This window comes from Brotomerdimonas butyrica (assembly GCF_025567305.1).
Classification (GTDB): Bacteria; Bacillota; Clostridia; order Peptostreptococcales; family Anaerovoracaceae; genus Lentihominibacter; species Lentihominibacter butyricus.
Window position 1 is genome coordinate 57,672 of sequence record NZ_JAOQJP010000001.1, and the last position, 57,671, is coordinate 115,342.

The window sequence follows — 57,671 nt, forward strand, 5'->3', positions numbered from 1 at the left end:
TCTACAAGGTAATTCCTGAAATCATCGCTGAGTGGGACAATGCTGAAGCACTGTTCGATGCAGCAGAAAAGGAAGCGTAAGCTTTACAGCTTTTAAAGCGGACGAGTAAAATCGTATAATGAAATCAAAGACCTCAGACTTGAAAGAGTCCGGGGTCTTTTTGTATAAGGAAAACCCCGCGTTTAACGCGGGGTTCCGTTTTGCTGTATAAAGAAAACATGCATTAAATGTGGGTCCCTGTTGGCACTCTGCACCTATAGCTATAGCTTCAGTAATGCAGCTATCCTTTCCCATGGAAAGCCCACGACATTGTCATAGTCGCCTTCGATATGGTCTATGTATTTTCCAAAAGTGCCCTGGATCGCGTAGCCGCCGGCCTTGTCGTAGGGTTCTGCGGTATTTACATAAGCAAGGAGCTCATCATCGCTGTAGTCTTTAAAAAATACGGAGGTCGTTTCGTAAAAGCATTCTTTTCTCTTAAATGACTGAAGCGGCGAGCTGCTTTGAGCGGAGCCTGTTTCGAGGATGCATACCCCGGTGATGACATGATGGGTATCATTTCGCAGCTCATGCAGCGTATGGAATGCATCGCCACTGTCGTGCGGCTTTCCGATGATCTGCCCTTTATATTCCACGATTGTATCAGCCGATATGTAGATGCTGTCCGGTTTATAGTGCAAAGTCGCTGTGTGGACGGCTTTTTTGAAAGCAAGGTACATGACCGAAGCTTCGGGTGTCATGTAAAAGGGCAGGTTTTCGTTCACGTCTGCAGGTCGTATTTCCGGATCGAGTCCGTGATCCTTCATTATTTCTATCCTTCTCGGTGAGCCGGATGCAAGTATTATATTTTTCATAGGCAGATCCTCTCTTTCATTTATCCTGAAAACGGTGTCGTTTTTGGAGATACCGATATTATTATTTTGATATTTTTCTGTTTTTCGGTTTATTATAGCACAAATGGAAATAATAAACGAGACGGTAAAATGAACAGGGGGAGAGTTGGAGAGATGACTGGCAACAGAAACGACGATAACAAGGGTATGCCTGAGAAAAAACAGATCGCAAAGGCTTATGAAAAATATTCTGAGAAGTTTACGCCGAAGCCGAAGTATTTAAAAAACTCGCTAAAGGCTTTTCTGACAGGAGGAGCGATATGTATGGTGTCTCTGTGGGCTGAAAACCGGTTTATTGCAGCCGGTGCATCTGAAAAAAATGCGTCTGCGTATGTGGTGATGCTGCTGATAATGTCGGCGCAGCTGCTGACCGGTCTCGGATGGTTCGATACGATAGGAAAATTCGCAGGAGCGGGAGTGATAGTTCCGATAACGGGATTTGCGAATTCGATGGTGGCTCCGGCGCTGGAGTACAAGAAGGAAGGTGTGGTGCTTGGCGTCGGTGCGAAGCTGTTTTCGCTGGCCGGGCCTGTGCTGGTGACCGGTATAACTATCTCTATGGTAACAGGGTTCATATACTGGCTGATCGGTATCTTTCTGTGAACTGACCAGTGTGGAAATGATCAGCGCGGATATGGACTGATCTGTGCGGATATGGCTTGCCGGTGCGGACAGCCGTATCGCAGGCAGTGTTGTAAGCTGCAGCGTAAAACTCTCAGGAGGTTGTGATGAAAGGCAGAAAACAGACTATTTTTTTTAAAAACAGGCCATATATCATAGGCACGTATTCCATAGGCGGCGTCAAGGAGGACGAGGGGCCTATGCATGAATGGTTCGATCAGTGTCTGGAGGACGATACCTACGGGGAGAAAACCTGGGAAAAAGCGGAAAGCAAGATGCTGAAGACAGCTATAGTGAAGGCAATGGAACGTTCGGGAAAGAGCAGTGATGATATAGGCGCGATGCTCAGCGGTGATTTGCTCAACCAGCTGATGTCATCCTCTTTTATGGCGAGAGATATGCACATTCCTTTTCTGGGGATGTATGGTGCATGTTCGACGATGACTGAATCGATGATACTCGGCTCTGTCCTGGTGGACGGCGGATACAGTGACAATGTGATCGCCGGCGCATCGAGTCATTACTGTACTGCTGAGAGGCAGTTCAGGATGCCGCTCGAGCATGGTAATCAGAGGCCGCCATCTGCTCAGTGGACGGCTACAGCGGCAGGTGCAGTGCTGATTGCTTCGGCGGACAGCGATAGAAGGATGAGTTCGGATGAGAACGGCAGGGTGAGCAGGATCAGACGTATACGTGTAGAAAGCGGCACGATCGGGAAAGTCATCGATGCCGGTGTGAAAGATGCCAATCAGATGGGGAGCGCTATGGCGCCGGCTGCTGTAGATACACTTCTCAATCATCTTCAGGATACGGGGAGGACTCTGGATCACTATGATGCTGTGTTTACCGGGGATCTGGGATTCATAGGCAAAAGCATCGTCGAAGATCTGCTCGTCGATGCGGGATTTGACAAAGCGGTGATAGATGCTGTATACGATGACTGCGGCGCGATGATATATGAAAAGGAGCAGGATGTTCACAGCGGCGGCAGCGGCTGCGGCTGTTCGGCGTCGCTTTTTGCCGGATATGTATGCGGGAAGCTCAGAAAAGGCGACTTCCGCAAAGTCCTGATCATGTCCACAGGTGCGCTTTTATCTACTATAAGTCCGTTCCAGGGGGAGTCCATTCCCGGAATAGCCCATGCGGTTTCGCTGGAGGCAGAGTGACGTGCAGGCAGGGATCTCATAATAGATAAAGAACAGAAGAAAAATAAAATAAAAAGTATCTGAGAATGGAGTGAAGTGTTGACATGGATTATATATATGCTTTCGTAACGGGAGGCGCTATATGCGTCGTGGGACAGCTGCTGATGGATGCGACGAGGCTTACGGCGCCGAGGGTGCTGGTGCTGCTGGTCTGCGCCGGAGCTGTGCTGCAGGCTTTCGGGTTGTATGAATACCTCGTCCGGTTCGCAGGAACGGGCGCCAGAGTACCGCTGCCGGGGTTCGGGTACAATCTGGTCAAAGGTGCTGTTGAAGGCGCAGAAAAAGGGCTTTTCGAGGCAGTTACAGGAGGATTGAAAGCGGCGGCAGGGGGGATAACCGTAGCTATAGGCTGGGGATATCTTATCGCTGTGATATTCAACCCCAAGTCGGTAAGATGATATGTATTAAAAAGATCTCTGCGTCAAATGATCAGTATTCGGCGGAGTCGACTTTTGTTCTATAAAAAAACAGTGACTGACAGATGTCGATCACTGTTTTTGTCATTATTCAGAATTCAGATCAGCGGGGCCGGTCGTGTTTATGAGGTGTATCCTATCATCAGTTGTTATCTCCGCTGCTTGAAGATTCGCTGCCTGATGAAGGTGTCATCGATGATGACTCTTCACTGCTGGACGGCTCTTCACTGCTCGATGGCTGGGTAGTGGATTCCCCCTGAGTTGCGGAAGGTGTGAGTCCTGTCTTGGAATACGTTCCGTCGGTGTAATATTCACCGCCGTAGCTTATTACATTGCTAGGCTTTTCTCTGAAAGAAGCTCTAGGAATGTCAGCGCAAACTCTTTCCATGATATTTGACCAGAAGCTTGCAGACTGCGCACTGCCTGCAGTAAGGTCTATGTTTACATCGTTACCCATCCATAATGCTGCGGAATACTGCGGTGTAAAGCCTGCGAACCATGCATCGTAGTTGTTATCGGTAGTACCGGTCTTGCCGCCTACCGGCTGTGAACTGATATTGGCGTTGCCTGCGATACCCTGCGTTACTACAGTGTGAAGTATATCAGTCATTATCCATGCTACACCTTCGTTATATACCTGTTCACCTTCCGATGATTTCTCGAAGAGGACTTCATCCTTTGAATTGAGAACCTTTGTATATGAAATAGGGTTTTTGTAAACTCCTCCATTCGGGAATGTAGCGTATGCTGCAGTGAGCTCGAGAGGGGAGATACCCTGTGTCATACCGCCCAGAGCAAGAGCTGCAGGATTCAGGTCGTTTACTTCACCTTCGTCATCCACTGTTGTTATACCGACTTTCTTCAGCATGGATGCTGCATAATCAGGACCGATCTGAAGATAGATCTTTACTGCGCAGACGTTTACTGACTGCTGAAGCGCTGTACGGAAGGACATCTGGCCACGGTAACCGCTGTAGAAGTTCTTAGGCCATGTCGCACCGTTAAATGTAAGAGGTGCGTCGTTGATGATGCTTCCGGCAGTTATGTATTTGCCCCAGTTGCTTCCGTCACTGCTGTCGAGGCTCATTGTCTTGCCGTCTTTTTCATATTCATAGCTCATCTGGAGAGCAGGTCCGTATACAGCGATAGGCTTTACGGATGAACCAGGCTGTCTAGGGTTTGTAGCTCTGTTGAAGAGCTGTTTTCCGGATGTGCCTCGTCCGCCGATCATAGCTTTGATTTCACCGGTCTCGTTCTCCATGATAACCATCGCAGCCTGCGGCTGTCTGGTCTTCTGTTTGAGACTGTAGTTGCCGCTGTTGACGGTATAGCTGTCTCCGCTCTTTACGAAGAATTCAGGGTAGTCCGTGAAGAACTGTGCCGAAATGATTGCGTTTCCGTCACCGTCGACTGTCTTGTAACCCTGAGGGATGGAAAGTGCACCGCTTTCTATGAAGTAGAATGTGCCGCCTTCGCTCGTGTACATTCCCTTGAATTCTATGCTTACGTCAGGCTCGTCGTTGACTTCTATCTCATAGATATTGAGTCGTTTTCCGGCAAGGATCTTCATGCTGCCGTCGCTCTCCATAGTGTATTCGTCGCTTGTCAGCGTGAATTCATCATTGCTGTTGAAATAGTGCGAGTAGTCGTATAGAAGTATATCTCCGTTATCGTCAAGCAGGTCTCCGGAACTGTTCGTTCGGGCATATCCGATGCCTGCGTAGTTGCTGTCATCGCTGAATTCATCTTCGACGATGGACTGTATGCTGGAATCCATAGTTGTGTAGATCTTGAGGCCGCCTGAATATATCATATTCTGCGCATCGGAGCGATCCACACCGTATTCGGATACTATGTCGTCAGTGAGCTGATCGACTGCGTAGTCGGTGAAGTAGGAAGTGAGGCTTCCGCTTGACGATATGCCGAGCTTCATGTGGTTCTTGAGGTCATCATTCAGGCACTCGCTTTCCTGTTCAGCTGTTATGTACCCTGCATTCTTCATGTTTACGAGTACTGCATCACGTCTGTCTTTTGAGATATCTCCGTTGTACAGATAAGTGACAGAGTCCACACTTGTGAGCACAGGCAGCGATGTATTGCTGTTGTCGTAGTCAGCCTTGATCAGCGCATATGTGTCAGGCGACTGAGGCATAGCTGCGAGTGCCGCGCATTCGAGCGTATCCAGTTCAGGAACATCTTTTGAAAAGTATGCCTGTGATGCAGCCTGTATGCCGTATGAATTGAATCCCAGGTAGATAGTATTCAGATAGGCTTCCATTATTTCTTCTTTTGTTAGGTTTTTCTCAAGTACTATCGTGCAGTAAGCCTCCGAGATCTTTCTGCTGAGACTTCGCTGGCTCTTGATCTCAGACAGGTAAACGTTTCTCGCAAGCTGCTGAGTTACCGTACTTGTACCGCTTATCTGACCGCCTCCGAGTACGCTGTCCTTGATTGCGCCGACCATTCTGATAAAGTTGAAGCCGTTATGCGACCAGAACTTCTTGTCTTCTATGGAAACGACTGCGTTGACCATGTCTTCAGGGATATCGTCGTATTTTACGATAGTTCTGTTGCCATCGGAAAAATAGAGATTTTCGATCTCATTGCCGTCAGAATCATACATTACCGATCTCTGTGAAAGCATCGAATAAATATCATCTGTATTGATCTTAGGTGCTGTAGTGAACACGATACCTACGTAGATACCGACAGCCATGATCAGTCCGACAACGAGCAGGGCTGCAGATTTCAGTACTATCGAAAGAGTGGTGTCGTTTGATTTCAGGCCGTTGCTGTTTGCCATTTTCTTAAGGAAAGATGCACGCTTTCCCGATCCTGCAGATGAAGATCCGGCCTGCTGTCTGCCCTGTGCCGAAGCTGTGCGGTCAGTCGGTCTGCCATTTCTGCGTGAATTGTCTCGGCCGCTCCGGGATGATCTTCTCCTGCCCGCGACACTGCTTTCCGTATAAGCGGTGCCGACATTGTCTGCACCGCTGCGATTAGCCTGATCTGCCGGTGTCTGAGGCTGATCAAACTGAGCGAAAAACTCATCATCTGTTTTGTTGTTATATTTATCAGACAAAATCTTTTCCTCCTAGTTTTTTGAATTAGTCGACATAATTATACCATTAAAGAAATGAAAAGTAAAAGAAAATAGGCAAGTTTCACAGAGCCTTGACAAAAATAGTTTTATGGAATAAAATAGAAAAAAAGTAAAAATAATCAAACAAAGTGAGGCGGCGCAGCAAATGGACAAAGGGGACGGAACGAGAAATTGCAGTGTGAGGAGACCGCTGCTGTACATAGTGTTTGCATTTGCAGCTCCTGTCGCTGCAGGGTATTACTGCGGGCTAAAAGTCCTGATCCTGACTGCAGCTGCATGTATGCTGATGCTGGCTTTAAGCAGCCGGAAATGGCGACTGCCTGCGGCACTTTGCATGGTGCTCATTTCGTATCTGGCAGGCACTGCGAATTTCGTGATGTACGATATTGTAAGGGGCGCACCGGTGCTTCAGGATGGTGAAGTTTATGAAATGACGGGGAAGACAGTGCAGATAAGTCAAAAGGAGATGAGTGACGGCACATGCAGGCATCAGTACAGGATCAGGATATACAGACCAGGCGGCAATATCATCTCATCTCGTGATGTGCTCGCAGTGAGATATTCTGAGAATGCCGATGATGGCATGGTGCCGGGCGATATCATAAAAGTGAAGGGCACTGCAGAGCGTCCTTCGCCGGGGAGAAATCCCGGCTGTTTCGATTATTCGCTGTATCTCAGATCTGTAGGTATAAATGATGTGATAAAAGCTGACAGCGTGGAGGTGCTGGATGGAAAAGGGATGCACACGGTTGCCGGCCGGCTGTATGTGTTCAGGGAAACGTTCCTTTCAAAGCTTGAGCAGAAGGCGGGACACGATGCATCGTCGATGATGGGGGCGATACTGTTCGGGGAAAAAGATGAGATGGATGAGGATGTCCTGGAGGAGTTCCGGAAAAACGGCACGGCGCATGTGCTGGCGGTAAGCGGACTGCATATAGGGATCATCTATGCTGTGATATCGAAGCTGTGGAGATGGGGAAAAGGCAGACTGTATTTTGCCGCGACCATGACGTTTTTCTGCTGCTATGCAGTGCTTGCATCATTTTCACCGTCGGTGACAAGAGCGGTGTTCATGATAGGACTGCATCAGTTCGCGATACTGACAAACCGGAGATACGATCTGTATTCGGCAGCATTCTGCACTGCTGCGGTCATGATGATGAGAAATCCCATGAGTATTTTCAATACGGGGTTTCAGATGTCGTTCCTCGCAGTGCTGACTATGATGATGGTGATGCCTGCAGCTGAAAAAATATATAAAGGTATATTCACGGCAAGCCTTTCGGTGCAGGCGGGGCTGATGCCGTACGTCGCATATGTATTCAACTATCTGTCTCCGGGTGCAGTGCTCGTGAACGTGCCTGTGATTTTTCTTACCGGTATCATAGTGCCGATGGGGCTGTGCGCCATGGTCTTTTCCGTATCGTCGGACGGATTGTTTTCTGTCGTATCTGCTGCAGCGGCAGGTCTTTGCAGGATGATGACTGTGCTTAACCATGTTTCAGCTGCAGACGGTGTGACGGTTTTTGAGGTGACGTCTCCCGGAAAGGGCACGCTTGCGTTTTATTATATGTCACTGATGGTATTCCTTTCGGAAGAAGGGCGTCTGGCGATAAAAAGAAGGGGCGGGAAGAAGTTTATACCTCTGATGCTGTCTGCGGTGCTGCTTGTTTCGTTTTCTTTAGGGGAAATATGCGGCAGCGGTTTTGAAAAGGCAGATTTGACTTTCGTGGATGTAGGGCAGGGAGACTGCATACATTTCAGGACAGAGGACGGCGGAAATTATTTTGTCGATGGAGGCGGCAGCATAAATTACAATGTAGGGAAAAAAGTACTGAAGCCGTATCTGCTGAAAAACGGAGTGAAAAAACTGGACGGGGCCTTTGTGACGCATCTGCATACTGACCATTATAAAGGTATCGCAGAGCTTTGCAGAGAAGGGATGATCAAACGTCTCTATCTGTATGAGGGCAACCGCCCGAGAGAAGAAGAGATACTGCGCGAGACAGGGCTTGAACCTGAAGCGCTGACATATCTGTATAAAGGGCAGACTGTGCAGCTTTCAGCGGAGACAAGCGTAAGAGTCCTGTGGCCTGAGAGAAAAACAGCCAGAGAGTATGAGAAGCTGCTGCAGCAGGAAGAGGACGAGAATCAGTCGAGTCTGATCATGAAGATCTGTATGCGGGATGTGAGCGTGATAGCCACGGGAGATGTTGATGCGGATTGTCTTCAGAAGATCGGAGAGGCGTGGCGGAGCGATATATGCTGCGATATACTGAAAGTAGCCCATCATGGCAGCCGGTACAGCTACAGTGGGAAATTCATGGAGCAGGCAGCGCCCTCATACGCTGTGTTCCAGGTCGGAAAAAACAATTTCGGGCACCCTGACAACGGGGTTATTGAAAATTACCGGCAAAACGGTATAATGGTATACAGAAATGATAAGGACGGAGCTGTCGGCTTTGACTTTTCGGATGACGGGAAGGCAGAGGTGATGACTATGTTAAGACAGTGATAAAGAGGAAAGGCGACTGATGGCAGCGGAGCGTTACAGAGAAAAGGAACATGCATTCATAACTATAGGCAAGGATATAAAAGCGGGGAAGATACCGAGTCTCGTGCTCCTGTGCGGCAAGGAGGAGTACCTTATAAGATGGTACACCGATGCGCTCATCAGAAAATATGTGTCAGAAGCATGCAAGGCTATAGATCTCGTTGTGCTCGAGGGCGAGGATGCATCGGCGGGAAAGATAATAGAAAGTCTGGAGACAGTCAGTCTGATGTCAGAGAGAAAGGTGGTGCTGCTTCAGGATTTTGCGCCTGCGATGGGGAACGATCTGAAAAGCATGCCTGCTGATGATCTGAAGATGCTGATCGAATATTTTTCGGACATACCGGAAGAAAGCCTGCTGCTGATAACGGCGCCTGAACAGGGTGAAAAGAAAAGCGGGAAGAACAAGATCAGGACGGCCGTGGAAAAGAACGGCAAGGTGTATGATTTCCAGCCGCTCAAGGACGCCCAGCTGAGGAGTTTCATCGAAAAACGGTTCAGGGCTGCAGGAAAGAGTTACACGTCGTCGGTGATAAATCTGATAATGTCGGAGAGCGGGTACGGCAACAAATCCATCGAATACAGCCTGTACAATCTGGAAAACGACCTGAAAAAAATAATAGCGCACAGCGGAGCTGCACCGGAGATAACAGCTGCAGATGTAAGCGACATAATAGCTGCGAATCCGGAAAATAACGTATTTGCGATGCTTGACGCGATCGGCAGGAACAGAAAGGACGAGGCATTCAGACTTTTACACAATCTGCTCAACATGGGAAGCAGTGTGTTCCAGCTTCTGGGGCTGATCACAGGTCAGCTGGAGCTTATCCTGTCAGTCAAGGAAATGAAAGACGAGGGTGTTCCTCCCGGAAGTATCCATAAAAAGCTTGGTATGCACGAGTTCAGAGTGAAAAAGGCAATGGCTGTCACAGGGCTTTACTCCATGGCGGATCTGCGAAACGCGCTGTCTGCTGCATATGAGGTGGATGAGAATATAAAGACAGGACTTATGGAAGATTCTCTAGCACTGGAGTTTTTTATAGCGAAGCTGTAAAAAAGTCCGGAAATATCTGAAATCACTCACGCGATTCCAAATTCGCGCGGGGCGTATTTTATCTGAATTTGTTACGAAACCTATAAATTGTTTTATAGTGCCGTTGTTGTGCTACATGTTGCGCGCCAGCGGTATTTTTGTTATAATAAAAACGTTCGAATTTTGTGTAAATATTGTAAATATGTTATTGTGTATCGTGTAAGTGTATTTTAGGAGGAACTAACATGAGTGAAAATTGTTGTAGCTGCGGTTGTTCTCAGAGCAGAGAAGAGCAGTTCAGGGAGCTTGCTCCTGTGCTGGAACAATACGCAAAAGTGCCAGGCAGTTTGATCACTATTCTGCAGAAGACTCAGGATATCTACGGATATCTTTCAGTGGATGCTATAAACTATATATCTGAAGTGACAGGTATAAAGCCTGCGAAGATCTATGGTGTGGCTACTTTTTACGCACAGTTCAGACTGAAGCCTGTAGGCAAATATCTGATCATGCTGTGTCAGGGTACCGCGTGCCACGTAAACGGTTCGGAGATGATCGAAGAAGCTGTGTGCGAATATCTTGAGATCAAGGACGGAGAGACTACCGAAGACGGTATTTTCACGCTGAACAATGTGGCATGTCTCGGATGCTGTTCTCTGGCGCCTGTAATGATGATAAAGAGTTCAGAAGGCGATGAGACATACGGAAATCTCACAAAAGATTCTGTAAAGAAGATCCTTGCTGAGATCAGAGAAAGGGCATAGGAGGTAGCGGAATGAAAGTAGTAATCGGACAGGGAAGCTGCGGCGTGGCTACAGGAGCCAGGAAAACAGCGGCTGAATTCGAGAAACAGATAGCAGATAAGAATTTAGATATAAATGTCGGGATCACGGGATGCGTGGGAACATGTTATCTTGAACCGATCGTAGACATATATGATGATAACGGCGAAATGACAAGATACGTCAAGGTGCAGCCGGAAAAAGTCGAAAAAATCGTTGAGGAACACCTCGTCAACCACAAGGTGGCAGAGGAATATGCGATCTCTGATGAAGACAAGCAGTTTGTCGGCAGGCAGCAGAGAGTCGTTCTCAGAAACTGCGGTGTGATAAATCCTGAGGATATAGAGGAATATGTTGCCGCAGACGGATACAAGGCTATAGAAAAAGTGCTTTCTTCTATGACTCCGGATGAAGTAATAGAAGAAATAAAAATATCAGGACTCAGAGGCAGAGGCGGCGCAGGCTTCCCTACCTGGTTCAAGTGGAACGCTGCAAAGCAGAGCCCGGGAAACGAAAAGTATCTCGTATGCAATGCCGACGAGGGAGACCCGGGCGCATTCATGGACAGATCAGTCCTCGAGGGAGACCCGCATTCACTGCTTGAAGGAATGATCATAGGCGGTTATGCGATGGGAGCGAACCACGGCGTGATCTACTGCCGTGCAGAGTATCCGCTCGCGATCAAGAGACTTGAGATCGCAATGGCCCAGGCAAGAGAAAAAGGATTCCTCGGAAAGAACATATTCGGATCGGGATTTGACTTCGATATCTACATCAAAGCCGGTGCGGGCGCATTCGTGTGCGGTGAGGAGACTGCACTGATAGCTTCACTGGAAGGTGAGAGAGGTATGCCTAGACTCAAGCCGCCGTTCCCGGCAGCAAAGGGATTCTGGCAGAAGCCTACAGATATAAACAACGTTGAGACGCTGGCTAACGTTCCGTGGATCATCTTCAACGGCGGTGCCGCATTCGGTGCGATGGGAACCGAAAAGAGCAAAGGTACGAAGGTATTCGCTCTCGCAGGAAAGATCAAGAAGGGCGGACTCGTAGAAGTGCCTATGGGCCTTACGCTCAACGACGTGATCTTCGGCATAGGCGGAGGAATCAAGAAGGACAGGCAGTTCAAGGCTGTACAGATGGGAGGTCCGTCAGGCGGATGTATCCCTGCACACCTGATCGAAACACCTGTAACTTATGAAGATATAAACAAGACAGGCGCTATCGTAGGATCCGGCGGTATGATCGTAATGGACGAGGATACATGCATGGTAGACATGGCAAGATACTTCCTCAACTTTACAAGAGACGAATCATGCGGAAAGTGCAACTACTGCAGGATAGGAACGAAGAGAATGTTGGAGATCCTGGAGAGGATCACTGAAGGCGAGGGAAAAGACGGAGACATCGAGCTTCTGGAAGAGCTTGCAATGAAGATAAAGGACGGCTCTATGTGCGGACTCGGTCAGACTGCGCCTAATCCTGTACTGACTACGATAAAGTATTTCAGAAATGAATACGAAGATCATATCTACAACAAGAAATGTACTGCAGCATCATGCAAAGCGCTCGTTACATATACGATCACAGATGCATGCAAAGGCTGCACATTATGCTCAAAGAAATGTCCTGTCGGAGCTATTTCCGGCAGCGTAAAGGAAAAGCATGTCATCGATCAGGACAAGTGCATCAAGTGCGGCAAGTGTCTTGAAACATGCAAATTCGGAGCCATAGAGAAGAAATAAGGGAGGAGGAAAAGAAAAATGAACAAGTTCAGACTTAATATAAACGGCAAAGAAGTTACAGGATTTCCTGGTCAGACTATCCTTGAAGTTGCCAGAGAAAATGACATTTTCATTCCAACTCTCTGCTTCGATGAAAGAACCAGGATATACGGCTCGTGCGGCCTTTGCATGTGCGAGATGGAGGGCAACCCTAAGCTGTGGAAGGCATGTGCGACTGAGATCGCTCCGGGAATGGTGATCCGCACGGATACAGAGAGGGTCATCGAATCGAGAAAGACGAACCTCGAGCTGCTGCTTTCGAACCACCAGGGAGACTGCAGACCGCCTTGCGTACTGGCATGCCCTGCACAGACAGACTGTCAGGGATATGTAGGTCTCATCGCCAACGGCGAGTATGAAGCGGCTCTTGAGCTGGTCAAGGACAAGGTGCCGCTCCCGGCGTCACTGGGAAGAGTATGTCCGCATCCATGTGAAAAGGAATGCAGGAGAGGTCTCGTAGACGAGCCTATCTCGATACAGTGGCTCAAGCGTTTCGTAGCCGATCAGGATCTGGCAGACGAAGACGTGTTCATCCCTGAGTGCGACCCTGATACAGGAAAGAGAGTAGCGATCATAGGCGGCGGCCCTATGGGTTTGTCGGCAGCGTACTTCCTCAGACAGATGGGTCACGAGGTGACGATATTCGAAGCGATGCCTAAGGCAGGCGGTATGCTGAGATACGGCATCCCTGAGTACAGACTGCCAAAGGCTGTGCTTGACGAGGAAATTTTCACCATCCAGAGAATGGGTGTTGAGATAGTGACAGATACGAAGATCGGCAAGGATATCCCGTTCGAAACTGTTAAAGAAGATTTTGACGCAGTGCTGCTCGGCATAGGAGCATGGATCTCGACAGGAGTCGGATGCAAGGGCGAGGATGCTGCAGGAGTCATCGGCGGTATCGACTTCCTCAGGAAAGTGGTAAGAAACGAAGAGATCGAACTCGGAGAGAAAGTAGCGATCGTCGGCGGCGGAAACACTGCCATGGACGCGTGCAGAACTGCCGTGAGACTCGGAGCAAAGGAAGTCTACAATATTTACAGAAGAACGAAGGATGAAATGCCGGCTGACATGGTCGAGATCGAAGAGGCAGAGGAAGAAGGCGTTATCTTCAAGAACCTTACGAACCCTCTCGAAGTAGTCAAGGACGAAAACGGACATGTAAAAGAAGTAGTGCTGCAGGTGATGGAACTCGGCGAGCCTGACGAGTCAGGCAGAAGAAGGCCGATACCTGTAGAAGGAAAGACAGAAACGATAGCGATCGACACTATGATACTGGCTATAGGTCAGGCTGTAGACGCATCGATATTCGAATGCGACAAGACGAGAAAGAACGCGATCGCATACGATAAAGAGACATTCATGACAAGCATACCCGGCGTATTTGCAGGAGGAGACTGCGGTAACGACAAGATCTCGATCGCGGTTGAAGCTATCGCAGATGCGAGAAAGGTTGCGGACAGCATAGATGCGTACCTCGACGGCGAAGTTATCAGATACGAGAAACCGTTCTTCGTTGAGAGGGATGATATAACGGAGATGACTTTCGAAGACAGAGAAAGACTTTGCAGACCTGAAATGCCTCAGCTCAGCGCAGAAGAGCGCAAGGGCAACTTCAGCGAAGTCATCCCTGACGGATACACTGCAGAGCAGGCAGAGGCAGAGGCTATGAGATGTCTCGAGTGCGGATGCCACGACTACTTCGAATGCAAGCTGATAGATTTCGCACATCAGTACGACGTTCATCCTGAGAGACTTGCAGGTGACAAGAACCTCGTGGAATACGAGGATGCTCATCCGTTCATCGTGAGAGACCCTAACAAGTGCATACTCTGCGGCCTTTGCGTGAGAGTCTGCGACGAAGTTATGGGCGTAGGCGCGTTAGGTCTCGTGAACAGAGGATTCGACACTGTCGTGAAGCCGAACCTCGAAAAACCGCTCATCGAATCGGGATGTATCTCATGCGGACAGTGCGTGAGCGTGTGCCCGACAGGCGCTCTGCAGGAAAGAACGACAATGATAAAGGAAACACCTGTTGCAGCGGTAGAGACGGATACGACATGCTCGTACTGCTCGGTAGGATGCAGCCTCAAGCTGGAATCATATGCTGACATGCTGATAAAGGCAAACCCTGACAGAGAAGGCACAGTCAATGCAGGTCTGGCATGCGGCAAAGGCAAATGGGGATTCGACTGTTCGATGCTCGAAGACAAGCTGGAAGAGCCTCTTGTAAAGGATGCAGACGGCTTCAGAGAGACGGATTATCATGAAGCTCTCGTACTTATCGCAAAGAGATGCCAGTCTACAGGCGCGAAGTACACGAAGGATGCGATCGGTGTTGCGATCTCAGACAGATATACAAATGAAGAAGCTTACGCTATAAAGACTATGGCGGAAGATATGGGTGCAAAGGTGTTCTGCATGAACAGCAGAAAGAGCGGTATCGCTCAGGTCATCGGACACGACGCATCACCTAATACGATAGATGAGCTCCTGTCGACAGAAGTGATAATCGCGGCAGGGTTCAACGCAGCAGACAATCCTGTTATACAGCTCAAGCTCAAGCAGGCTGCAGAGAGAGGTGCAAAGGTGATCCTGATAAATCCTGAAGATTACCCTCAGGATATGAGTTACCTTGCAAAGGAGATCTACACTGCAAATGATCTCAGATTCATCAGAGAGATCGCGAAGGCAGTGGCAGACAGCGGCAAAGGCACTGCAAAGGCAGGCTTTGAAGCATTCGCAGAAAGCCTTAAGGATGTAAAGGTAGGCGAAGAGGCTCAGGCTGTAGCTGATATGTATCTGAACGCTAAAAAGGCGATGATCGTATTCAATCAGAACCTGATCACAGAGGATGCGGCAGCATTGCTCGCGGATATCGCACTGGCAAGCGGTCATATCGGAAGCCCTAGAGACGGTATACTTCAGGTAAAAGCGAAGAACAATTCTCAGGGACTCGTAGACCTCGGAATAACTGCAGGCGCAGAGGCTCTGGAAGGAGTGAAGGCGCTGGTGGTATTCGGTGAAGAGGCTGATATCGACACCGATGCTCTCGAGTTCCTCGCAGTATGCGATACACACATGACTCCGCTTGCAGCGAAGGCAGATGTAGTGATCCCTGGAACAGGCTTTGCATCGACTGACGGTACTTATACGAATACAGAGAGAAGACTGCAGCTCGTTCAGGCAGCGATCGATGAAAACATCGAGCTCAGCAACTGGGAAGTGGCAGCAGAGATCTCCCATATATTCGAGATAGAGCACGACTGGGAAGACACTGAAGATATTTCCATGGAAATGAACGATAAGGTACCAGCATACAAGTATGCTGAGATAGATGAGGTGCTTGGCGGAGTGCTGGTTCCGACAGCTGAAGCGAAACTCGTTGCAGTAGCTGATGGAAAGTTCGCAGATCCGATCAAGTGCACTGACAGCCTTATGAATGTGATCGCGGAAAGACTTCCGAAACCGGCAAATCCTACAGCATAGGCGCATATTGCTGTGAGCCGGACCTTTTCCTGCATGACAGCAGGGAAATAGATGTATTAAATAAAGAACATACGATACACTTTAAAAAAGAGCGTTGCATGATGTTTATATCATGCAGCGCTCTTTTGCAATGTGCGTCAGCAGAATCATACCGGTTTTGCCGGATATGAATGGATCATTTTCCGTATAGTTACTTTTTCAGTGATATCCCCATCTTCTCCGGTCGGAACAGTCTTTCGTCCATTAGCCTGAGGTCTTTCGAAATGACCGGAGTGAAATCCATTTTGCCGAGGATATCTTTTTCGAGGTCGGCTCCGGGAGCGATCTCTATAAGGGTCAGCCCTTCAGGCAGGAGTGCGAACACGGCGCGCTCGGTGATGTATATCACGTGCTGTTTCCCCTTGTCCAGCGAGTTTTCGCCGGAGAAGGTGATGTGGTCGACGTGCTCCCTGAACTTGATGTGCGGCCCGTCCTTGACGATATTCAGCTTTCCGTCCTCTATGCGCATATCGCTTTTTCCGGCTGTGAATGTACCCATGAAGCATATGTTCTTGGCTCCCTGCGTGATATTGATGAATCCGCCGGGGCCCGGCACCTTTCCTGCAAATCTCGAAACATTGACGTTGCCGTGCATGTCGATCTCCGCAGATCCGAGGCATGCGTAGTCTATGCCGCCGCCGTCGTAAAAGTCGAACATATCGGGCTGCTTGAGGATCGCGTCAGGGTTGTATGCCGCGCCTGTCGCGATGCCGGGAGCAGGTACTCCGCCCATCACGCCGGACTCGATGCTGGCAGAAACCTTTTCGATCAGGCCCTCCTCGTTTAGTATGCTGGAGACATTCATCGGAACGCCGATACCCAGGTTGATGAAAGAGTCTTCCTTTATTTCGAATACACCCCGCCTGCATATTATCTTTTCGGGACTGAGCGGTATGCTTTTGATTTCCTCGAGCTGTATCTTCTCGTCGCCGCACCACGAATCGATCGGATCAGGCAGTCCTTCGATGAAGTGCTGGCCTGTGTTTCCGGGAGAGCCGAGTATCACGTAGTCGACGAGGGTGGATGGCACCGTCACCTGCTGAGGGTGGATAGTTCCGTGTTCTACGATCTCATCGACCTGTACCATCACGATACCGCCGGAATTCCTGGCTGCGGTGGCCATTTCCAGCTGCTCGAGATGCATCGCTTCCTTTTCGAGCGATATGTTGCCCTTTTTATCGGCTTTTGATCCCTTGATGATCGCGATGTCTATGGAAAAGGCAGGGTAGAACAGGCAGTCGGAGCCGTTGAGCTGTATCAGCTGCACGGGACGCTCGTCGCATGCCTTTGCCGCGTCGTTGATGCAGCCGCCGTCTATGCGAGGGTCGACGAATGTCTTCATGCCGACTTCTGTGATGATCCCGGGCTTTCCTGATGCGATCGCACGCATCATGTGGGAAAGAACGCCTTGCGGTATCATGAAGCACGGGAAGGCGTCTTCCGTTATCAGAGGATATATTTTGTTTGCGAGACTCAGGTTGCTGCAGAGAAATCTGCGCATCAGGCCCTTGTGTGCGAAATGATTGATACCGCGGTCTTTGCCGTCACCGCCGATACCGGCAACGTTCACGACTGAAAGCGATGACGGATGTCCTTCGCGTACGAACCTCGACTCGATCTCTCCCAGTATGTCGTCTGCGAGACAGAAACTGATGAATGCATCGATCGCCACGGTCGAACCGTCAGGTATCATAGATGCAGCTTCTTTTGCGTTGATGAATTTTACAGTCATATCTTACCTTTCAAGTTTTCAACTATGTTCGGACAGATTTATATCTATCTGTTTTTAAAGTGTATCTCCTTTTTCTTTTCGAGGAAAGCGCCCATGCCGGTCTTCTGGTCTTCCGTCGCAAAAAGTGCGCTGAAGTTTTCTCTCTCAAAGAGGCAGCCGCTCTGTATGCTCATGTGATCCGACGCGTTGATCGAGCGCTTTGCGGCGCGGACAGCCAGCTGTCCGTTTTTTTCTATGTCGTGGCAGAGAGCCAGTGCCTCGTCTGTCAGGCTGCCTTGGGACGTGACGCGGTTCACGAGTCTGAGTTCCTTTGCTGTCTGCGCATCGATTATCTTCGCTGTGTAGATCATCTCTTTTGCGGCGCCGGTACCTATGAGGCGAGGAAGTCTCTGAGTGCCGCCGGATCCGCATATCACACCCAGGCCGGTCTCGGGAAGTCCCATCTTCGCATTTTCACTTGCAAGCCGTATGTCACATGCCATGGCAAGCTCGAGACCTCCGCCCAGTGCATAGCCGTTTATCGCGGCGATCACAGGTTTGTCCATGTTCTCTATCCTCATGCAAAGGTCGCACGCGAGTGCAGCCCAGGGCATGATGGACATCTCGTCTTTTTCGTACATTTCAGAGATGTCGGCGCCTGCGATGAAGGATTTTCCCGAACCTGTGATGATGATCGTATAGATATCGGGATCAGATTCAGCCCGGTCAAGCGTTTCGTTTATCTCTGCGATGAATTTTTCACACAGCGCGTTGAGAGTTTCCTGCCTGTTCAGCGTTATCAGGGCAGTATGCCCGTTTTTTTCGTATATTATGCTGCCCATTTAGCACACCTCCTGAGGTCAGCTCTTTATGTATCCATATTCAAAGTCAGTATTATAATTATAACATAAACTCTGCGGGAAAAGAAAAGGAAAGTGCGTCATAAAGAAAACGTGCATCTTTACATAATAAACATATTAGTGCGACGTATTCTTCAATTTATATTGTCATAATCTTTATATAAATGTAAAATAGTAGGAAAGATCATAGGCGGTCTTTGTGAGCCTAAATACAGTAGTAAGGAGAATGCGGGGCGGTTCAGCCGTGCGGTCATGCGTATGTCATTTGTAAAATTTGAAAATGTAGGGAAGATATATAAAACAGGAGATGTCGAGGTCAGAGCACTGCACGATGTCAGCTTTGAGATAGAAAAGGGCGAGATATGTGTAGTCGTGGGGCAGTCGGGTGCCGGAAAGACGACGCTGCTCAATATACTCGGCGGTATGGATACGCTCAGCGAGGGCAGGGTGACGCTGGACGGGCGGGACATATCGGCGCTGACGACCAAACAGATGGCAACGTACAGGAGATGGGACATAGGCTTCGTGTTCCAGTTCTACAACCTGATACCTAATCTTACCGCGCTCGAGAATGTCGAGATCGCGTCGCAGCTTTCGAAAAAACCGCTCAGCAGCGAGGCGGTGATGAAGGCTGTAGGGCTTGCGGACAGGATGGACAATTTCCCGGCACAGCTGTCCGGCGGCGAGCAGCAGCGTGTTGCGATCGCCAGAGCACTGGCAAAAAATCCGAAGCTTCTTCTCTGCGACGAGCCTACGGGAGCTCTTGACTATGAGACGGGAAAGGCGATACTGAAGCTGCTGCAGGATTCCTGCAGGAAAGGAGGCATGACAGTCGTCATAATAACTCACAATTCGGCGCTGACTGCGATGGCAGACAGAGTCGTGAAGATCAAAAACGGCACGGTGGCGTCTGTGTCGCTAAATGAAAATGCAGTCCCTGTGGAAGAGATAGAGTGGTAGAGGAAAAGGATATATGTCGGGTAACATTTATGGAAGAAGTATAAGAAGGACTATATTCGGCAGTATGGGAAGATATATAGCCATACTGGCGATAATCGCACTGGGCGTGGGATTTTTCGCAGGTATCAAGGATACAAAGGATTCGATGATGCTCACGTGCAATAAATATGTGGATGAGTACAGGCTGTATGATTTCAGGCTGCTGTCGACCTATGGATTCACCGATGAGGATGTGGAGGCCATAGCCGGTGCAGACCGAGTGTCGGCAGCGGAAGGATCGGTTACAGCTGACTTTTTTTCAGAGGATCGCAGCGGGAATTCCATCATACTCAGAGCGCACTCGATCACTGAGAATGTGAACAAGGTGGATCTTCTCGAGGGCAGGATGCCTGAGAAAGCGAACGAATGCGTGGTAGATGACCATTTCTTTTCGAAAAAAGATATAGGCAGCACGATCAAAGTCAGTGATGAGAACACTCAGGCTGAGAAGGACGCGCTGAAATACAGCGAGTATAAGATAACGGGAATAGTGAACTCCCCCTATTATCTGATGAAAGAGGAGCGCGGTACGACGTCGCTCGGCGACGGCAGCATCAGAGCGTTCATATATGCGCCACTCGACGGATTCACCTCCGAATATTACACGGAGGTGTTTGTCACGTCTGAAAAGCAGGGATTCGTTTTCAGCGATGAGTATTATGCGAATATGAAGAAGACTGAGCCTGCTGTAAAGAAGGTCGCGCAGGAGCGCATGCAGATCAGATATCAGGAGATCGTCAGCGAGGCAGAGCAGCAGATAGATGATGGACAGAAAGAGCTGGATGACGGCAAGGCGGAGCTCCAGTCTGAAAAGGATTCTGCATATGCAAAGCTCAGGCAGTCTAAGAACACGCTGGATCAGAAGAGCGCTCAGCTGAGCTCGGGAAAGCAGCAGCTCGCTGCACAGAAGAGCACTCTCATTTCGCAGAGGGAGCAGGTCGCAGCAGGCATAGCACAGCTGCAGCAGCAGATCGCAGCAGCAGATCCGGAAACGCCTGAAGAAGTGATCTCCTCGATGAAGACACAGCTGGCACAGCTTCAGGGAAGTCTGGCGCAGATAGATGCAGGTTTGGCGCAGGTGAGCGAGGAAGAAAAAAAACTCGAGGCAGCACAGCAGCAGCTCGACAATGGTTACAGTCAGTACAGCTCGGGCAGAGCAGAGGCGGACAGTCAGTTCGCATCTGCAGAAGCAGAGCTTGAAGAAGGGAGTCAGGAGCTCGACAAGGCGAGAGAGGAACTCTCGGGACTCGAGGAACCTGAGCTTTATATACAGGACAGGGAAGACAATATCGGTTTCGGCTCGTTTGAAAGCAATGCCGACATAGTAGACAGCGTGGCAAAGATATTTCCTGTGTTTTTCTTCCTGATAGCGGCGCTGGTGTGCTCTACGACGATGACCAGGATGATCGATGAGGAAAGGACGCAGATAGGCGCGCTCAGTGCGCTGGGATACACGTCGGGCAGGATCATGTTCAAGTATATGATCTATTCAGGCTCGGCGGCGGTGATAGGATGCACTGCAGGATTCCTTGCGGGTTCGAAATACTTCCCGTATTTCATATGGATCGCATACGGAATGATGTTCGGATTCGCACCGCTCGAGTTCTATTTCAACTGGAAACTGGCACTGATATCGCTGCTCGTCTCGCTACTCTGCTCGACAGGTACGACGTATCTCGCATGCAGAGGTCAGCTGGCTCACATGCCGGCTGAGATACTGAGACCAAAAGCGCCGAAATCAGGAAAGCGCATACTGCTGGAGCGTGCAGGGTTTATATGGAAGCGTCTCAGCTTCCTGCACAAGGTGACGGCAAGGAACATATTCAGATACAAAAAGAGGATGATAATGATGATCCTCGGCATCGGCGGATGCACATCTCTGGTGCTGGCAGGGTTCGGTATAAACGACTCTATAGCCGGTATAGCGGATCATCAGTTCTCGCAGATAGAAAAATATCATATCACGGTGGCGTTCGATTCTCCGGGCTATGATAACAAGACCGGTTTCGAGAGTGAATATTCCGATTCGCTGGCAAGCACCGCTATGCTGCAGCAGACTTCTACAGATGTAAAGAACGGCAAAGTCACGAAATCGTGCAGTCTGATGGTAACGGACGACAGTGATATCATGAAGGCTGTGGATTTCAGGGAAGATGGAAAGAAGCTGAAGTACCCCGGCAGGGGTGAGGCGATGATAAACAACAAGCTTGCCGATATGCTGGGAGTCGGAGACGGTGATACGATACAGCTGAATTATGATGATACGCATACTGTAAAGCTCAGGGTTTCAGGCATCTACAGGAACTATGTTTCTAATTATGTCTATATCAGCAGTGAAACCTATGAGGAAGAGATGGGAAGGAGATACGAGCCTTCCATGATGTTCGTGACGCTCAGGGACGGAGAAGACATACAGAAGACTGCAGAGAGCATAAACAGCTTTGACGGAGTCATCGGGATATCCGTGAACGAAGATGTAAAGGCGAGAGTCGACGATATGATGGTCAGTCTGAACTATATAATAATACTGGTCATCGGATGTGCCGGCGCGCTGGCATTCATCGTGCTGTTCAATCTCGGAAATATCAATATCACGGAAAGAGAGCGCGAGATAGCTACTATTGAGGTGCTCGGATTTTATCCGCGCGAGATGGGGTCGTATGTGTTCAGAGAGAATTTCATACTTGTACTTCTGGGGATAATCATGGGACTGCCGACCGGATTCGTGCTGCACAGCTTCATCATGAGCCGCATAGTAGTCGACGCCGTATCGTTCAATCAGGTGATCGAGCCGATCAGCGTCCTGTGGACCGTGCTGGTAGTACTGGGATTCTCGATAATAGTGGATCTGATCCTGAGGAGAAAGCTGAGACGCATAAACATGGCAGAATCACTGAAATCAGTGGAGTAACGAAAATGTACATCATTGTGTGCCACAGATCATGAGACAACGATTATATTTATAGCTGGATATGATGGAGGAAAATATGGACAACGTTCTTTTGCTTAAGGAAAAGACTGCATTCAGGAATAAAGATTTTGATGAAAACGGCAATGTCAGAGCTTCTGCGCTGCTGCGGCATTTTGAGCAGATCGCGACCGATCATGCGGAGCTGATGGGGATCGGGCATGATGACCTGATGAAGAAAAACCGGATATGGGTACTTTCAAAGCTCAGATTCAGGATGCATGGAAAGATCAGGGCAGGGGAGCTCTACGACATAGCGACATATCCATCCATGGGCAGGGGCGCGGCATACCCCAGAGGATACTATATCTGCGACGAAGATGAAAACCTGATCGTATCCGCCATGAGCCAGTGGTGCATAGTGGATTTTGAAACGAGGAAGCTCGTGAGGTCAGCACTGGAATTTTCCGGGGAATATATAGATATCCCTGCATTTGAGGAGAAGATAGAGAAGATAAAGTACAGCGATCCGCAGGCGGCAGGAGCTCATACCGTTACCGAGGAAGATCTCGATATAAACTGCCACGTGAACAACTGCAGATATGCGGACATGACGAGCGAGATACTGGATCGCAATGATTTTCAGAGCTTCACGATAAATTTTCTGAAGGAGACTGTAGTTGGAGACAGGATCGATATGTTTATGGAAAGGGCAGAAGACGGCAGCGATATTGTCGTCGGCATGCTTGAAGATGAGTCTGTGGTGTTCCAGGCGAAGGTGACGTATTTATAGGAGCGATCAGCGTTTATGATCACGTTCCGTCGTTAAAGATAATAATTAAATTTATTAAAGATGTCCCGTGTCGAATAGCATTTAGCGTTCGGTGCGGGTTTTTCTTTGTGCAGCGATATTTTCTGCATAATAAAAAGAACGGCATCACAGATACCGTTCTTTTCTATTTATATGTAATTATAAACTACATAATTAAAAAGTGTGAGACATTTAAATGCTATGGTTTATACTAAACCCTGTTCCATCATTGCCTGAGCAACTCTTTCGAAACCAGCGATGTTAGCACCCTGTACCAGAGCGTTCTTGTTGTCATAGTACTTTTCTCCAGCGTTAGCACAAGCGTTGAAGATGTTTCTCATGATCTGGTGAAGCTGTGCATAAACGTCTTCGTGCTGGAATACAGTGTGTCCTGCGTTCTGTCCCATTTCGATGCATGAGCAAGCAACACCGCCAGCGTTAGCAGCCTTAGCAGGTCCAACAGCTGTCATGTTGTCCATCAGGTAAACGAGAGCGTCGTTTGTTGTAGGCATGTTAGCACCTTCGCAGTAGAACTTGCAGCCTGATTCAACGATGTTCTTAGCGTCTTCCATGTGTACATCATTCTGCATAGCGCAAGGGATGAAGAGGTCAACCTTAACGTCGAAGTCTTTGCAAACTCCCCAAGGCTTCTTGCCAGCAACGAATGTAGCTTCTGGGAACTTCTCAGCGTAAGGAGCGCAGATGTTCTTTCCTGATGATCTGAGGTCGAGCAGGAATGCGATCTTTTCGTCAGTGCTGATTCCTTCTGGGTCGTAGATGTATCCGTCCGGACCTGAGATAGTTACGCACTTAGCTCCGAGCTGCTGCAGCTTCCAAGCTGAACCCCAAGCTACGTTACCGAATCCTGAGATAGCAACTACTTTGTCTTTCATTTCTTCGCCGTTAGCCTTCAGCATTTCTTCAGCATACCATACGATACCGAATCCAGTTGCTTCTGATCTTCCGAGAAGTCCGCCGTAAGGGATTCCTTTACCAGTGAGAACGCCTTCGTATCTGTCAACGATTCTCTTGTACTGTCCGAAGAGGTAACCGATTTCTCTTCCGCCTACACCGAGGTCTCCAGCAGGAACGTCAGTGTTAGGTCCGATGTGTCTGTATAATTCAGTCATGAATGCCTGGCAGAATCTCATTACTTCTGCATCTGACTTACCGTTAGGATCGAAGTCTGAACCACCCTTACCGCCGCCGATAGGCAGACCAGTTAAGCTGTTCTTGAAGATCTGTTCAAATCCTAAGAACTTGATGATTCCAGGATATACGTTTGGAGCAAATCTCAAACCACCTTTGTAAGGTCCGATAGCACTGTTGAACTGATATCTGTAGCCTTTGTTAACCTGCACTTTACCTGCATCGTCAACCCATACTACTCTGAAAGTAACTCCTCTTTCAGGTTCAGTCAGTCTTTCGAGAAGAGCAGCTTCTTCATACTCAGGATGCTGTTCAATAACCGGCTTTAATGAAATAAGTACTTCTTCTACTGTCTGGTGAAACTCTAATTCGCCAGGATTCTTCTGCTTACAAAGCTCAATACATCTTTCAACATAATTTGACATTTTTTTTCTCCTCTTTTTTAAATAAAATTTCGCAAAGTTGGTAATGCCTTGTTACACTAAATATATCACTTTGTTAAATTGCAGTCAATGGATTTAAATTGTTTATTGGAAGTTGTAATTTTCTGACAAAGACAAAACAAACCGTGAAAAATACTCGTTCCTCATATCGCCGCAGATGTTTGTCCGGCGGCGGTATGCGTGATATAATATATAAGGCACAGGCGGCGGACCGCAGGCCTGCACAGATAATACAGAAATATCGTTTTCGATATAGTTATAGATACAGTTACAGATCGACGGGGGAAATGGTTTGATAAGAAATCTGGTAAAGGAGACGCAGCAGCTCCTGATGTGCGAAAGCTCGCTGGAAATACTGGGCATGAGCAGAAGAGGCATGTCGCAGCTGCTGAATGATTTTCAATGGAAAAAGACATTTGAAAAGCTTGCGAAGGACGGTGATTTTTCGGCGGGTACGATACTCGGTGCGCTGAAGCCGGTGATGGATACGTGGGCGGCTGAGCCGCAGGGCGGCTGGCTGGGATTCATATGCGAAGAGACGAAATCTCTGATGTATCCCGAAAATTACAGAGTCACGGCAGACGAAGGGCAGAAACGCGCGAAATATTTCTTTATGGAAAACTACCGCGCGCTTCTGGGATATGAGAGAGAGATCAAAGGGTTTTCGCCTACGGATCAGATAGAATTCCTTGATGATGACGAAGTCAGAGATTGCATGACCTTCAAGGAATATGAAAGACTGAAGGAATTCTGGTCCGGGAGCTATATATTCGAATTCATGAGGATAAGCCGCGAGATAACTCCGTTCAATACGGTGGGGCACATCGGAGGCGTGCACCACGTGGCGACTTTCGTGGGCAAACAGCTCGCGGGGACAGACATACCTGTGGACATGGCGCTGCTGTCGGGCGCTGCTGCAGGTCATGACATAGGCAAGTTCGGATGCAGCCCGCAGGAAGCCAGGAGGATACCGTATCTCCATTATTACTATACGGATGAGCTCCTGAGAAAAGAAAACATGCCGATGATCGCGCACATCGCGAGCAATCATTCGACGTGGGACCTTGAGCTCGAGAATCTTTCCGTGGAGTCGCTGCTGCTGATATACGCGGATTTCAGAGTCAAGAGCAGCAGGGAGAACAGGGAAGAGATAATACACTTCTATACGCTGGCAGAGTCTTTTGACGTTATATTGGGCAAGTTGGACAATGTCGACACCCAAAAACGTCAGCGCTATGAAAGAGTATATGCAAAGCTCAAAGATTTTGAGGATTACCTGACAGACATGGGCGTGCAGACGGACGTCAGTATGCCGCCGGCTGAGGATGCGGGGCGCAGAAAGAAAGACACGGCACTCCTGATGGGCAACGACGTCGTCGATCACATAAAGTATACGGCGATCGAGCACAATATCAGGATCATGAGCATATTCAACAACGAATCGTCGTTCGGCAGCCTGATCGAGGCGGCCAGAAGCGAAAAACAGTGGAAGAGCCAGAGAGCTTATCTCGACATACTCTCTGAATACTTCACATATATGACGAAGCCGGAGAAGCAGATAACGCTCAATTTCCTATATGAGCTGCTTTCACACAGAGAGGGAGATATCAGAAGACAGGCCGGAAGGCTCATGGGAAAGATCATAGCAAAATATGACGATGTCTACAGAAAAGAGCTTCCCGAGTGCGCGCAGGACAGCAGCATCAATATGACGGAGGCCGACGAGATATGGGACACGTATCTGCACAAGATCGTTTTCCCTGACTACAGAGTCACGGATCAGCACAGGAGCTGGATCGGATATACGCTGAAGGGCGTGCTGACAGGCATACTGGAAAACGCGGACAGCGACAAGGCCGGACTGTTCGTGCAGCGGTATCTCAGGCTGTTCGGATTCAGCAAAATGAAAGACAGCGCTGTTTTCGTACTGCTCGATTCAGTGATCTCGCTGCCTGACGGCATATTTTCCGATGAGGAAATGGCAGACGTGCTGGATTTTGCAGAAAAGGTATCCGTCAGGGAACCGGTGGAGATAAAGATCGGCTCACTGAGAGTCGCCGAATACATTTCCGGCAGACTCAGGACGACACCTGTACAGGACAGCATCCGGAAGATAATAAGGAACACCGAAGATACTGCAGAGAACATAGGCGTAGCGTACCTCGTCTACAAGGTGCTCAAAAATGTAGGCGAATACAGGACTGCCGGCATTTACTACAATAAGATAGAGACCCTGGAGCAGCACGGCACTCTCAGCGATGCGATATCGGGTATATTCCGTGAAAATCTCAAGGTCGGGACGCCGTGGGTCATGAAGATCATAAACATGGAATTCCTGCTGGAGCATGCGCTGAGCGACAGGCTGAAAGAGCAGACATTCTATCTTGCCGCGCATTTTTCGAACCTCGTGAAGGTGAGCGAGCGCGTGACTGTCAGACATGAAGCGGGACGCGGACTGATAAGGATCGCCAGCAGCCTTCCTATAGAGCAGATAAACGAGCTGGTCATAGAATTGACGAAAGGCCTTGAGATAGGAGAGTATCAGTTTTCGAAGTACATCCCGGAATATCTGGGAGAGCTCGTGCTGTATCTGCATCCGAGCGAGCTCGACGAGTTCATGGACAATATAAGCGAGCTGATAGAGAACACGAATGACAAGATCGGATCAGTCGCACTCGACACAGTTGGGGAGGTGCTGCAGAAATATTCAGGATACAGGTACCGCAACGGAGAATCGAAAAACGCATATGAAGCCAGAAAGACGAGGATGCTGGGAATGCTTCTCAAGGGACTGGCGAACTACCATGAAGTGGTCAGCCGCGAAGCGATAATGGTGGCCGGAAAATACATCTTCGGCACTGAGGAGCTTTCCGGAGAAGAGAAATTCGACGCTTTCAGACAGATATACAAGAAGATGCTGACGCTGATGAGCGGGATAGAAGAATATGACATGACTTTCTTCACGAATGCGGCGGCACTCAACCACATATACAGGTTCATATCTGACTACAGGTTCTGCTGCGGCGAGATGGAACTTGCTGTGAACGACAACGTTGCGTTTTTCCCGGGGACGTTCGACCCGTTCTCGCTGAGTCACAAGGGGATAGTGCAGGCGATAAGAGATGAAGGCTTCGAAGTGTACCTGGCGCTCGATGAATTTTCATGGTCGAAGAAAACGCAGCCGAGGATGCTGAGGCGCAGGATAATCTCAATGTCTGTGGCAGACGAGGCGGATGTGTTCCTGTTTGCCGATGACTTTCCTGTGAATATAGCGAATCCGAAGGATCTCAGAAGACTGAAGGATCTGTTCCCGGGCAAGGAGCTGTATCTCGTGGCGGGAAGCGACGTCATCATCAATGCATCGTCGTACAAGGCCGCGCCTGCGCCTGATTCAATACATTCGATGAACCATATAGTTTTCCAGAGGGAGACTCTTGAGGGAAAGGGTGAAGACAGGGCGGCGCTCGATGCGGCATATTCGAATATGAGCGGAAAGATACGAGAGCTAAAGCTGCCGGTATACCTTGAAGATATAAGCTCGACCCGCATAAGGGAGAACATAGACCTGGGACGGGACATATCGAACCTGATAGATCCGGTGGCGCAGAACTTTATATATGACAACAGTCTGTACCTCAGAGAGCCTCAGTACAAAAACGTGTTCGAGCGGAAAAACATAAGATTCGATCCGCTGAAACAGAGAGGCAGCGGTGTGCTCAGGGATCTGGAGGCAGGCATACACGCATCCGGAGCCGATCTCGGCAGGATAAAGGCTTATTTCGACAGATCAGACGTCCGGTCAGCAGCGATGCTGAACGAATACCGCAGGATATGCGCGGTCGCGGCTGTGAATGAACGGGAGACCGGCGAGCTTTACGAGGAGTTCGGAGATATAAAGATCGCGTCGTATCTGAGAGGCAAGGCGACAGGGCGCATGATGATAATAAGAGGACTTTACTGCTCCGAGGAGACGGATACGCGCAACCTGATGCAGATCATAACGACGGAAGTCCTGGCGGAAGCGGCGTCGAGAGATGTGACCTATGCCATCTACCATCCGCTGGACGGCGGGACCGATGAAAAGATCCTGGATGTGCTCAGCAGGCAGGGATTTGCCGAGATCGTGATAGACGGCGCGCCGCAGGGCGTGTACGAAGTCAACATGAAATCGCCTATGGCGGTGATAGAGAATATGGATACCGTGCTGAAAGAGCCGTTCAACACGAATCCGAGGATACTGGATATACTGGAAAGCACGCACATGGACATGCAGCGGGCTCTGACAAAGCTGAATCCGGGCAGTCTGGTGCTTTCGTTCAACGCAGGCATAATGCATCAGAAGATAGTCGACATGGTGACGAAGACGAACAACGTGCCTAATTATCCGAGGGCAAAACGTCAGCTGGGCGAATGCATGTGCGTCCCGTTCGGCAAGATACTGAGGGGCATGGTCGTGCCTAATACGGTGACGAAGACGCTGCATACCGAGAAGCGTTTCACGCCGACGCTGGACAGCTTCAGCATCGAGGAGTATCCGATGTACGCCACGATACCGAACCAGATAAAGACGATAAAATCATTCGGCCGGCCGGTGATACTCGTGGACGACCTGCTTCACAAGGGATACAGGATAAAGGCGCTGGACCCCGTTTTCAAGGAGAACGGTGTCGAGATAAGAAAGATGATAACCGGACTGCTTTCAGGCTACGGCAGGGATCTGATGAATATACAGGGTCGTGACGTGGAAAGCGCATATTTCATACCTGATCTGAAAGCGTGGTTCGTTGAATCGACGCTCTGTCCGTTCATAGGCGGAGACGGCGTGGAGACGCTCGAGAAGACGGAGGCGAATCTGATACCATCGATAAATCTGATACTGCCGTTCGCGGCGCCGGCTTTCCTGCGTGACTCGAGCAGGGAGTCCGTTTTCGATCTGTCGATGGTATGCCTGGAAAACGCACAGAAGATATTCAGCGTGCTGGAGGAGGAATACCAGAACCTGTTTGAGAGAAAGCTGACGATAAAGCGTCTGTCGGATGTGATAAAGTCACCGAGGATGCCTAACGGCTCGAACCGCGTGGCGGTTGATTTCAATCTGGCGCCGTCAGTGTACATGGCTGACTACATCGAAAGACTGAAGCGTCTCGAGAAGGCGCTGATATAGCTGATGCAGATGCTCACGGGATCACATGGAGGAAATGATCATGAAGAAAAGATATATAAATGAACTGATAGACAGCTCGCGCGGGGCTGTGCTCAGAAGCGGTGAAGTGCTGCTTCCTGATGCGGATCGTGTAAAGGCGGCAAACAGAGTAAATCTGCTGGCGCTCGGCGATGTCGGGGGCACAGTGCTGATGGGACTGAGACTGCTGGGCGGTGAAGCGGTCGGGCAGATAGGCATATACGATCTGGATCCGGCGATGATGCGCCGCTACGAGATGGAGATAAATCAGATCTGCTTTCCGGACGGCAGGACGCTGCCGGAGGTCAGGATGCTGGAGCAGGACGAACTGTTCGACTGCGACATGTTCGTGTTCTGCGCATCGAAGGGAGTGCCGCCTGTAGGTGCAGCAGGAGACGTCAGGATGGCACAGCTCGAGGCAAACAGCCAGCTGGTGGGGATATATGCCGATATGGCTGTAAAGGCCGGATTCGGCGGGATATTCGCAGTAGTTTCTGATCCTGTAGATCCGCTGTGCAAAGCGGCAGTGCTGTCGGGGCTTGCGCCTGAGCAGGTGCAGGGATACGGGCTCGGCGTGATGAACGGGAGAGCTTCGTATTTTGCAGCAAAGGATCAGAGGTTTTCGCAGTATCTGCGAGACGGGAGAGCCTTCGGGCCTCATGGGGCAGATCTCGTGATCGCAGACAGCATCTCGGCCTACGATGATGAGCTGTCTGCGGAACTGACGGAGCTTACCGTCAGAGCGAACATGAAGGTCAGAGAGGACGGCTTCAAGCCGTATATAGCTCCTGCCATGTCATCAGGCGCGATATCGCTTGCAGCCACACTCAGGGGAGAGTGGAACTACTCTTCGGTATATCTTGGAAAAGGGCACAGCGGCGCTTTTCTCGGGTGCAGGAACAGGAGAAGCAGTGAAGGCATCATCGTGGAGGATCTCCCGCTGGACGAGCGGCTGTTCAGCCGCATAAGGCATGCGTACGATGAGCTCAGAGCGCTGAGATAGGATCAGCGTGAAGCGTGTGCGTACTGCATTCGCATATCGTGAACGTGAAGCGGAGGCCGGCCCATACCTGATGTGTGCGGGCTGCAGGCCATATATAATGATATATGTAAAACGGGAGGTGACGATATGAAAGATCTTATGATAATAGATCCGTTCTGTCCGGAGGAAAGCAAAAAAGAGCGTCTGGAGAAAATAGTGACACACAGCGTCGGAGACTACTCATATGAACGGTTGACGACTGTCGAAGAGCTGGAAAACGCGGATCTGACGAACAAAAGGATACTGTTCACGCTGTCGCTGGGGCAGTCCGGAATAAACCTGAACTGGTACAGCATGATGAAGTATCTGCGTCTTAACAAGGATGCGCTCGACGGTTCGGTAGGAGGCGTGATACTCGACGGCAACAGCGAGATCTTTACGAAATCGACAGGCCGCAGCCTGGTGTTCACCGCCAACCGCGCAGGATGCACGTTCCCGGGGAGACCTCTGGTGGAAGGCACTAGGACGCTGAAAAACTACAACATACAGGCGAACAATCTGCATACGGATAATATGGGCGCCTATATGGCGGCAGGAAAGACGCTCGTAGAAAACATCATGAACTACAGACCCGTAAAGAAGGAGCATCCGGAAGTGCTCGTGCTGCATGCCAGCAGCCGCAGCACATCGAATACGATCGCTCTGTGGGAAATGATAAAGAAGCATCTTCCGGAATGCAGCTTCAACGAGATATCACTGCGAAACGGCGAGGTCATGGACTGCAGAGGCTGTCCGTATGACATCTGCCGCCATTTCGGCGAGGAGGGAGACTGCTTCTACGGAGGGCCGATCACACACAAGGTGTATCCGGGCATACTGTCGTGCGATGCGCTGGTGATGGTGTGTCCGAACTACAACGATGCGCTTGGAGGCAACCTCACGGCATTCGTGAACAGGATGACAGCGCTGTTCACGACGCACAGGTTTTACGACAAGCAGCTCTTCGGAGTCGTGATATCCGGATACAGCGGCAGCGATATCGTGGCAGAGCAGCTGATAAGCGGACTCAATATGAATAAAACCTTTGCATTGCCCGGCAGATTTGCTATACTGGAAACTGCTAATGCTCCTCAGGAAATACTGCATTCAGAGGGAATAGAGCAGCGTGCCGAAAACTTTGCTTATAATATGAAAAGAAATCTGATAAGATAAGACAATACTCACATACTACAGGTGAATGCGTAAACAGAGAAAGGCGCATATTTACATAAGAGAAACGAGGAAGGAGGTAATATCATGACTGAAACATCCATGGACATGGACCAGAAAACGCAGCAGTTCGATGAAGATGTGCAGAAAGTGCTGGATCTGCTGCAGGAAAAATCATACTTTAAAGCGAGGGATGAGATATTAAAACACAATGAAGTCGATATTAGCGAGATCCTCGAGGAGGTACTGGAGGAACTTGGCCTGGAAAAGACGATCATAATATTCAGGATGCTGCCGAAGGACGTGTCGGTAGAGGTGTTCTCATATCTGCCGTCCGACGACCAGGTGGCGATCGTACAGGGCATAACCGACCGGGAGATATCTTATATCATAGAAGAGCTGGACTTTGACGACAAGATCGACGTGCTCGAGGAGCTTCCGGCAAATATAGTCGACAAGATCCTCGAAAAGACGCCGAAGGAAGAACGAAGGCTGATAAACACGTTCCTGAATTATCCGGACACGTGTGCAGGCAGCCTGATGACACCGGACTATATAAGTCTGCAGGAGAACATGACGGTCGCTGAAGCGCTGGCTCACATAAAGCAGGAAGGCATGGACAGTGAAACGGTCTATACCTGTTATGTGAAAAAGGAAGGCAGGAAGCTGGACGGCATCGTGTCGCTAAGATCGCTCGTGATATCTGACGGCGATATGAAGATCGCAGATCTGATGAGCACGGAGTACGTTTATGTGAACGTTTACGACGACCAGGAGGAAGTCGCGGAGACTTTCAAAAAGTACGGATTCCTCGCGATACCCGTTGTAGACAATGAGCACAGGCTCGTCGGGATCATCACGTTCGACGATATCCTGGAGGTCATAGAAGAAGAAACGACTGAAGATATACAGAGAATGGCCGGTGTCATCGACGATTCGGATACCGAATATCTCGACATGGGCATTTTCAGGCATGTCAGGAACAGGCTGCCGTGGCTGGTGTTCATGAACATATCTGCGATGATAACAGGAACGATAATACTCAGATTCGAGGCGGTGCTGGCTCAGGTGATCGTGCTGGTATCGTATCTGCCGCTGCTGATGGGGACAGGCGGGAATACCGGGTCACAGGCGGCGACGCTCGTCATACGAGGCATGGCGATAGATGAGATAGAGCTGAAGGATGTGCTGAAGGTATTCTGGAAGGAATTCAGGGTCAGTCTGATACTTGGCGTGCTGCTGAGCATATTCAACATGGCGAAGGTCGTGTTCATAGACGGCGAAAGCATCCTGATAGGACTGACGGTGGCGCTTTCGATGACAGTGATAGTAATTTTTGCAAAGCTGCTGGGAAGCATGCTGCCGATGGCTGCCAAGAAGCTGGGGGTCGACCCTGCGCTGATGGCGAATCCGATGATATCGTCGTTCACAGACATGTTTTCATCGGTGACATTCCTGCTCGTGGCGTCACTGCTTCTCGGGATAACGCTGTAAAGGCGCCGGGCAGATTTCTGACGTGCCGCTGTGGGATCTTGATATGCGCGCATGCATGTACGGCATAAAATACAGCTGTGCATGCTGATGATGCCGTCGTGATGTTTCAATCCGCAGCGCGGTATGCTATAATAGTGACGCGGCCGGTATATATCGTATCGGCAGCTGCGCGTAATCCGGAAAAAACGGAGAATTTTATGGAAAATACAGGTTTAACGACTCTCGAATATGTAAATACTATTATCAGGGAAAGGCCCGAGGAGATACATAAAGGCCAGTGCGGCCGTGTTCTCGTCATGGCAGGTTCAAAAGGCATGGCCGGTGCGGCGGTGCTGGCATGCAGAGGCGCGCTGAAGTCCGGTGCGGGGCTTGTAAAGGCTGCAGTGCCGGATGAGATCAACGATATAGTCCAGATCGCAGTGCCGCAGGCGACATGCATGAGTATTTCCGAAGAGCTTTCCTCACGGTCACTCGAGATATACGGAGCGATAGCTGCGGGACCGGGAACGGGAGTTGATGAAGGAAATTATACACGCATAAAGAAAATACTTAACTGTTATGAAGGACCTGTCGTGCTGGATGCTGACGGACTCAATTCATTCTGCAGGTTCGACGACAGACTTGAAACGATAAGAAAAAGAAAGAGTCCGACCATACTGACGCCTCATCCCGGTGAAGCGGACAGGCTGCTGGCGGCTTTGCACGAAAAAAGCGTGAGAGAGCTCGGCAGGCAGAAGGCTGCGGAGACGATAGCGGAGCATACAGGAGCGGTAGTCCTGCTCAAAGGCGCAGGCACAGTGGTGACCTTTGCGGGAAGAGGAACATATATTAATACCACAGGCAACCCGGGAATGGCGACGGGCGGAAGCGGAGATGTGCTGACAGGCGTCATCGCTGCGATAGCCGCGTCAGGAGCGGATGCACTGGATTCTGCCAGGACGGGAGCATTCATCCACGGTATGGCGGGAGACATCGCTGCAGAGCGTCAGGGCCAGTGGGGCATGACGTCGGTGGACATAGAAGAAGCTCTGCCGGCAGCATTCAAAACGATAGTAGGGAAATAGAGATATAAATATTAGGAGTGTGATGGACTTGAGCATTAAGAAGGGAGACCTTTATTTTGCTGATTTAAGTCCGGTGACGGGCTCCGAGCAGGGCGGGATAAGACCCGTTCTGGTAGTACAGAATGATGTAGGGAACAGATACAGTCCGACGATAATCGTCGCGGCGATCACTTCAAGGAAAAACAAGGCCGATCTTCCGACCCATGTTGAGATAGAAGCGGGCGGGAACGGCTTATCAAAGAATTCGACAGTATTAATGGAACAGCTCAGAACTATAGATAAAACAAGGCTCAAGGAAAGGATCGGAACGATCGACAGGAACCGTTTACCGGAAATAAATGAAGCGCTGAGCGTCAGCTTGGGGATACAGAACGATTCATTTTTCTGATGTATGAAAGGGCTGCATCGTCAGCCCTTTATAATAAATAATAAAACATGGAGGAAGCTATGGATATAAAAGCTCTGGAAAAGACAGCAGCAGAGGTTAGAGTAGGAGTGGTAAAAGCTATACATAATGCGGGATCGGGCCACCCCGGAGGTTCGCTTTCGGCGGCTGATATAGTAACGGCACTGTATTTCAGCGAGATGAACGTGGATCCGAAAAACCCGAAGATGGAAGGTAGAGACAAATTCATCCTTTCAAAGGGACATGCAGGTCCTGTGCAGTATTCGGCTCTTGCCCTGAAGGGATATTTTCCTGTGGAAGATTTCATGACACTGAGAAAGCTCGGTTCGAAATTCCAGGGACATCCTGATATGAATAAAGTGCCGGGGATCGAAATGTCAACAGGTTCGCTGGGACAGGGATTCGCGGCAGCAGGCGGAATGGCTATCGCAAACAAGCTCAATAATGATCCGGGAAGGATATACGTGCTGCTCGGAGACGGCGAGATCCAGGAAGGCATCGTGTGGGAGGCAGCTATGTCTGCGGCACACTACAAGCTCGACAATATGGTGGGCATTCTGGACTACAACGGACTCCAGATCGACGGAAGGAACGAGGACGTCATGACCGTAGCGCCTGTGGCCGACAAATTCAGGGCTTTCGGATGGAACGTCCTGGAGATAAACGGACATGATTTCGAAGAGATACTGGATGCCTTTGCAAAAGCCAGAGAATGCAAGGGAAAACCGACGATGATAGTGGCAAAGACAGTAAAGGGCAAGGGCGTATCGTTCATGGAGGACAATGCAGGCTGGCACGGCAAGGCGCCTAACGACGAAGAAACTGAACAGGCAGTAGCAGAACTTGGAGGTACGATGTAATGGCAGATAAAATGGCAACGAGACAGGCTTATGGCAAGACCCTGATAAAACTGGGAGAGCAGTATCCCGATCTGGTGGTCATGGATGCAGACCTTTCCAAATCGACACAGACTGCGGAGTTCGGCAAGACATACCCTGAGAGATTTTTCAACATGGGTATCGCGGAGCAGAACCTCTATGCGACAGCTGCAGGCATCGCGCTTTCGGGCAAGACGGTCTGCGCCAGCACATTCGCGATGTTCGCTGCAGGCAGAGCATTTGAGATAATAAGGAATTCTATCGGCTACACGAAAGCCAATGTAAAGATCTGCGCTACGCATGCGGGCATAACCGTAGGCGAGGACGGCGCGAGCCATCAGACGTTTGAGGACATCGCCCTGATGAGGACCATTCCGGGCATGACTGTCATCAACCCGTCGGACGGTGTGTCGGCAGCCAAGCTGTTGGAACAGGCAGTAGCTATGTACGGACCGTGCTATGTCAGACTCGGTCGTGCGGCAGTTCCTGTGTTTTACAAGGAAAGCGACGAGATAACACTCGGAAAGGCGAATGTCGTAAGAGACGGGAAAGACATTACTGTCATCGCTACGGGAATAATGGTGAACGAAGCTGCGATGGCGGCTGAAGCTCTCGCAAATGACGGCGTCGACGTGAGAGTGATAGACATGCACACCATCAAGCCGCTCGATGAGGAGATCATCATAAAGGCTGCGAAAGAGACTGGCGCGATAGTCACTGCCGAGGAACATTCAGTGATCGGCGGACTCGGCAGCGCAGTCGCAGAAGTCGTGGTGAAGAACGCACCGGTGAAGATGGCTATGGTCGGACAGCACGACACGTACGGCGAGTCAGGAAAGCCGGATGAACTCAAGAAAAAGTACGGTATGACGAGCGACGATATCATCGCCGCAGTCAGATCTCTGCTGTAAAGCGCAGACGGTCCGGCATGCCGGGCAGCTGAAAGCGAAACTGTGTATGCGTCAGCCGCAGGAGAGATCCGATGCCGGCGCAGACAGTGTGGATGCCGGTGCTGCAAATACTGAGTCATAAACTCCTTTTTCCGTAATAGATTTCTAGTATGGATCATTACGCGGAAAGGAGTTTTTGTTTTGAAGAAAATAAACAGAGAGAAGGACAGTGCAAAGGCCGGAAACGGCGGGCTGCAGGGAGGAAAGAAAAAGCTGATAGCTGCAGGGATCGCTGCTGTCGTGCTGATCTGTGCGGCACTGGTGTTCGTAAGATTTATCGGCGGAGATACGCCTGTGGACTTCAGTGAAGTAGCGGAGAAAGACATGCCTGACGACATAACCTCAGACATCATACCTGAGTACAGGTCGCTCGAGAGGGCGCTGGCATGTGCGATAGACGACGATGTGTATGTGGTGGTCACGCGCGGTGAAAAGCCGACGTCGGGATTCGGCGTCAGTGTGAAAAAGCTCGTTCTCGAAGAGAAGGACGGGAAGGAAAACCTGATCGTATACGCATTGTTCGAAGATCCGCAGAAACAGACTGCGATATCGCAGATACTTACATATCCGGTCAGAGTCGTGAAGACAGATCTCAAGTCTCTGCCCGATACGATAGAGCTGAGGATACAGTACTGATCCTGCATCATGACAGTGTCGTGCAGCTTTCACATAACCTTCACGAAAATGAGCAGGTTTCAAAGAATATAGGCCGTAAATCCCCATAAAAAGTTGAAAACGACTACCGCATATAGTAAAATTAGAATGTATGTTTTGCAATATAGAAAGGGGCAGAAACGATATATGATCGTATTCAACAACGTAACGAAATATTACAAGTCGAATGTGGGCATTGAAAATGTTTCGGTAAAGATAAACAAGGGGGATTTCGTTTTCCTGGTAGGCCCCAGCGGCGCAGGAAAATCGACTTTTATAAAGCTTATTCTCAAGGAGATAGATGCGGATTCAGGGAGTATCAAAGTAAGGGGAAACGAGGTGACGACGCTCTCGAACAGACAGGTGCCGAAGCTGAGGAGAAACATCGGCATAGTGTTCCAGGACTTCAGACTGCTTCCCAAAAAGACGGTCTATGAAAACGTGGCATTTGCCATGGAGATAATACACCAGCCGAAGAAGCTCATCAGAAAATACGTGCCTCAGGTGCTGAGCATGGTGGGGATAGCTTCAAAGGCTGACAAATATCCGGACGAGCTTTCGGCCGGTGAACAGCAGCGTGTGGCGATCGCAAGAGCGATAGTCAACAAGCCCAGGATACTGATCGCCGACGAGCCGACAGGCAATCTTGACCCGGATACGGCATGGGAGATAATGCAGCTTCTCGACCAGATCAATATGAGAGGCACCACGATAGTGATGGTGACACATGCTAAGGATATCGTCGACAAGATGGGCAAGCGTGTCATAGCTATAGAAAAAGGCAGGATAGTGAGAGACGAGTTCGGAGCATATGGTTATGAGGAAGCCCTTGCTGAGATGGAGATGACTGACGATACGCTTCAGAGCAAGCGCACATTCAGATCCAGATTCAGGAGAGGGGGCGACGAGTGGTGATAAAGCGATTTTTTTACACAGTGAAGCAAGCATTCCTGCAAGTGCTGAGAAACAGAGCGATGTCGCTGGCGTCGATATTCGCGATCACGGCGATGCTGCTGATACTGAGCCTTTTCTTCATACTCGTGATAAACGTGAACACTGCTGCGCAGACGATACAGCAGGACTACGATTCGATAGAAGTGTATCTGAAGGATGATGTCACCGAGGAGCAGGCCGATACGATCATCGATGATCTGAGGACCCAGGACGGAGTCGAGGATGCGTACTACAAGAGCAAGGAAGACGCGATGGACGAGTTCAAGACCAGATGGGGAGAAAACGGATATCTGCTGAACAGCCTTCAGGAAAACCCGCTTCCGAATTCTGTCGTGATAATGATAGGCGACCTGGAAAAGGCGGATTCGCTGGCTCAGAAAGCTGCTACATACGACGGAGTCGAGGACGTCAAGTTCTACAAGGATACTGTCGACAAGCTGCTCGGAGCAACGAAGTTCGTTCAGATCGCAGCCATAGTGGTGATGATATTCCTGATAATAGTATCGATAGTCGTCGTGTCGAACACGATAAAGCTTACAGTGTTCAACCGTGCGAACGAGATAAACATCATGAAGTATGTGGGAGCGACGAACTGGTTCATACGGGGACCGTTCCTGGCTGAGGGGATCATAATAGGCGTGATCTCGGCAGGCATATCGATAGGGCTGTCAGCGCTGATATACAGGCAGATAGTCAAGGCGATAGGCGATCAGCTGCTTTCAGTACTGTCGATGCCGATGGTTCCGGTCGGATTCCTCGTGTATAATTTCACCTGGATATTCCTGGCACTCGGTATAAGCATAGGAGCATGCGGAAGCATGATATCGATGAGAAAATTCCTTGATGCGTGATGAACGGCGAACGATGGACGGACAGCAGACATCGGAACATCCGTGACAGGCAGAAAAATATTTGAAGCATCGAGATAAAGCGTTGTAATATAGAAACAGCAGAAACAGCAGTCAGCAGGAGGAAGAGGTATGAGAAAAAAACGGTTGATGATCATCATGGCAGTCCTTATGGCATTTCTTATGTGCATGCAGACTTCAGTTGCCAGTGCGGCTTCGCTGAGTGAGATAAGAGATCAGATAAAGCAGAAGGAAAGCCAGCTCAAGGAAGGACAGTCCAAGGAAAGCGATCTGGCATCGCAGATGCTGGATCTTGAAAAGAAGATACAGAGCATGCAGGACAGCATAAATCAGCTGGATGCAGCCATAAGCGAGGGTGAAGCCAAGCTGACGACTCTCGAGGCAGAGCTGAAGGAGGCTGAGGACAAAGTCCAGGTGCAGAACGATAATCTGGGAAGCAGACTCAGGAACATGTACAAGAACGGGACGATCGGATTCGTCGATGTACTGCTCGATTCAGGCAGCTTCACGGAATTCCTGACAAACCTCGATATGGTGGAGAAAGTATACTCCAGCGATAAGGAAGTGCTGACAGGACTTCAGGACGCATATGACGAGATAGACAAGAAAAAGAAGGAAGTTGAGAAACTCCAGACAGAGCTCAATGAGTCAAAGAAGGTAGCTGAAAGCGAAAAGAGCACGCTGGAGGCGAGCAAGGCGACAGTAGAGAAGCAGAAGGCTGAGATCTCCGCATCGAACACTGAGACTCAGAAGATGCTTGACAGCCTCAAGGCGGATGCTGCCGCTATGTCGCAGAACGCGGTAGAAAACGGAAGCTCCAGCAGCGATTCATCATATACGGGCGGAGCTATGGCATGGCCTGTACCGAGCGTCGGGACAAGCAATATAACATCGATATTCGGGTGGAGAACGCATCCTATTTTCGGTGTAGGCAGAGGTCATACAGGAGTAGATATCGGTGCATCTTACGGATCGAGTGTCGTAGCGGCAAATCCGGGCAGGGTGATATATGCAGGATGGTACGGCGGCTACGGAAACTGCGTGCAGATAGACCACGGCGGCGGTGTAGTGACGCTTTACGGTCACAACTCGAGCCTTAATGTGAGTGTGGGACAGCAGGTTTCGAGAGGCCAGACGATAGCTTACATAGGTTCTACGGGATACTCTACAGGCCCTCACTGCCACTTCGAGGTGATACTCGACGGCGTCCAGGTAGACCCTCTGGATTACATACTGTAACAGGGAGACCGGTATAAAACAGGCATTGAAAACAAAAATCGGACAGGAAAGAAATACATGAAAACAGCAGAAGAGATCCTGAAGGATATCCTGAACAGGAGAGGGATATCAACAGAAGAAGACATTTCCGAATTTTTGTCAGACAGACCAAAGAAAACATACGATCCATTCCTGCTTCTTAACATGGAGGCGGGAGTGGATTTGTTGTTGTCGGAAATAAATTCAGGAAAAAGGATATGCATATACGGAGATTATGATGCTGACGGGGTGACGTCCGTATGCATACTGTCGCATGTTATGAGCATGCTGACGGATAATTTTACATATTATATCCCGTCGAGGTTCAGCGAAGGATACGGCCTCAATATGGAAGCGGTATCGCGTATAAAGGACGACGGTGTCGATCTTATCATAACAGTGGACTGCGGGAGCGTGTCATACGAGGAGGTCGAGTATGCGAAAAGGCTGGGAATGAAGGTGATCGTGACCGACCATCACAGCATCGAGGATGTGAAAGCCGACTGCATACTGATAAATCCTAAGCAGAAGGAATGCGGCTATCCTTTCACAGAGCTGGCGGGATGCGGTATTGCGTTCAAGATGGTGCAGGCGATATGCAGAAAGACGGGACTGCCGAAGAGCGTGATAAACGACGTGCTGGATCTTGCGGCGATAGGCACGGTGGGAGATATCGTGGCTCTGACAGACGAGAACAGAACGATCGTGAAATACGGACTGATGAGGATCAATGAAGGCAGGCGCAAATCGCTCAAAAGACTTGCGGAAGCGATATCGCTCAGAACAGTCACATCGGAAAACATCGCTTTCGGCATAGCGCCCCATATAAATGCTGCTGGCAGGATGGCTCATGCAAAAGAAGCCGTCGAGCTTTTTCAGGCGGAAGACAGCAGGACGATCGAGACAAAGGTCGCGGAGCTGGTCAGGTTCAACACTGAGAGAAAGGCGAAGCAGAACGACGCATACGAGCGGTGCATGGAAAAGATCACCGGGGCTGAGAACTTCATCGTCCTCGATATGGATGACATACATGAAGGCATAGCGGGTATCGTTGCAGGAAAGATCAAGGAGACTCTGAACAGACCGGTGATAATAGTGACGCCGTCGGGAGAAGGCGATCTCAAGGGTACGGGACGCAGTGTCGAGAGCATAGATATATTCGCGCTGCTCAAGCGGCACGACGGCCTTTTCAAGAGATTCGGCGGACACAGGAGTGCGTGCGGTTTCCTGATGAAGAAAGAAAATCTCGATATCCTGAGGAGCGAGCTGAACAGGGAAGTACAGCTTATGCTCGACGGAGATCCGCACATGTTCGATGTGCCGACAGTGTGGGATGAGACGATAACTCCGGGAGAGCTGACCATGGAGCTGGCACAGGGTCTTGAAAAGCTGCAGCCGTACGGTCAGGCAAACCCGAAGCCGGTGTTCAGGATGTGCGATGTGACCGTTTCAAAGCTCAGGTTCATGGGAGATGATGCGGAGCATGCCAGATTCACGGCAGTGGCTTCAGACGGCAGCAGAGCGGACTGCATACTTTTCAGGAAAGCCGGGGAAAATGCAGACCTGCTTTCGTCCGGAGGTCCGGTCGATATCACAGGCACGATAAATATAAAGGAATGGATGGGAAGAGAAAGCGTACAGTTTGTTATTGAGGAGGTAATGTGATGGAGATGAAGAAAAAGAAATTTGTGATCTGCATCGTTGCGGCATTCCTTGCGGGAAGCGTGGTGACAGGCGGAGCCTGTGCTGCCGTGTTCAACGGAGCTCTGGGATACGTCAAGATGTCAAAGAAAGACTACGACGAGATGTCGGGTGTATATGAAAGATACAGCAAGCTGGAAAGCCTGTACGAAACGATAAACAAGAACTATTATTCGGATGTGGATGACGATGCACTGCTCGACGGAGCGTGCAAGGGTCTTGTATCCGGACTCGACGATCCGTATTCGAGCTATATGACTGCCGATGAATACAAGAGCTGGAAGGCCTCGGCAACAGGTGAATATTCAGGCGTGGGCCTGACCTTTGCAGAGGCAGACGACGGCAGCTTTACAGTAGTGTCTGTATCGAAGGATTCCCCTGCAGAAAAAGCAGGTATGAAGGCCGGCGACATACTGCTCAGGGTCGACGATAAGGAGTATGATGATCTGGAGCTGATCGCGAACGCTATACGCGGAGACGAGGGCACAAAGGTGACGATCACATATTCAAGAAACGGCAAGGAAGATGAAGTAACACTCACGAGAGCAAAGATAACGCAGCACAGCGTCGAATATGAGATGCTCGACGACAGCACAGGATATATCAGCATCTCTTCATTCATCGAGTCTACGGGAAATGACTTCAAAAAAGCCCTCAAAGATATCGAAGACAAGGGAGCGAAGAACCTCGTGCTCGATCTGCGCGACAACGGCGGCGGCCTGGTGGATGCAGCGGTAGAAGTGGCAGACCAGTTCCTCGATGAGGGCGTTGTAGTATATGTCGAAGACAAGAACAAGAACAGGAACGACTACGATTCGAAAGACGGCAAGACAGATCTCAACACCGTGGTGCTGGTGAATGAAAACAGTGCGAGTGCGTCGGAGATACTGGCTGCAGCCCTTCAGGACAACGGATTCAAGCTGGTAGGACAGAATACATACGGCAAGGGTGTGATACAGTCGACGGCTGAGCTTTCCGACGGATCGGCGATAAAGCTCACGATAATGCAGTACTTCTCGCCGGACGGCAACAAGATACACAAGAAGGGTGTGAAGCCTGACTACGAAGTGAAAAACGAGGAAGACAGCAGCACTGACGCACAGCTCGAAAAAGCTCTCAGCCTGTTCTGATGAGGCCGGTATATCTCGGTCACTGCACGCTGACCCACACTGATTCGCACACTGATTCACGCTTTAAAGCTTTAAAGTAATCATTGACTGAGAAAGCCGGAAATGATATAATCCAGTTACAGACGTGTGTGATGAAAGGAGCATGATATGGCATACGAATCCAGATTCAAGAGAGAAGATATAGATGAGCTTTTTAAAGCGATACTGCTGCTTCAGGATGAGGAAGACTGCTACAGATTCTTTGAAGACATATGTACTGTCAACGAGATACACGCTATCGCACAGAGGCTTCAGGTGGCGAAGCTGCTGTCTGAGAACAAGACCTACAGTGAGATAGAGAACATAACGAAGGCATCGACTGCCACGATAAGCAGGATAAACAAGTGCCTCGTATACGGATCCGACGGATACAGGAGGATCCTCGAAAGACTGGCAGAGTCAGAAAAGTGAGAACTGGCGCGACTTGAATACGACCAGACATAGCAAAAGCGGCGGACATTAAATAGTCCGCCTTTTTATCGCTCTTTATCATTTGACGTGTGAGAGGCTTTCAGGGGATCATTTTATGGAATTATATATATATGAAAACTACAGAGACATGTTTCCGGAGGCGTCAGGCAGAGAGCTGACCGATCTGCTGATACTTGATGCGCTTCGTCAGTGCGGGGTGCATGCGGGGCGCGTGGAGCGGACGGACAGGGGCAAGCCATATATCGCCGGCGTTTGTACAGATCCGGATGAGGACAGAGCTATCTGCGATAATAGCGACGGCCGGCCGTATATATCGGTGAGCCACAGCGGAGCGTATTTCGGCTGCCTGGTCTCAGATGTGCCTGCGGGACTCGACATACAACAGGAGAGAAACGTCAGAGTCGAAAAGGTCAGCCGCAGATATTTTACAGAAGAAGAACAGCGCTATATAGAGAAAACGGGCAGCGACGGCTTCTTTTTACTGTGGGCGCGGAAAGAGGCTTACTGCAAATACACGGGCAGAGGCCTGGAAGAGATACTGGGAGGCACGCCGGTGCTTGGCCGCAGCGACGTGGAATTCACGGATTTTCAGCTTGAGAAAGGGATGTATTGTTCATGCTGCAGAAAGATATAGATAGAAGAAAAGGTTACACGGCGGCAGTCTTTTTCTCGGTACTCGTGGGATTTTCATTCCTCGGGATAAAGATATGCCAGAGATACACGGGCGGACTCAATCTGCTGTGCTACAGATACGCATTCGCGTTCGTGGCAATGATGCTGCTGATGGCGCTCAGGATAGTGAAGATAGACATCAGGAACAAGCCTAAGGGAAAGTTGATGCTGACAGCATTTTTTTACGTGGGCTTCATGGCGCTGCAGGTGGTCGGTCTGTCGCACTCGACCTCTGTAGAAGGGTCGATAATATTCGCAGTGGTGCCGATACTTGTAAAGATCATAGCTTCGGTTTTCCTCGGTGAAAAATCGTCGTGGGTCGAGAACGTATTCATATGCCTGACGGTCGCGTCACTGGTTTTCATGATCGTGATGGGTGCGGCGAAGATCACGATAGATCCGCTGGGAACGGTGCTGCTGCTGATCTCGAGCATAATGATGGCTCTCAGCAACATACTTATGAGGTACACGAGGAACGACTATGCTCCGATAGAGATAACGTTTTCTATAGTTGTGTTCGGATTCATCGTGTTCCATATAGCGTTCATAGTCAAATACATCATCACGGGCGAGAGCTTCGGAGATTATTTCTCGGCGCTGGCGATCCCTCAGGTGCTCGTTGCGGGCGCATACCTGGGTATCGGATGCATACTGCTGTCGGCACATCTGATGAGCTATATGCTGAGCAAGATGGAGGCTGCAAAGGGCACGATATTCGGCAATGTCTCGACTGCTATCTCGATAGTTGCAGGCGTTGTCGTACTCGGTGAAGATCTGATGTGGTATCACATAGTATGCACGGCTCTGATAATCGCAGGCGTCGTAGGCATGAGCCTCAGCGGCAGAAAAAAGGAAGAAAGCAATGAACAGTGAAAACAACAGGATCAGCGACAGCATAAAGATCAGCTTCCTTGTGGAGAACAAGACGGATAACCCCGGCATCATCGCGGAGCACGGGCTTTCCATATACATAGAGACACCCGAACGAAGGATACTGTTCGATGCGGGTGCCACGGATATACTGGCACACAATGCGGAGCGTATGGGCATCGATCTGGCAGAGGCGGATCTGGCGGTGGTCAGCCACGGGCATTACGATCATACGGGCGGATTCCCGGCGTTCTGCAGGATAAATGAAAGGGCGCCTATATACATCCATCGCGATGCGTTCAGAGAATCGTACTCGCTGCGAGACGGCAGGCTGCACGGTTCCAACGACGGCATCAGATGGACAGCTGAGGAAAAAGCCGAGATAGGCGGCAGGCTCGTGAAAACGGACGGGCCTCTATGGATCACAGATGACATATGCGTGACGGGGTCGATCGTAAAAGAGGAAGGCTTCGTTCCATCCGAAAGCTTTTACTATACGGACGAGGACGGGAACATAGCAGAAGACGATATGTCGCACGAACAGTGCCTGGTGATAAGACAGCCCGGCGGACTTTACATATTCTCGGGATGCAGCCATACAGGAGTGATATCCGCTATGGATACGGCGAAGAGCCTTTTTCCGGGGGAAAAGATCGCGCTGCTGGTCGCAGGCATGCACCTTTACAGCGCAGCAGATGAAGTAAGAAAAAATGTAGTGGAGCGAGTGGCGGCGGAAGCGCCGGATTGCGTGATGCCGGTGCACTGCACGGGAATAAAGGCCATATGCGATCTTCGCAGCATGCTCGGAGATGCGTGCATAGTGGCGACAGCGGGGGACAGTTATGGCGGATGTTAGAGAAAGCGCAGTCAGATATCTGAATGTGAAGCCGAGGACGAGGCAGCAGGTCATGCAGTATCTGAAGCGAAAGGGATTCGAGGACGGAGAGATAAAGGACACAGTCGATGAGCTGGAGGCTCGCAGATATATAAACGATCTCGACTACAGCATCATGTATTTCGAGTACGGTTTTGAAAAAGGCCGCGGGATATCGAGGATAAAGCGCGAGCTCGCGGAGAAAGGCGTGCCGACAGACATCATCAGCGCGGCGTTCGATGAGCTCGACGATGTCCCTGATCAGTACAGCGAGGCGCAGAAGATAGCGGACAGCATGCTGATCGGGATCGATACGGAAGAACTCGATTACGACGGGATGCGAAGGCTCCAGGCGAAAATAGGCAGGAGGCTGGCATCGCGCGGTTTTTCACAGGATATAGTGTACAGGATAATCAACGGGCTGCGCAAATAGCAGGGCGCAGCAGAACGCCGGACGCGGCATCGCGCTGATCGCCGGGATCAGCGGCATCGTGGAGAATGCCGGCCGGGTGCATCACAACGAGCGCGGCACATCGCGGTAATCGCAGAGTTTCGCGGGCCGGCGGCAGAGAGGGAGTATAGATGAAAGAACAGTTTGTCAGGACAGGGATGCTGGTGGGTGAAGGCGGCGTAGATGCGCTGGCTTCGGCGTCAGTGATAGTGTTTGGCATCGGCGGGGTAGGCAGTTATGTCACGGAAGGTCTTGCGCGTGCCGGAGTAGGGCGTATAACGCTGGTCGACAAGGACACGATAGATATCAGTAATATAAACAGGCAGCTGCCTGCGCTCCACAGTACTGTGGGGAGGCCGAAGGCTCAGGTGATGGCTGAGCGCGTGGCTGATATAAATCCCGACTGCAGGATAGAGGCGGTACAGTGCTTTTTCCTGCCGGACACTGCAGATGATTTTGATTTCAGCACATATGACTACGTCGTAGATGCGATAGACAACGTCACGGGAAAGCTGGCGATCATCGAGAAGGCATACCGCGAGGGAGCGCCGGTGATCTCGTCGATGGGAACAGGGAACAAGCTGGATCCTTCGGGATTCAGGATATCGACGATAGAAAAGACGAAGGTGTGCCCGCTGGCTAAAGTGATGCGAAAGGAGCTGCGGGCAAGAGGTATAGAGGGCGTCAAGGTGCTGTACTCCGAGGAGCTGCCGATAAGGCACGGCATGGGCTCGACTCCGGGAAGCATATCGTTCGTGCCGTCTGTGGCAGGGCTGATGATCGCCGGTGAGGTGATAAGAGATATATGCGCACGAAAGGTGCAGGAATAGATAAGGAAAGGTAGCGAAATGGGAAATCAGAGTATCCTTCTGGCAGGACTGTTTGTAGCAGTGACAGCACTTGCAGTCCTCGTCATAATACTGATGATAAAGATATCAAGAGGCGGAGCAGGCGGCATCGGAAACGAAGCCGAGCTCAGGTGTGAGATACGCGAAGAGATGCGCAGATCGAGGCAGGAGATGAGCAAAACCGTCCAGCTGAGCGTCAGGCAGATGGGAGAGATGATCGCGCAGAACCAGCGCGAGAGCACAGAGAACCAGAGCCGCAGGCTGGCCGAGCTCAACAGACAGCTGGCAAGCACATCTATGGGCATAGAACAGAGGCTTGAAAACATCAGGATCTCCATGGAAAAGAAGATCACGATGATGACGGATGAGAACAACAGGCAGCTTTCCGAGATGAGGAACACGGTCGATGAGAAGCTCCAGAAGACCCTGGAAGACAGGATCGGCAGATCGTTCAGACAGGTCAGCGACACTCTTGAGCAGGTGACGAGAGGGCTGGGGCAGATGCAGACGCTGGCTGCCGGAGTCGGAGATCTGAAAAAAGTTCTTTCAAATGTGAAGACAAGAGGCATAGTCGGAGAGATACAGCTTGGCGCGATACTGGCGCAGATACTTTCCCCGGAACAGTACGACGAGAACGTCGCTGTGAAGGGCGGCAGCGAGCGAGTGGAATTTGCAGTAAAATTCCCTGGTGAAGGCGACAGGCCTGTATACCTGCCGATAGACTCTAAATTCCCGGCAGATGCATACACGAGACTGCTCGACGCGTACGACACGGGTGACAGGCAGCTGATAAAGGCTGCGACGGACGGGCTGAGGAACGCCGTGCTCAAGGCGGCAAAAGACATCAGGACGAAATACATAAGTCCGCCGTACACGACTGAATTCGCGATAATGTTCCTGCCGTTCGAAGGTCTGTATGCCGAAGTGCTCAGGCTGGGACTTGTGGACACGCTGCAGAGAGACTACCGCATAAACATAGCGGGACCGACGACGATGGCGGCGATGCTCAACAGCTTCCAGATGGGCTTCAGGTCTCTGGCGCTGCAGAAGCAGTCAGGCGAAGTATGGGATACGCTTGCAAAGGTGAGGACCGAGTTCGACAAGTTCGGAGACGTGCTCGTCAAGACACAGACAAAGATGGAGCAGGCACAGAAGGATCTCGAAAAGCTCGTAGGTGTGAGAACAAGAGGCATACAGCGAGCACTCAAGGGAGTTGCGACGGTCGGAGAGCCTGAAGAGACGGGAGACAGCAGGCAGGATACGCTGAAGTTTTTCGAATAAAATAAACAGAAACACAGAGGATGGATATAAATGAGCATATATGCTATAGCAGACCTGCACCTTTCATTCGATCCTGCGGTCGACAAGCCGATGGACATATACGGCCCGAGGTGGTACGATCATGCCGAAAGGCTCAGGAAGAACTGGTGCAGCAGTATATCGGAAGACGACACGGTCATACTGCCGGGTGATATTTCATGGGGGCTGAAGCTGGAGTCGGCGAAGTACGATCTGGACTGGGTCGATGCACTGCCCGGCCGCAAGATCATCACTAAGGGAAATCATGACCTGTGGTGGAGCGGCATAACAAAACTCAATAAAATGTATGAAACAGTCACGTTCCTGCAGAATGACTGCTGTGTTGCCGAAGGCATTTATATATGCGGGACGAGAGGCTGGCTGACGCCGGACAACGATGACTTCGGCGAGGACGACGAGCGGATCTACAAGAGAGAGATGCTCAGGCTCAGAGCTTCACTGGACAAGGCGGTGAAGATGGCGGCAGATGCGGGAGAAGAGCCGGACATACTCGGCGTGCTGCATTATCCGCCGGTATCGAAGCAGACGGCGTTTTCGGGGTTCCAGCAGATATTCGATGATTACGGTGTAAAGCGCGTGATATACGGGCATGTCCACGGCGAAGACGGCTTCAGGACTGCCATAGAGGGCGTGCATCACGGTGTGGAGTACAGCCTCGTATCGCTTGACAGGCTGAACTGCGTGCCGCTTTGCATAAAACCGTAGAAACCCGGAGGGACAGGAGGTTTGTATCAGATGAATACTGTAGATATCATAATAAAAAAGAGAGACGGCAGAGAGCTTTCGGAGGATGAGATCAGGTACATCGTGGATGGATACACGTCAGGAGCGATACCTGACTATCAGATGTCAGCATTCCTGATGGCGGTGTATTTCCGTGGAATGAATGACGAGGAGACGATCTGCCTGACGAAGACGATGCGGGATTCAGGCGAAGTGATGGATCTGAGCGGGATCGCAGGCATCAAGGTCGACAAGCACAGCACGGGCGGCGTCGGAGACAAGACCACGCTGATCGTCGGACCGGCTGCGGCGGCATGCGGCGTGCCGGTGGCAAAGATGAGCGGACGCGGACTTGGATTCACGGGCGGGACGATAGACAAGCTCGGAGCGATACCGGGATTCCATGTCGCGATGGCGTACGAGGATTTCGTGAAGCAGGTCAACAGCACAGGCATTGCTGTGACTGGTCAGACCGGTCATATCGCACCTGCCGACAAGAAGATATATGCGCTCAGGGACGTCACGGGGACTGTGGATAATCTGAGCCTGATAACATCGAGCATCATGAGCAAGAAGCTTGCAGCGGGTTCTGATGCGATACTTCTCGATGTAAAGTGCGGCAGCGGCGCGTTCATGAAAACGGAGCAGGACGCTCGAAGACTTGCTGAGCTGATGGTGAAGATCGGCAGTGCGGCAGGCAAGGAGACGGTCGCTGTCATCACGGATATGGATCAGCCTCTCGGCCGCGCGGTCGGAAATGCGCTTGAGGTCAGAGAGGCGATACAGGTACTGAAGAATGAAGGTCCTGATGATATCACGGAGCTTTCTGTAAAGCTTGCAGGTACCATGGTCTATCTCGGCGGCAGGGCATCGTCGCTGCAGGAGGGCGAGCAGAAAGCCGCGCAGGCGCTGAGCGACGGAAGCGCACTGCAAAAGTTCAGGGAGTTCGTGGCGGCGCAGGGCGGTGATCCGGATATCACGGAGGATCCGGGGCTGCTTCCTTCGGCGGAGATATCGGAAGATCTGAAAGCATGGTGCGACGGGTATATAGCAGGGATGGACACGATGAGGATCGGCCTCGCGTCGCAGCACACGGGTGCAGGCCGTGAAACGAAAGATGATGAGATCGACCTTTCGGCGGGGCTTTATCTGCATAGAAAGACAGGCGAATACGTCCGCAAAGGTGATGTTATATGTACCGTTTATGGAAATGATGTGAAAAAAGTCGGCAAAGCATTGGAGGAAGTCGGCAATTCTGTTAAAATCAGAAATGATAAACCGGAACCGCAAAAACTGATAAAAGCAGTGATCACGGTTTAGGTGAATGGAACCCCGCAGGGGTGTAACCTTAATGTCGGCTGTGCCGACAAATAAATATATGAAACACCACGAGGGTATAACCTGATGTCATTCTTCGACTGACAAATCATAGAAACCCTAAAGGATAACCTTGATGTCAGTCTTTGACTGACAAATATATGAAACCCTAAAGGATAACCTTTATGTCGGCTGACGCCGACAAATATATGAAAGGAGTGTCGGTATGAAACGGATAGTGATCAGCATACTCACAGCAGCAGTTCTCATATTTGCGATGGCTTCCTGCGGACAGAAGCAGGACAGCGGATCGAACAGCGATATGACGTGCGAAGTGGCGATGATCGCAGAAGACAGGAAAACAGATGACACGTCCTTTACACAGACGGCATGGAAGAGTGTGGAAGGATTTGCAGAGGAAAAAGGTGTGACAGCTAAGCTGTACAAGCCTGATGACGCGTCGGAAGAGGCGTATCTTTCAGCTGTGAAAAAAGCTGCAGATGACGGAGCGGGAATGATAGTGATGGCAGGCAGCGGCTTTGCTCAGGCAGTATATTCGGCGCAGTCGGCTTATCCTGATACGGACTTTCTTCTCATAGACGGTGTACCTCACGATGACAGCAGCAATTATGCCACTGCCGGGAACACTGTAAGCGTGATCTTTGCAGAAGAGGAAGCCGGATACATGGCCGGATATGCCGCTGTCAAAGACGGATATACGAAGCTGGGATTCATAGGAGGACAGGCTCTTCCGGAGATAAAGCGATACGGATACGGATTCGTTCAGGGAGCGGCTGCAGCTGTCGCAGAGACGGAAACGAAGGTGGAGATAGACTACAGATATGCAGGAGCATCCGAAGGCTCTGACGACGTGCAGAAGCTGGCAGCGCAGTGGTACGACGGCGGCACGGAAGTGATATTTGCATGCGGCGGATCAGTGAGCAGCTCCGTGATAAAAGCAGCCGAGAAGGCAGGCGGCAAGGTGATAGGTGCGGACTTCGATCAGAGCGGTCTGTCGGAGACTGTCATAACATCGGCATGCAAAGACACGGACACTGCAGTCACAAAAGTGCTCAGGAGCTATGAAGACGGCACTTTTGCAGGCGGAACTGCGTTCAATTATGCTGCCAGAAACAACGGCGTGAGCCTGGAAATGAAGAATTCAAGATTCAGGACATTCAGCGAAGCTGATTATAAAAAGCTTTTCAGCCAGCTGAAAAACGAAAAAGTCGAGCTCAAAAAGGATACGGCTGTAAAGTCTGTATCTGAGCTTGCAGGCGAGTGGGTAACACTCAGGGAATAGATATTTGATATAACAGGGCATGTAAATGGAGGCATGACATGAAAGCCAGAAAAACTAAAGACAGGATACTGGACACATCTATAAGATTATTCAACGAGCGGAAAGCTTCTAATGTCAGTACTGTGCAGATTTCCGCGGAAATGGGTATAAGCCCCGGCAATCTGTATTACTACTACGACAATAAAGAGGAAGTGATCCGCTATATCTGGACAGAAAGGATGAAGAGCGAGGCCGAAGCGCTTGTGGAGAAATATGCTGAAGTCAGGAGTGCAGCCGATTTTATCGAATGCATCAGAGAAGTGCTGAAGCACTGTCTTAAATACAGGTTTTTCTATACGGAACTGACTACGCTTTTTGCGAATGACAATATGCTGATAGATATGTATCGTGATCTGAAGGACAGGATCAGAGCGGCTGCGGTAGAGATGCACAAGACTCTTGTACGTGAGGATATGACTCCTGAGCTCGATCGCGATGATATAGAGGCTGCTGCCGACAATGGTGTGGCACTGCTGGTGGGGCTCGTCATGTACTGCGATGTGATGGCAGTAGAAGGGCAGAGCATGGAAGTGTCGGCCTCAAAGGCGCTGATACGTATGGTGCGCTATATGATAATGATGAAGAGATTCGGCAGCGCGATGAGCGCGGAACTTGAGAAAGAACTTGAACGCATGCCTGCATCCGTGTGACGCGGCGCCGGTATCAGCTGTGATACCAGCGGCCTGCGAGATACAGCGATATCAGATCTTTTGTTATACGTGGATCGAGTCCTGTGCGGTTTATGATCTTACTGATCTTATACTGCACAGTATTTTTATGTATGAAAAGCTCGCGCGCTATCGCATTTATCGAGCCGTTATTCTTGTAGTATATATTGATGAAATGGATGACGTCGTTTATCTCGTTGTCATTGCAGTTTCTGAATATCATGTCGGTGAAACGTTTTTTGTGATCGATATCGACAGAAGCTATGATGATATCGAGGAGAAGATCATCGTACAGGTATATACCCGACGAACAGTTTCTCTTAAGGCTCATCGCTCTTCTGGCCTGACGGAAAGATTCCACTGCGGATTTGCAGTCGGGGTAGCACGTGCCTATGATGCACAGATACGCTTCCTGAGGGAACTCGCTGTTGAAGCGCGGCTCCAGGTAGTCTCTGAATTTTGCAGCTGAGTCGAAGTTTCCGATCAGCATGCCGAAGTCATTGTTGTATCCTGTGAGGATATGTGTCTTGTCTATCCTCGAATCGAGGAACTCGCTGATGCTGTATTCCGGGTCGGAGAGGCTTATCAGTGCAGCTGTCATAGGCGAGTGAGGATCGAGGTGGTACTTTCTCAGCGTGTCGGCCAGATGATCAGGATCGTCGAGCTCGTCGTTTATCCAGTTGCTGATGAAGAGCATGCGCGCATGCTCTTTTTTGTCTTTCTGCTGTATGGTCTCAAAATCCTTTACGAGGATCTCGGTGACTTTCTTGATTATCCTGGCATATCTGCTGGTCTCGGAAACCTCTCCGGTTATGCCGACAACGCCTATGATATTGTCGTCGGAAAAGAGCGGCAGGTTGATGCCTTTCTTGCATCCGGCGTATTCGTCATCATAGTAGACAGGCAGTTCGCGAAGATTCTCCTTTATGACAAGATGAGCGCCTTCATGGAACTGTCCCGGACGGAGCGGGTCGGTGCTGGCCATGATTATGCCGTTTTCATCCATGATATTTATATCGTAATCTATGACTGAGCTGATCTCACGTATCAGGTCAGTGGCCGTGTTCTTGCTTATTTTCATCGTTTTCCTCTCTCTGCCGCCTGTACAGGAATGCGTTCATGCAGGTCTGCAGGCAGGCTTTTACAGTTTTTTATTATGCAGGAAATATCGCTTTCGATATTTCCGGAATATCAACAAAAGTTCCACATGAAAATATGTGGCTAAGCCACTTTTGTTCTTTTAACAATGCGTTGTTATATATAACAACAAAAACTCATGCATTAGGAAATATGCATAAATAAAGCTGTTACATATAATATTATAATAAAAAAGCTCAACATCGTCAATGACTGAATAAAATCGTCTCCGGGGGGAACGATATTCGTATAACGAAATATAACGAAGCCGGCATAAGAAAGACAGGGGGATACGGGAAATGGTGGAACAGGACACGATAAGGCTGCTGAGAGAATGCGACGCAGGCATCAAGATGGGCGTTTCGTCGATAGATGACGTATTTGAATATGTGCAGAGCGAGGATTTCAAAAAAGCGCTGAAATTCTGCAGGGGACAGCATGTGAAGCTTCAGGACGAGATACAGGTGCTTCTCGATCAGTATCACGACAGCGGCAAGGAGCCCAACATGATGGCCAAGGGCATGTCGTGGATGAAGACGAACGCTAAAATGGCGATGGACGGATCGGATCAGACTATCGCGGATCTGATGACAGACGGCTGCAACATGGGCGTGAAATCACTGAGCAGGTTTCTGAACCAGTATAAGGCAGCCGATGAAAAGTCAAAAGACATAACGAAACGACTGATAGGGCTTGAAGAAAAGCTGGTCGTCGACGCACGAAGGTTTCTGTAGGGGACGCTGCAGAGCCTTTTACAGATACAGGCCTTCTTTTTCCTTGAAATGGAGCATACATTTAAGGAGAAAGGAGGTTTTTTAGTGAAGAAAAAATCAAAGCGCATGGAGAACGTGCTGACGGGCGTGCTCGTTGCAGTGCTCCTGATAGCGAGCGGATTCATGGGTATAGAGAATTTTGAACCTGTCGTCAGGCACCTGACGATAACGGACAGGAGCATGGCTGACGAAGAGGCGTCGTCAGAACGAGGCTCTGAAAAGCTCACAGCGGATGGCGGTGAGGAAAGTCTGGAAACGGCAGCTGTATCAGAAAACGCGGAGGCTGACAGTGCTGATGGAACAGGAGAAGGATCAGATGGAAACGGATCGGGCGAAAACGGGCAGTCGCTGAAGATAGATGCAAAGTCAGCCGTGCTCATAGACGGCAGCAGCGGACGGGTGCTCTTTGCGCAGAACGAAAAGGAGCATCTGCCTCCTGCATCGGTCACAAAGGTGATGACACTGCTGCTCGTGCTTGAAGGATGTGAAAGCGGCAAGATATCGCTCGACGACAAGGTCACTGTATCAGAGCGCGCAGCATCGATGGGAGGAAGCCAGATGTACATGGAGCCCGGCGAACAGCATACGGTGGAGGAGCTGATCAAAGGCGTCATCATGGTGAGTGCGAACGACGGCTGTGTCGCACTTTCGGAGCATCTGTGCGGCAGCGTGGAAAGCTTTGTAGAGCGCATGAACGAGCGTGCGCGTGAGCTCGGGCTCAGGGACAGCCATTTCGTCAACACGAACGGCCTTCCTGTAGCAAATCATTACTCGTGTGCATATGATATAGGAGTGATATCCGTGGAGCTGATGAAGTTTGAAAATGCCAGACCATGGTTCACTGCGTGGCAGGAGGACATCGAAGTCGGTCTTCCGGGAAAGGAAAGCAAATGCACCCTTACGAACACAAACAAGCTGATCAGGAGCTACAGCGGAGCTATAGGTGTAAAGACAGGTTTCACGCAGGACGCAGGGTACTGCCTTTCAGGAGCGGCGCAGAGAGATTCGACCAGGCTCATAGGCGTGGTGCTCGGATGTGAGAGCAGCAAGATCAGGTTCGCGGAAATGGCAAAGCTGCTGGATCACGGGTTTGCATGCTATGAGACGGTGCAGTTCGCGAAAAAAGGAGAGAAGATCCGGAAGATAAAAACCGAGAAGGGCGATGAGATGAAGTTCTATGCCGTGACAGAATGCAATGCGGGCGTTACCGTAGAGAAAGGTGCAAAGTCGCAGCTGAGCAGGAAAGTAAAGCTGGATAAAGGATATAAGCTTCCGCTGAAGAAAGGGAGCAGAGTCGGAACACTGGAGATATGTCAGGGAAAAGAAAAGGTGGCAGAATATGATCTGGTAGCCGATCGCGATGTGGATCGTGCAGATTTCATCACTACATACATCCGTCTGATGAAGAAGCTGATCTGAAACGGCATCGGCGGTGTATGCACATATCGCAGTTACTGGTGCGGCATGTGACAAACAGCAGCGAGGAACGACAGAAGGGAGGCATCCCTGTGAGTGGCAGATACTGTTACCTTTTCTTTTCGGGATACTGCAGCGTGACGGAGGCATCTCAGCTTCTGGCACATAACATGATATCCAACCGCATCGTCAGAGCTCCGGCAGGGCTCGGCGGCGGATGCAGCTTTGCGGTCCTGGTAAATGCGCCGGATGAAGGTCGGAGCATAGAGCTTCTTGGCAGATCCGGCATAAATGTCGAAAGAAGCGTGCGCAGAAACACGGCGATCTTCGGCGGCGTATAGGCGGTTTTTACACGGCAGTTTTTGAAAATGCTGCAGAAACCGGCAAAAAATAATTTTTGAAAAAGGCTCACTGATTTTCTTTCTGCAGAAAACGATGTGATCTTTAGAAATGCCAAAAACGTTGACTTTTCAACGTTTTTGGTGTATAATCCATTAAAGATCTGCATCCTATTCATAATAAAAATAGAGGCAAAAACATGGTAAACAAGGAGGGAATTATGTCAACACAGCGAAAATCAAGGTCCCGAAGATCTGCTGCGATCGCAGTCGCGGTCATGATGGCTGCGGCGCTCTTTGCAGGACTTCCCGCGACAGATTTCGGCAAGGTGTATGCGGCCGGCGAAACGGCTGTAGTCGCTACGGATGTGCTGAATGTAAGGTCGGGAGCCGGCACGAATTATTCGCGCATAGGCGCGCTCAAAGAGGGCAGGACTTTCGTCGTGACAGGATCGGCAAAGGACTCGTCAGGTGTAGTCTGGTATCAGTTTTCATTCGGTTCGAGGACTGGTTATGTTTCATCGAGGTATGTTAACATAAAACAGCCTACGGTAACCCCTGTTTCTAACACTCAGGGCGCTGTAAGCGATGGTCCGCTGAGAGTCAGAAGCGGTCCGGGAACAGGATACAGCGTGCTGGGATCGCTTGCCACGGGAAAAACTTTCACGGTCAGCGGCAAAGCGCAGGATATTTCCGGAGTGTGGTGGTACAGTTTTGACTACAACGGCAAGACGGGATATGTGTCGTCGCAGTATGTGAAAACTTCATCGACATCAAGCAGTGTAGTCGAAGTGGAGAAGACGACGGGAACTGTAAGCGATGGTCCGCTGAGAGTCAGGACGGGCCCGGGGACAAGCTACAGCGTGCTGGGATCGCTTGCCACGGGAAAATCGTTCACAGTCACAGGCAAGGCACAGGACAGCTCAG

At 50.1% G+C, this 57,671-nt stretch carries 47 protein-coding genes (2 of these 47 cut by a window edge); 41 read left to right on the plus strand and 6 right to left on the minus strand.

What is annotated here, in order from left to right:
• Nucleotides 1-80 carry the final stretch of an electron transfer flavoprotein subunit alpha/FixB family protein gene (locus OCV59_RS00275; protein ID WP_147592327.1) on the plus strand. The gene continues 1,030 nt to the left of window position 1, outside the view, so the window shows 80 of its 1,110 coding nt (coding positions 1,031-1,110); the start codon falls outside the window, past its left edge; its stop codon occupies nt 78-80.
• A 180-nt stretch (nt 81-260) separates the two neighbouring features.
• Here OCV59_RS00275 and OCV59_RS00280 read toward each other — a convergent pair whose 3' ends face one another.
• Complete coding sequence (locus tag OCV59_RS00280) at nt 261-854, minus strand: Maf family protein (RefSeq protein ID WP_147592328.1); 594 nt, start codon at nt 852-854, stop codon at nt 261-263.
• Between the two features lie 153 nt (nt 855-1,007).
• Between OCV59_RS00280 and OCV59_RS00285 the strand changes: the two genes are divergently transcribed.
• From OCV59_RS00285 to spoVAE, 3 genes are all read left to right on the plus strand, one after another.
• The gene (locus tag OCV59_RS00285; RefSeq protein ID WP_262583976.1) at nt 1,008-1,496 is read left to right on the plus strand and encodes a SpoVA/SpoVAEb family sporulation membrane protein; all 489 of its coding nucleotides are present in this window, start codon (nt 1,008-1,010) and stop codon (nt 1,494-1,496) included.
• Between the two features lie 125 nt (nt 1,497-1,621).
• Complete coding sequence (locus tag OCV59_RS00290; protein WP_147592329.1) at nt 1,622-2,680, plus strand: stage V sporulation protein AD; 1,059 nt, start codon at nt 1,622-1,624, stop codon at nt 2,678-2,680.
• Between the two features lie 83 nt (nt 2,681-2,763).
• Complete coding sequence (spoVAE, locus tag OCV59_RS00295) at nt 2,764-3,117, plus strand: stage V sporulation protein AE (protein ID WP_147592330.1); 354 nt, start codon at nt 2,764-2,766, stop codon at nt 3,115-3,117.
• 160 nt (nt 3,118-3,277) lie between these two features.
• Here the strand turns inward: spoVAE and OCV59_RS00300 are convergent, their stop codons facing one another.
• Nucleotides 3,278-6,217 (minus strand): transglycosylase domain-containing protein, encoded by a 2,940-nt coding sequence (locus tag OCV59_RS00300; protein WP_147592331.1) that lies wholly within the window; start codon nt 6,215-6,217, stop codon nt 3,278-3,280.
• A gap of 166 nt (nt 6,218-6,383) precedes the next feature.
• Here OCV59_RS00300 and OCV59_RS00305 point away from each other — a divergent pair, with 166 nt between their 5' ends.
• From OCV59_RS00305 to OCV59_RS00325, 5 genes are all read left to right on the plus strand, one after another.
• Nucleotides 6,384-8,753 (plus strand): DNA internalization-related competence protein ComEC/Rec2, encoded by a 2,370-nt coding sequence (locus tag OCV59_RS00305; protein ID WP_147592332.1) that lies wholly within the window; start codon nt 6,384-6,386, stop codon nt 8,751-8,753.
• Nucleotides 8,754-8,772: 19 nt separating this feature from the next.
• Nucleotides 8,773-9,843: a DNA polymerase III subunit delta gene (holA, locus tag OCV59_RS00310; RefSeq protein ID WP_147592333.1), complete on the plus strand. Its 1,071-nt coding sequence runs from the start codon at nt 8,773-8,775 to the stop codon at nt 9,841-9,843.
• 224 nt (nt 9,844-10,067) lie between these two features.
• Nucleotides 10,068-10,586, plus strand: coding sequence for an NADH-quinone oxidoreductase subunit NuoE (gene nuoE, locus OCV59_RS00315; protein ID WP_147592334.1), 519 nt, complete (start codon nt 10,068-10,070; stop codon nt 10,584-10,586).
• Between the two features lie 11 nt (nt 10,587-10,597).
• On the plus strand, nt 10,598-12,346 hold the full coding sequence (locus tag OCV59_RS00320) for an NADH-quinone oxidoreductase subunit NuoF (protein WP_147592335.1): 1,749 nt from the start codon (nt 10,598-10,600) through the stop codon (nt 12,344-12,346).
• A gap of 18 nt (nt 12,347-12,364) precedes the next feature.
• The gene (locus tag OCV59_RS00325; protein ID WP_147592336.1) at nt 12,365-15,874 is read left to right on the plus strand and encodes an FAD-dependent oxidoreductase; all 3,510 of its coding nucleotides are present in this window, start codon (nt 12,365-12,367) and stop codon (nt 15,872-15,874) included.
• Between the two features lie 190 nt (nt 15,875-16,064).
• Here the strand turns inward: OCV59_RS00325 and OCV59_RS00330 are convergent, their stop codons facing one another.
• Nucleotides 16,065-17,645, minus strand: a complete 1,581-nt coding sequence (locus OCV59_RS00330) for an acyl CoA:acetate/3-ketoacid CoA transferase (protein WP_147592337.1) — start codon at nt 17,643-17,645, stop codon at nt 16,065-16,067.
• Nucleotides 17,646-17,689: 44 nt separating this feature from the next.
• Complete coding sequence (locus tag OCV59_RS00335) at nt 17,690-18,466, minus strand: enoyl-CoA hydratase/isomerase family protein (RefSeq protein ID WP_147592338.1); 777 nt, start codon at nt 18,464-18,466, stop codon at nt 17,690-17,692.
• Between the two features lie 276 nt (nt 18,467-18,742).
• Here OCV59_RS00335 and OCV59_RS00340 point away from each other — a divergent pair, with 276 nt between their 5' ends.
• From OCV59_RS00340 to OCV59_RS00350, 3 genes are all read left to right on the plus strand, one after another.
• Nucleotides 18,743-19,444, plus strand: a complete 702-nt coding sequence (locus OCV59_RS00340; RefSeq protein WP_147592339.1) for an ABC transporter ATP-binding protein — start codon at nt 18,743-18,745, stop codon at nt 19,442-19,444.
• Between the two features lie 13 nt (nt 19,445-19,457).
• Nucleotides 19,458-22,394: an FtsX-like permease family protein gene (locus tag OCV59_RS00345; RefSeq protein WP_147592340.1), complete on the plus strand. Its 2,937-nt coding sequence runs from the start codon at nt 19,458-19,460 to the stop codon at nt 22,392-22,394.
• A 76-nt stretch (nt 22,395-22,470) separates the two neighbouring features.
• A complete protein-coding gene (locus OCV59_RS00350; RefSeq protein ID WP_262583978.1) occupies nt 22,471-23,184 on the plus strand; it encodes an acyl-[acyl-carrier-protein] thioesterase in 714 nt (237 codons plus the stop codon).
• Between the two features lie 224 nt (nt 23,185-23,408).
• Here OCV59_RS00350 and gdhA read toward each other — a convergent pair whose 3' ends face one another.
• Nucleotides 23,409-24,776 carry an NADP-specific glutamate dehydrogenase gene (gdhA, locus tag OCV59_RS00355; protein ID WP_147592342.1) on the minus strand — a complete coding sequence of 456 codons (1,368 nt, stop codon included), beginning with the start codon at nt 24,774-24,776 and terminating at the stop codon, nt 23,409-23,411.
• A gap of 310 nt (nt 24,777-25,086) precedes the next feature.
• Here gdhA and OCV59_RS00360 point away from each other — a divergent pair, with 310 nt between their 5' ends.
• The 25 genes from OCV59_RS00360 (at nt 25,087) to OCV59_RS00480 (ending at nt 53,062) form a co-directional block, all read left to right on the plus strand.
• Nucleotides 25,087-29,958, plus strand: coding sequence for a nucleotidyl transferase family protein (locus OCV59_RS00360; RefSeq protein ID WP_147592343.1), 4,872 nt, complete (start codon nt 25,087-25,089; stop codon nt 29,956-29,958).
• Between the two features lie 40 nt (nt 29,959-29,998).
• On the plus strand, nt 29,999-30,979 hold the full coding sequence (locus OCV59_RS00365; protein ID WP_147592344.1) for a lactate dehydrogenase: 981 nt from the start codon (nt 29,999-30,001) through the stop codon (nt 30,977-30,979).
• 126 nt (nt 30,980-31,105) lie between these two features.
• Complete coding sequence (locus OCV59_RS00370; RefSeq protein WP_147592345.1) at nt 31,106-32,170, plus strand: flavodoxin family protein; 1,065 nt, start codon at nt 31,106-31,108, stop codon at nt 32,168-32,170.
• Between the two features lie 84 nt (nt 32,171-32,254).
• Nucleotides 32,255-33,661 (plus strand): magnesium transporter, encoded by a 1,407-nt coding sequence (gene mgtE, locus OCV59_RS00375; RefSeq protein WP_262583979.1) that lies wholly within the window; start codon nt 32,255-32,257, stop codon nt 33,659-33,661.
• A gap of 197 nt (nt 33,662-33,858) precedes the next feature.
• A complete protein-coding gene (locus OCV59_RS00380) occupies nt 33,859-34,725 on the plus strand; it encodes an NAD(P)H-hydrate dehydratase (RefSeq protein WP_262583980.1) in 867 nt (288 codons plus the stop codon).
• A 28-nt stretch (nt 34,726-34,753) separates the two neighbouring features.
• Nucleotides 34,754-35,113: a type II toxin-antitoxin system PemK/MazF family toxin gene (locus OCV59_RS00385; protein WP_147592347.1), complete on the plus strand. Its 360-nt coding sequence runs from the start codon at nt 34,754-34,756 to the stop codon at nt 35,111-35,113.
• Nucleotides 35,114-35,172: 59 nt separating this feature from the next.
• On the plus strand, nt 35,173-35,991 hold the full coding sequence (locus OCV59_RS00390; RefSeq protein WP_262583981.1) for a transketolase: 819 nt from the start codon (nt 35,173-35,175) through the stop codon (nt 35,989-35,991).
• Nucleotides 35,991-36,920, plus strand: a complete 930-nt coding sequence (locus tag OCV59_RS00395; protein WP_147592349.1) for a transketolase family protein — start codon at nt 35,991-35,993, stop codon at nt 36,918-36,920. The genes OCV59_RS00390 and OCV59_RS00395 overlap by 1 nt, the downstream gene beginning before the upstream one ends.
• Nucleotides 36,921-37,100: 180 nt before the next feature.
• Nucleotides 37,101-37,595, plus strand: a complete 495-nt coding sequence (locus tag OCV59_RS00400; RefSeq protein WP_147592350.1) for a protease complex subunit PrcB family protein — start codon at nt 37,101-37,103, stop codon at nt 37,593-37,595.
• 165 nt (nt 37,596-37,760) lie between these two features.
• On the plus strand, nt 37,761-38,528 hold the full coding sequence (ftsE, locus tag OCV59_RS00405; RefSeq protein WP_147592351.1) for a cell division ATP-binding protein FtsE: 768 nt from the start codon (nt 37,761-37,763) through the stop codon (nt 38,526-38,528).
• Nucleotides 38,525-39,418, plus strand: a complete 894-nt coding sequence (ftsX, locus tag OCV59_RS00410) for a permease-like cell division protein FtsX (protein ID WP_262583983.1) — start codon at nt 38,525-38,527, stop codon at nt 39,416-39,418. The genes ftsE and ftsX overlap by 4 nt, the downstream gene beginning before the upstream one ends.
• A gap of 129 nt (nt 39,419-39,547) precedes the next feature.
• Nucleotides 39,548-40,675: a murein hydrolase activator EnvC family protein gene (locus OCV59_RS00415; RefSeq protein WP_147592352.1), complete on the plus strand. Its 1,128-nt coding sequence runs from the start codon at nt 39,548-39,550 to the stop codon at nt 40,673-40,675.
• A 57-nt stretch (nt 40,676-40,732) separates the two neighbouring features.
• Nucleotides 40,733-42,358: a single-stranded-DNA-specific exonuclease RecJ gene (gene recJ / locus OCV59_RS00420; protein ID WP_147592353.1), complete on the plus strand. Its 1,626-nt coding sequence runs from the start codon at nt 40,733-40,735 to the stop codon at nt 42,356-42,358.
• Nucleotides 42,358-43,524, plus strand: a complete 1,167-nt coding sequence (locus tag OCV59_RS00425) for a S41 family peptidase (protein ID WP_147592354.1) — start codon at nt 42,358-42,360, stop codon at nt 43,522-43,524. Before recJ ends, OCV59_RS00425 begins: the two co-directional genes overlap by 1 nt.
• A 147-nt stretch (nt 43,525-43,671) precedes the next feature.
• Complete coding sequence (locus OCV59_RS00430; protein WP_147592355.1) at nt 43,672-43,974, plus strand: YerC/YecD family TrpR-related protein; 303 nt, start codon at nt 43,672-43,674, stop codon at nt 43,972-43,974.
• A gap of 115 nt (nt 43,975-44,089) precedes the next feature.
• Complete coding sequence (locus OCV59_RS00435; protein ID WP_147592356.1) at nt 44,090-44,629, plus strand: 4'-phosphopantetheinyl transferase family protein; 540 nt, start codon at nt 44,090-44,092, stop codon at nt 44,627-44,629.
• Nucleotides 44,611-45,540 (plus strand): DMT family transporter, encoded by a 930-nt coding sequence (locus OCV59_RS00440; RefSeq protein WP_147592357.1) that lies wholly within the window; start codon nt 44,611-44,613, stop codon nt 45,538-45,540. Before OCV59_RS00435 ends, OCV59_RS00440 begins: the two co-directional genes overlap by 19 nt.
• Nucleotides 45,530-46,393 (plus strand): MBL fold metallo-hydrolase, encoded by an 864-nt coding sequence (locus OCV59_RS00445; protein ID WP_147592358.1) that lies wholly within the window; start codon nt 45,530-45,532, stop codon nt 46,391-46,393. The genes OCV59_RS00440 and OCV59_RS00445 overlap by 11 nt, the downstream gene beginning before the upstream one ends.
• Complete coding sequence (locus OCV59_RS00450) at nt 46,380-46,844, plus strand: regulatory protein RecX (RefSeq protein WP_147592359.1); 465 nt, start codon at nt 46,380-46,382, stop codon at nt 46,842-46,844. The genes OCV59_RS00445 and OCV59_RS00450 overlap by 14 nt, the downstream gene beginning before the upstream one ends.
• Nucleotides 46,845-46,993: 149 nt before the next feature.
• A complete protein-coding gene (locus tag OCV59_RS00455; protein WP_147592360.1) occupies nt 46,994-47,692 on the plus strand; it encodes a tRNA threonylcarbamoyladenosine dehydratase in 699 nt (232 codons plus the stop codon).
• An 18-nt stretch (nt 47,693-47,710) separates the two neighbouring features.
• Nucleotides 47,711-48,991, plus strand: coding sequence for a DNA recombination protein RmuC (locus OCV59_RS00460; protein ID WP_262583984.1), 1,281 nt, complete (start codon nt 47,711-47,713; stop codon nt 48,989-48,991).
• A gap of 30 nt (nt 48,992-49,021) precedes the next feature.
• A complete protein-coding gene (locus OCV59_RS00465; RefSeq protein WP_147592361.1) occupies nt 49,022-49,735 on the plus strand; it encodes a metallophosphoesterase in 714 nt (237 codons plus the stop codon).
• A 30-nt stretch (nt 49,736-49,765) separates the two neighbouring features.
• Nucleotides 49,766-51,073: a pyrimidine-nucleoside phosphorylase gene (locus OCV59_RS00470; RefSeq protein WP_147592362.1), complete on the plus strand. Its 1,308-nt coding sequence runs from the start codon at nt 49,766-49,768 to the stop codon at nt 51,071-51,073.
• Nucleotides 51,074-51,296: 223 nt separating this feature from the next.
• Complete coding sequence (locus OCV59_RS00475; protein WP_147592363.1) at nt 51,297-52,373, plus strand: BMP family lipoprotein; 1,077 nt, start codon at nt 51,297-51,299, stop codon at nt 52,371-52,373.
• A 38-nt stretch (nt 52,374-52,411) separates the two neighbouring features.
• Nucleotides 52,412-53,062: a TetR/AcrR family transcriptional regulator gene (locus tag OCV59_RS00480; protein WP_147592364.1), complete on the plus strand. Its 651-nt coding sequence runs from the start codon at nt 52,412-52,414 to the stop codon at nt 53,060-53,062.
• Between the two features lie 13 nt (nt 53,063-53,075).
• Here the strand turns inward: OCV59_RS00480 and OCV59_RS00485 are convergent, their stop codons facing one another.
• Complete coding sequence (locus OCV59_RS00485) at nt 53,076-54,161, minus strand: CdaR family transcriptional regulator (protein WP_147592365.1); 1,086 nt, start codon at nt 54,159-54,161, stop codon at nt 53,076-53,078.
• A 355-nt stretch (nt 54,162-54,516) separates the two neighbouring features.
• Here OCV59_RS00485 and OCV59_RS00490 point away from each other — a divergent pair, with 355 nt between their 5' ends.
• From OCV59_RS00490 to OCV59_RS00505, 4 genes are all read left to right on the plus strand, one after another.
• Nucleotides 54,517-54,951, plus strand: coding sequence for a hypothetical protein (locus tag OCV59_RS00490; RefSeq protein ID WP_147592366.1), 435 nt, complete (start codon nt 54,517-54,519; stop codon nt 54,949-54,951).
• Nucleotides 54,952-55,035: 84 nt separating this feature from the next.
• Nucleotides 55,036-56,409, plus strand: a complete 1,374-nt coding sequence (locus tag OCV59_RS00495; protein ID WP_262583988.1) for a D-alanyl-D-alanine carboxypeptidase family protein — start codon at nt 55,036-55,038, stop codon at nt 56,407-56,409.
• A gap of 89 nt (nt 56,410-56,498) precedes the next feature.
• Entirely contained in the window at nt 56,499-56,747 is a 249-nt protein-coding gene (locus OCV59_RS00500; protein WP_262583990.1) for a putative Se/S carrier-like protein, read from the plus strand.
• A gap of 218 nt (nt 56,748-56,965) precedes the next feature.
• A protein-coding gene (locus OCV59_RS00505) for an SH3 domain-containing protein (RefSeq protein WP_262583991.1) crosses the window boundary here: on the plus strand, nt 56,966-57,671 show its 5' end (the start). Its footprint extends 1,529 nt past the window's final position; the window shows 706 of its 2,235 coding nt (coding positions 1-706); its start codon is at nt 56,966-56,968; its stop codon lies off the right edge, out of view.

Bases quoted from the DNA above. Each gene is read 5' to 3' on its own strand.
- OCV59_RS00280 (WP_147592328.1), bottom strand. From the start codon at position 854: ATGAAAAATATAATACTTGCATCCGGCTCACCGAGAAGGATAGAAATA.
- OCV59_RS00285 (WP_262583976.1), top strand. From the start codon at position 1,008: ATGACTGGCAACAGAAACGACGATAACAAGGGTATGCCTGAGAAAAAA.
- OCV59_RS00290 (WP_147592329.1), top strand. From the start codon at position 1,622: ATGAAAGGCAGAAAACAGACTATTTTTTTTAAAAACAGGCCATATATC.
- spoVAE (WP_147592330.1), top strand. From the start codon at position 2,764: ATGGATTATATATATGCTTTCGTAACGGGAGGCGCTATATGCGTCGTG.
- OCV59_RS00305 (WP_147592332.1), top strand. From the start codon at position 6,384: ATGGACAAAGGGGACGGAACGAGAAATTGCAGTGTGAGGAGACCGCTG.
- holA (WP_147592333.1), top strand. From the start codon at position 8,773: ATGGCAGCGGAGCGTTACAGAGAAAAGGAACATGCATTCATAACTATA.
- nuoE (WP_147592334.1), top strand. From the start codon at position 10,068: ATGAGTGAAAATTGTTGTAGCTGCGGTTGTTCTCAGAGCAGAGAAGAG.
- OCV59_RS00320 (WP_147592335.1), top strand. From the start codon at position 10,598: ATGAAAGTAGTAATCGGACAGGGAAGCTGCGGCGTGGCTACAGGAGCC.
- OCV59_RS00325 (WP_147592336.1), top strand. From the start codon at position 12,365: ATGAACAAGTTCAGACTTAATATAAACGGCAAAGAAGTTACAGGATTT.
- OCV59_RS00330 (WP_147592337.1), bottom strand. From the start codon at position 17,645: ATGACTGTAAAATTCATCAACGCAAAAGAAGCTGCATCTATGATACCT.
- OCV59_RS00335 (WP_147592338.1), bottom strand. From the start codon at position 18,466: ATGGGCAGCATAATATACGAAAAAAACGGGCATACTGCCCTGATAACG.
- OCV59_RS00340 (WP_147592339.1), top strand. From the start codon at position 18,743: ATGTCATTTGTAAAATTTGAAAATGTAGGGAAGATATATAAAACAGGA.
- OCV59_RS00345 (WP_147592340.1), top strand. From the start codon at position 19,458: ATGTCGGGTAACATTTATGGAAGAAGTATAAGAAGGACTATATTCGGC.
- OCV59_RS00350 (WP_262583978.1), top strand. From the start codon at position 22,471: ATGGACAACGTTCTTTTGCTTAAGGAAAAGACTGCATTCAGGAATAAA.
- gdhA (WP_147592342.1), bottom strand. From the start codon at position 24,776: ATGTCAAATTATGTTGAAAGATGTATTGAGCTTTGTAAGCAGAAGAAT.
- OCV59_RS00365 (WP_147592344.1), top strand. From the start codon at position 29,999: ATGAAGAAAAGATATATAAATGAACTGATAGACAGCTCGCGCGGGGCT.
- OCV59_RS00370 (WP_147592345.1), top strand. From the start codon at position 31,106: ATGAAAGATCTTATGATAATAGATCCGTTCTGTCCGGAGGAAAGCAAA.
- mgtE (WP_262583979.1), top strand. From the start codon at position 32,255: ATGACTGAAACATCCATGGACATGGACCAGAAAACGCAGCAGTTCGAT.
- OCV59_RS00380 (WP_262583980.1), top strand. From the start codon at position 33,859: ATGGAAAATACAGGTTTAACGACTCTCGAATATGTAAATACTATTATC.
- OCV59_RS00390 (WP_262583981.1), top strand. From the start codon at position 35,173: ATGGATATAAAAGCTCTGGAAAAGACAGCAGCAGAGGTTAGAGTAGGA.
- OCV59_RS00395 (WP_147592349.1), top strand. From the start codon at position 35,991: ATGGCAGATAAAATGGCAACGAGACAGGCTTATGGCAAGACCCTGATA.
- ftsE (WP_147592351.1), top strand. From the start codon at position 37,761: ATGATCGTATTCAACAACGTAACGAAATATTACAAGTCGAATGTGGGC.
- OCV59_RS00415 (WP_147592352.1), top strand. From the start codon at position 39,548: ATGAGAAAAAAACGGTTGATGATCATCATGGCAGTCCTTATGGCATTT.
- recJ (WP_147592353.1), top strand. From the start codon at position 40,733: ATGAAAACAGCAGAAGAGATCCTGAAGGATATCCTGAACAGGAGAGGG.
- OCV59_RS00425 (WP_147592354.1), top strand. From the start codon at position 42,358: ATGGAGATGAAGAAAAAGAAATTTGTGATCTGCATCGTTGCGGCATTC.
- OCV59_RS00430 (WP_147592355.1), top strand. From the start codon at position 43,672: ATGGCATACGAATCCAGATTCAAGAGAGAAGATATAGATGAGCTTTTT.
- OCV59_RS00435 (WP_147592356.1), top strand. From the start codon at position 44,090: ATGGAATTATATATATATGAAAACTACAGAGACATGTTTCCGGAGGCG.
- OCV59_RS00440 (WP_147592357.1), top strand. From the start codon at position 44,611: ATGCTGCAGAAAGATATAGATAGAAGAAAAGGTTACACGGCGGCAGTC.
- OCV59_RS00445 (WP_147592358.1), top strand. From the start codon at position 45,530: ATGAACAGTGAAAACAACAGGATCAGCGACAGCATAAAGATCAGCTTC.
- OCV59_RS00450 (WP_147592359.1), top strand. From the start codon at position 46,380: ATGGCGGATGTTAGAGAAAGCGCAGTCAGATATCTGAATGTGAAGCCG.
- OCV59_RS00455 (WP_147592360.1), top strand. From the start codon at position 46,994: ATGAAAGAACAGTTTGTCAGGACAGGGATGCTGGTGGGTGAAGGCGGC.
- OCV59_RS00460 (WP_262583984.1), top strand. From the start codon at position 47,711: ATGGGAAATCAGAGTATCCTTCTGGCAGGACTGTTTGTAGCAGTGACA.
- OCV59_RS00465 (WP_147592361.1), top strand. From the start codon at position 49,022: ATGAGCATATATGCTATAGCAGACCTGCACCTTTCATTCGATCCTGCG.
- OCV59_RS00470 (WP_147592362.1), top strand. From the start codon at position 49,766: ATGAATACTGTAGATATCATAATAAAAAAGAGAGACGGCAGAGAGCTT.
- OCV59_RS00475 (WP_147592363.1), top strand. From the start codon at position 51,297: ATGAAACGGATAGTGATCAGCATACTCACAGCAGCAGTTCTCATATTT.
- OCV59_RS00480 (WP_147592364.1), top strand. From the start codon at position 52,412: ATGAAAGCCAGAAAAACTAAAGACAGGATACTGGACACATCTATAAGA.
- OCV59_RS00485 (WP_147592365.1), bottom strand. From the start codon at position 54,161: ATGAAAATAAGCAAGAACACGGCCACTGACCTGATACGTGAGATCAGC.
- OCV59_RS00490 (WP_147592366.1), top strand. From the start codon at position 54,517: ATGGTGGAACAGGACACGATAAGGCTGCTGAGAGAATGCGACGCAGGC.